This window comes from Gemmatimonadales bacterium, assembly GCA_036500345.1.
GTDB lineage: Bacteria > Gemmatimonadota > Gemmatimonadetes > Gemmatimonadales > GWC2-71-9 > Palsa-1233.
On the sequence record DASYCE010000003.1, the window covers coordinates 1 to 51,764 of the forward strand.

Below are 51,764 nucleotides of genomic sequence, written 5' to 3' on the forward strand. Positions count from 1 at the left end.
TGCGTGGGTGTCACCGGACGATTCCAACACCGTCATCGTCGCGAGCGATCAGGGAACGATCATCTCGCGCAACGCCAAGGAAGATGACCCGTCGAATGTGACGTGGAGTTCGTGGCTCAATCAGCCGACGGCGCAGATGTACCACATCTCCGTCGACTACCGCTTCCCGTACTGGGTCACCGGCGCGCAGCAGGACAGCGGATCGGTGGCGGTCTGCTCGCGCGGGTTCTTCGCCGAGATCTCGATGCGAGACTGGGCACCGATCGGCGCGGGTGGCGAAAGCGGCTACACCGCTGGAGATCCGTTGCATCCGGGGATCATTTACGGTGGCTCGGGTTCGCGGTTCGACCTGATGCTGAATACCGCGGCTCCCGGGAGCAGCGCGCCGCGCGGGCGCCAGGACTGGACGCAGCCGCTGGTCCTCTCGCGTGCCGATCCGCGCGCGCTCTATTACGGCAGCGAAATCCTCTACAAGAGCAGCGATACCGCCGAGACGTGGAACCCGATTTCTGGCGACCTCACCCGCGCCGATCCGGGAGTTCCTCCCAATCTCGACGCGGCCGCAGCGGCGCAAGTTGATCGCAACGGCAAGCGCGGCGTCATCTACACCATTGCGCCGTCACCGCTGGTGATTCCGATGGTCTGGATCGGAACCGACGACGGCTATATCCAGGTCACCACCAACGACGGGAAGACCTGGCAGAACGTCACTCCCCCGGCGGTCACGGCATGGAGTCGTGTGACGATGATCGAGGCATCGCACTTCGACTTCAACACGGCCTACGCGTCGGTCGACCGGCACCAGCTGCAGGACTTCGATCCGTACATCTATCGCACCCGCGACATGGGTCGTACCTGGCAGCGGATCAGCAACGGACTTCCGGCCGGCGTGTATGTGCATACCGTCAAGGAAGACCCGATGCGCGAAGGGCTCCTCTTTGCCGGCACCGAGCGGGGGGCGTACATCTCGTTCGATGCGGGTGACAACTGGCAGCCACTGCAGTTGAACCTTCCGGCGACGTCGGTCCGGGACTTCGAGGTGTACCAGAGCGACCTGATCGTCGGCACGCACGGACGCGGGATCTGGATCATCGATGACATCTCGCCGCTGCGGCAGATCACCGACGCAGTCCTTCGCGCCGACGCCTATCTCTTCAAGCCGGCGGACGCGATCAACTACATCCGCGGCGGCGACAATGGCACACCGCTGCAGAAGGACGAGCCGCAGGCGCAGAATCCGCCGGACGGCGCCGCGATCGACTACTACCTCAAGGCTGCGGGGAGCGTGACGCTTGAGATTCTCAACTCGAGCGGCGACGTGGTGCAGACCTACACCAGCGGCGAAGCGCCGGCAGCTGGCGGCGGTCGCGGTGGTCGGGGGGGCGGAATTCCAAACACCTCGCCGCTGTGGCGGACCACACCCGAAGCGTTCTCGGGAAGCGCCGGGATGCATCGCGTTGTCTGGGCGCCGGGTAGCGGTGGCGGCCGCGGGTTCGGTGGTGGAGGGGGCGGCCGAGGCGCTGCGACTCCTGTTGGTGGCGTCGCCGGAGCGATTGCGGGTGGCGTCGTCGGCTCTGCTACAGGAGCTGCCGCTGGCCGTGGCGGTCGGGGCGGCGGCGGTGGTGGTGGTGGGCGCGGCGGCCGCGGCGCAGCTGTCGAGTCGACCGGGACGTTCACTGCAAGGCTGACTGTGAACGGGAAGGCCTACAATCAGTCATTCACGATCCGGCCCGACCCGCGAAGCGCGGAACGATGAATCGCTGATGCAAGCAGTCCAACGCGTCCGATCGGCAGCCGCGATGACCGCCGTCTGGCTTGCGGCGTCTAGCGGCGCGTTGGCTGCGCAGGATCCCTTGAATGCGGGAACGAGTTCAAGGCCGATCGAGCCCGACATATCCTCTCCGGTCTTCGGAGGGATCGGGATGGGACTGGCCGGGTTTGCGCTCGGCGCGTACATCTGCGGCCACGAGGGCCAGAACTGTTCGTGCGACGGCGAGGGCGGCCTTGAACACGCGTTTTACGGAGCGGCAATCGGCGGGACCGCCGGGATGGCGCTCGGAATTCACCTGGGCAACCGGCGGCGGAACGCTGGCAGTTTCGCTTCCGTTCCCAGCGATTCACTGATCTGACCCGACAACGGCGCGGATCTCCTCGGCGTCGTGATGCCCCCGGCAGGATTTGAACCTGCAACCTCTGGCTTAGGATGCCCTTGCTCTATCCAGTTGAGCTACGGGGGCGAACTTGCGCGGAATTATAGTGATCGACGGCACCAATCCCGGAATTGTTTTGCCAGCCGGGCCGCGTTCACAGTGCTGGCCGGTTGAGAATCAACCCGTCAGTCGCCGCGATCCATATCACGGATGACTTGAAGCTCGTCGTCCAAGATATTGTATCTTTGATAGTTACATCGATCGATAACGACCTCAACCATTTTCTTCTGATCCGCCAGTCGAACGCGCGGATCGATACGATCTGGCCAATTCGATCACAATCGGCAGGACCGAAACCACAATGATCCCGAGGATCACAAGGGAGAAATTCTCGCGAACCTTGGGGAGGTTTCCGAACCAGTAACCGGCGCACGAGAAGAGACCAACCCACGCCAGCCCGCCGGCCAGATCGTACCCCAGAAACCGTGAATATTTCATCTTCCCTACCCCGGTAACGAACGGCGTGAAGGTCCGGACGATCGGGACGAATCGAGCCAGGATCACCGCCCGTGGCCCATACCGTTCGAAAAACTGGTGGGTTCGCTCGAGGTGCCGGCGACTCAGCCAGCGGTAGTCATGGGTGAACGCCCGCGACCCGATCTGCCGGCCAATGAAGTAATTGGTGTTGTCCCCGATCACAGCGGCGGCAAAAAGGACGGCCACGAGGACCGGCAATGAGAGGGAGCCGATCGCGGCAAGCGAGCCAGCGGCAAAGAGGAGCGAGTCGCCCGGAAGAAACGGTGTAATGACGAGCCCGGTCTCGCAGAAGATGATCAGGAAGAGGATGCCGTACGCCCACGGCCCGTAGTCGTGGACCATGGCGCCGAGGTGGCGGTCGAGATGGAGAACGAAGTCGACGAGGGTGTGCAGCGTCATTCAGCCCTGGCCCGCGAAGCCGTACTGTCCCAGCAGCGGGACAAATCGCACGTCATGGATCGAGATCTGGTCATGCCCGCTCCCATCCTTGTGCCGGGTCACCAGCGTCAACTCCTGCGACTCCTTGGTACCGACCGGAATCACCAGCCGGCCGCCGGGGGTCAGCTGATCGACCAGCGGCTGAGGGACCATCGGTGCTGCGGCGGCGACGATCTCTCCCTGATAGGGAGCATTGGAACTCCACCCCAATGATCCGTCGCCGTGAATCACCGTCACATTGTTGAGGGCGAGCGAACGGATCACCTCGTGCGCCTGATGCGCGAGCGACGCAATCCGCTCGATGGAAAAGACCGACTCCGCGAGCATCGACAGGAGCGCGGTTTGATACCCCGATCCGGTACCGATCTCGAGGACCCGCTCGCGTCCCGTGAGCGCGAGAAGTTCGCACGACCGGGCCTGCACGAACGGCTGCGAAATCGTCTGACCATTGCCGATCGGAAGCGCTTCGTCCTCGTACGCGCGGTGCCGCAGTGATTCGGGGACGAAGAGGTGCCGTGGGATCGTACCGATTGCGCGCAGGACCGCCATATCCCGGATCCCCTGCCGCTGCAGCGTTTCGACCAGCTGCGACCGGTACCCTGCAAACCCGTCGGTCACGGCGCGTCGAGCTTCCAATCGCGCACGGTCTCGAGCAATTGATGGTTGGTGAGATCGAGCTGGAGCGGAGTCACGCTGACGTAGCCAGCCGCGATCGCCGCCTGATCGGTGTCGGTATCTTCGGTCCAGATGATCTTGCCGCCGCCGACCCAGAGGACTTCCCGACCCCACGGATCCTTCTGCCGGGCAACCGAATCGGCAAAGATTCGTGAGCCAAGCCGGACGACGTTGATCCCCCGGACCTGATCGGCGGGGATCGGTGGCAGGTTGATGTTGATCAGTGTGTTGCGCGGGTAGGACGCGAGGGCGCAGATCTTCGCAACCAGTCGACCGACCAGGTCGCGGTACCCGTTCATCAGATCGGCCTGCCGCCCGGCGAACGAGAGCGCGATCCCCGGGATGCCAAGGGCCACAGCCTCCATGGCAGCCGACACCGTACCCGAATAGAGCACGTCTTCGCCGAGATTCGGCCCGTGGTTGATCCCGCTGAAGACGAAGTCTGGGTGGCGGGGCATCAGCGCCTCGAGCGCCAGCAGGACGCAATCGGTCGGCGTTCCATCGACCTGCCAGGTGCGTTCCCCGACCGATACCGGCCGGAGGGGCCGGCTCAGGGTCAGCGCATGGGACTGCCCACTCTGCTCACGGTCTGGTGCGACGACGGTGACGTTCCCGACCTGCCGGCAGGCGTCAGCCAGCACCTGGATGCCTAGTGACAGGATTCCGTCATCATTTGCAACTAGGATCTCCATGGCCGGGAAGATAGTCCTGACCGATCCCCGTACCCCATGGTGAGACGAGTGCGTCGCTGCGCGCTGCTGATCGACTTTGGCGGGACCCTTGATGCCGACGGCGAGCCGTGGGTTGAGCGCTTTTTCCGGCTCTATCAGGCGGCCGGAGGGATCGGCGATCGGAACCGTTTCCGGACGGCGTTTGCCCGCTCCGATTCGCTGCTGGCGCGCCTTCCAGGGATCGCCGCTCTCGGATACGCGGCCACCGTCGCCACCCAGGCGAGCCTCCTGGCGGAACTCCTCGCCGATGGTGCCTGCCTCGCCGGCACCGACCTCTCGGATCGCTTCGTGGAGGACGCGGTCGGGGTGGCGCGGCGGAATCGTGACGTGCTTCTCGAACTCTCGGAGACCCATCAGCTCGCCGTCGTGTCAAACTATCAGGGGAACCTGCAGCCGTGCCTCGATGAACTCGAACTCGGCGACCTCTTCGACGTGGTCTCCGATTCCGAAGTGGTTGGCGCGCGCAAGCCCGATCGCCGGATCTTCGACGCGACCCTTGCCGCGCTCGACTGCGAGCCGGCGCGCTGCTGGATGATCGGTGACTCGCCGCCCAACGATATCGCCGCCGCTGCGTCGCTCGGCATGGCAACCTGCTGGCTGGCGGACGCGGCGCGACCAGCGGTCGGCATCGCACCCGATGTGCGCGTGAGCCGGTTCGATCAGGTCCCTCGGGCACTCGCCGCATGATGCACGGCCTGGTGCTCGCCGGCGGTGAGGGGTCCAGGTTGCGCGCCAGCGGCGTCACGGTGCCGAAGGCGCTCCTCGCGATCACCGGTGAGCCGCAGATCGTGCGGATGGCCGCGGCGTGCCGTCGCGCGGGATGCGCCACGGTAACCTGCGCCGTGCGCAGCGCTCTGGTAACGGCAGTCGAATCGGCGCTGGCCGGGCGCGACGTCACGGTCGTCAGCGTCTCGACACCGACGTCCCTGCAGACCCTCGATCTCGGCCTCCGTGCGGTCGGCGCCGGCAACGTGCTGTGTACCCTGGTCGACACGATCATGCCGGACGACGCCTGGGATCGCGCCAACGAGCGCGCGGTCGGTGCATTGGCCGGCGTCGACGCGGTGGTGGCGGTCACCCCGTTCGTCGAAGATGAGTCGCCGCTCTGGGTCGATGTCGAGGACGACATGACCGTGCGTTCGTTTGGTCATGCTGGAGCGCGGCGTCTCGCGACCGGGGGCGTCTACTGGTTCTCACCGCGGGCGCGGGAAATCGCTGCGGCGTCAGTCGCCGCCGGTGTCGAGCGGATCCGCGGATTCCTTGGTGCGCTCATCACCGATGGTGCGCGGGTCCAGGCGGTCGAGGTGCCGCGCATCGTCGACGTGGATACCGATGCGGACATTCGCAGTGCTCTCCAACTGGTTGGAGGATATACCCAATGACCATGCGCCTGGTCGCCATCTATCGGAGCGCGACCTTCTCTCCCGGACGCCATCGCAGCAACGACGCCGCGATCATGGATGCCACCACGGAGCAGATGGCACTGCGTGGCTGGTCGGTGGAGCGGCTCGGCGAGGGTGACGTCGAGGCCGGCATCATTCCCGATGCCGATCTCTACCTCAACATGTGCCAGGGAAGCGCTGCCTCCGGCGAACTGCTCGATCTCGAAGCGAGCGGTGCGCGGATTCTCAACCGGCCGTCGAGCGTGCTCGGATGTCATCGGCATCATCTCGTCCGCACCATCGAAGATTCCGGTCTCCCCTTCCCGGCGACAGCGATGCTGTCAACCGCCGAGTGGAATCTCGACGACGTTCCCGACGGTGAACTCTGGGTGAAGCGCGGCGACGTCCATGCCCAGCAGGCGACCGATGTCGTGAAGGTCGCGCGCCACGACCTGCCGCGTGCGCTGCAGGTCTTCGCTGACCGCGGCGTGGTCGACGTCGCCGTGCAGGCGCACGTGCCGGGTCCGGTGGTCAAGTTCTACGGTGTCGGCGACGGCTCGCTCTTCCACGCCTTTCGCGAGGACGGACGCCCGGTCGACGCAGACACTGTCGATATCAGGGCGCTGCGGTCGACGGCCTTTGCCGCGGCGCGCGCGGTCGGCCTCGGCATCTTCGGCGGCGATGCGGTGATCGCGGCGCGCACCCGTCCGGTCCTGATTGATCTCAATGACTGGCCGAGTTTCGCGCCGGTCCGTGACGAAGCGGCAACGGCGATCGCCGACTACGCCGACGCGTCGATCCCCACTCGGAGTATTCGATGACCGCTACCGCACCAATGACAACCGTTCCCGGCCCACTATCCGTCGAGACCTGCGCGGCGGAGTCGCAGTTCGCAGCACCTGGGACGCAGGGGGTCGCGCTCTTCTCACAACTGGCACTTGATCGCGGCGAAGGAGCAATCCTCTGGGACCGCGACGGGAATCGCTACATCGACCTGATGGCGGGGATCTGTGTTGCGTCGCTTGGCTATGGGCATCCACGCTACGTCGAGGCGCTTCAGCGCCAGGTCGCGAGATTGCACGTCGGCTCGTTCGCGACAGCGCATCGGGCGGAACTGGTGAAGCTGATCGCCAGCATCACCCCGGGCGACTGCAACCGGACCCAGTTCTATTCGAGCGGCGCGGAGGCGGTGGAAGCTGCGCTGCGGCTGGCCAAGTCATACACCAAGAAGACGGAGGTCGTTGCCTTCTGGGGCGGGTATCACGGCAAGACTGGCGGCGTCCTCCCGCTGCTCGGTGGCACCTTCAAGCACGAGCTCGGCCCGCTCATGCCCGGCTGCTATCTCTCGCCTTACGCGAGTATGTCGCGAGACGAGTTCGCGTCGGAATCTGCGGAAGAATGCCTCGCTCGAGCGATGAAGTTCCTGCGCCGAAAGATCTCGCTCGAGACGACCAACAACGTGGCGGCGATCATTGTGGAGCCGATCCAGGGGACCGCTGGGAACATCGTTCCCGTGCCCGGTTTCCTCCGCGAGTTGCGCAAGCTCGCCGACGAAATTGGCGCGGTCCTGATCGCCGACGAGATGATCACCGGCTTCGGCCGAACCGGCAAGATGTTCGGCGTGGGACACGACGGCATCGTGCCCGATATCATGACGGTCGGCAAGGCGTTCGGCGGCGGCTTTCCGATGAGCGGGGTGATCGCCTCCGACAAGGTCGCGTTCTCGACGCCGTGGGCCAATCCGAGCGGCAGCTCATCGAGCTACGGCGGCAACCCCCTCGCTGCGGCGGCAGCGCTCGCGGCGATCAGCATCACCATCGATGAGGATCTCCCGGCGCGGGCGCAACGGATCGGCGACAAGATGCTCGCCGTGATGCGCAGTTGGGAAGCGACGATTCCGATCGTCCGCGACGTGCGCGGGCGGGGACTGATGATCGGGATGGACCTGGTGCATCCGCGAACCGGCAAGTTGCTCGATCGCAGCGTGACCCGGGAGATCTTCGATGCCCTGCTGGCTCGCGGCGTCCTGTCGATGTTGTACAGCGCCGAAGTCCGGATCAACCCGCCGCTCGTCATCGAGGAGTCCGATGCCCTCGAGGCGCTGGCCATCATGGAGAATGTCCTTGTCGATGCCTGCGACCGGATCGTTTGACAAGGGGGCGGCGATCGAGGAGTGGACCGACCTCCACTTCTTTCGCCCGATCGGACTTCGTGTCGCGCGCCTCTGCGCTCCGACGTCGATCACCCCCGACCAGGTCACCCTCGTTGCGCTGATCACCGGCCTGGTTGCCGGGCGCCTGCTCTTCTATCACAGCGTGGCGCTCAACGCCGCTGGCGTGGCGATGTTCATTGTGTCCGACATCTTCGACAGCGCCGACGGTCAACTGGCGCGAATGCGCGGAACGTCGACCAAGCTGGGGAAGATCCTCGACGGACTCTCAGACGGGTTGCGATTCATCAACCTGTACATCCAGCTGATCGCACGGATGATCATTGCCGGCGCCGCGTGGTGGTGGGTGGTCCCCCTCGGCGTCGCGGCCGGGCTGGCTCACGCACGCCAGAGCGCCGCGGCGGATTACATGCGCCAGCTCTATCTCCATCTTGGCGAGCGAGGTGCCGGAGAATTCGCGCTGCCGGAGGATATGGACCTGATGACGCCAAGGACGCGCTTTCAGGCATTTCAGGTCGGTGTCTATCGCGACTATCTCGAGAGCAACGGCCGCATGGTTCCGCGTTCGCTCGAACTCGTGCGCGCCATCCGTTCCGGTACCACGACGGCGGAGATCAGTGACGGGTGGGCCGCGATGCAGCGTCGGGTCGTGGCGCAGTGTGCCTGGATTGGCCAGAACATCCGGTTCCTGCTCCTGGCGCTGACAGTGGTCCCCGGGTCGCCGGTTGCCTTTCTCGTCGTCACACTCGTGCCGATGACGCTCGTCATGGTGGCGATTCTCGCGACCCATGAGGGAAACGTGTCGATCCTGCTCCGCCAGGGATCATCGCAGCTCGCCGAGGCGGCGTAGTGCCGGTGAAGCAGGGCGTTGTGATCGGCGCGGGGGGCGTTGCGCGCCTCGCCCACCTGCCGGGCTATACCCGCGATCCGGGATTGGCCGAGCGACTGCACATCGTCGGCGCAGTCGATCCGGTGGTCACGACGGCGGACCTCCAGGGGCTCCCCGTCTTCCCCAGCCTCGATGCCGCGCAGAGCATGCTGTCGCTCGATTTCGTCGATATCTGCACGCCGACCTCGACCCACGAGCCGTTGATCCTTGACGCCCTCGGTCGCGGTCTTCACGTGCTCTGCGAGAAGCCTGTCGCGATTGCTCCCGCCTCGGCGCACACGCTGACCGCAGCCGCCCGCGCGGCGAATCGGGTCCTCTTCCCGTGTCACCAGTATCGACAGAACCCGGCATGGCGCGCGCTGCGCCGGTGGATCGAGAGCGGAGAGATCGGCCGCTGGCATCTCGCCGAATTTCACGTCTATCGCGGTGAGGCCGATCGGGGTACCGCGGCGGCGGGCGTGCCCTGGCGTGCCCGAAGCAGCGTCTCGCTCGGCGGCGTCCTCCTCGACCACGGGACGCATCTCCTCTACCTCCTCCGTGACGTCGCCGGGATGCCGCGCACGGTGCAGGCGCATCTCTCCCGGCTGGCGCATCCCGAATACGAAGTGGAAGACACCGCGCATCTCCTGCTCGACTACGGCGACCGTGCCGGAACGCTCACGCTGACATGGGCCGGCCAGGGGCGGGAGAACCGGATCCGTTTCATCGGTGAGACGGGAATGGTCGAGTGGGTGGGCGGGATCCTTCGCCTGGTGCGCAGTGACGGCTCGGTCGAGACCGCCGACTTTGCTGCGCAACTCGACAAACGCGAGTATGCTGTATGGATGAGTCGCCTGCTGAACGACTTCGCCGACGCAATCGATCACGGATGCAATGATCGCGGGCTGCACGAGATCGAGGAGGTCGCCATCCTGCTCGATGCGGCGTACCGGTCATCTGCCGAAGGCCGCCGGATCACCACCGGATGAGCCGGTCGGTTCGCATCGGCGCATTCCTGCTCGGTGCGACCTTGCTGACCGTCCTGATCCTCCACAGCGGGCCGGCGATGCTCTGGCGCACGCTGCGTGATTCGATCTGGGTCGTTGGTCCGCTGGTCGTGCTCTGGGCGGTGGTGTATGCCTGCAATACTCGCGCGTGGCAGTTGCTCATCCCGCATCGGCCGCCACAGTTCACCTTCTGGCGGGCGTACCTGCTCTCGATCAGCTCGTTCGCAATGAACTACGCGACGCCGATCTTCTCGCTCGGTGGCGAACCACTCAAGGTGACCGGGGCCACGCCGCTGCTCGGTCGCCACCGTGCCATGGGCTCGGTGGTCGGATTCCGGTTCCTCCACGCGATCTCGCACATCATTGTCTTCCTGCTCGCGGTCATCCCTGCCGCGGTCCTGCTGCCGCACACCTTCCCCGTCATGGCCATTCTGCTGGTGTCGGCGCTGGCGCTGTCCCTGGTCGCCACATACCTCCTTTCGCAGCATCGGGGCGGCATATTCGAGCGAGGGGTGGCGGTCCTGAGCCGCCTCGGTCCGTTGCGCAGGGTCGCGCGGCGCCTTGAAGAGAACCGTCCGCGCCTGCAGGAACTCGACCGCGAACTGACCGCGATTCACGCGGCCCCGGGGCAATTCAAATGGGCGGTCGCGACGGAGGTTGCCGGGCGGATCCTTTCCACCCTCGAGTTCACCATCATCCTGTACGGGCTCGGGCTTGGGCTCGACTTCGCGCGCGGGTTCGTGATCGCGAATATCTCGTCGCTCTTCACCAACCTGTTGTTCTTCCTGCCGTTCGAGATGGGATCAAAGGAGGGTGGTGCGTTCGTCGTGTTTGCGTGGCTCGGGTTCGATCCGAAGCTCGGGACCACGGCCGCGCTCCTCTCGCGCGTTCGCGAATTGGCGTGGACCGGGATCGGCCTCACGGCGCTGCTGCTCAGTGGTGGTGGGGCGCGCGAGGCTCCGCACGTCGGGAAGTAGGCCGGTCAGGCCAGGGTCAGTTGTTCTCCGTGCGAAGTGGTCCCGCGCGCGGCGTGCGAATCCTCGAGTGCTGGCCGCACGGATGCGGCAGTGTCCACGGACCTTACGCTGACAGATTCCGCCGGTTCAGATACTGTTGGCGCCGGCACCGTCTCCACCGGTTGGCCGCCATCGAGAACCCGAAGGACGTCAGCCAAAGCCCGCCGCACATCATTCACCGTTTCGAAGCGCATGGCATCCTTCGCCGCCGCCTTGATCTCGCCCGTCTGCCGGTAGTGGTCGAGGCGCTGGCGCGCTCCGTCAATGGTGAACTTCTCGGTGTAGAGCAGGTGCTTGACCAGCATGATCAGCTCGACCTCGCGCGCCTTGTACACCCGGTTTCCCGATCGGTTCTTCGCCGGGTTGAGAAAGCGGAACTGGCTTTCCCAGTATCGCAGGACATGTGGCTTGAGGTCGGTGAGCGCGCAGACCTCCCCGATCGAAAAGAATTGCTGCACCGGATGCGGCAGTGTCATCCCCATTGTTCCGCCTTGAGAGTTCGTTCCATCAGGAGTTGAATCGAATCGCGCGGCGACACCCCGTCGAACAGCACCGCTGAGACCTGGCCGATGATGGGCAGGTCGACGCAATGCCGCTGCGCCAATCGGGTCGCCGCGAGCGCCGTGTTGACCCCTTCGACCACCGTGCGATGCGTGCCGCGATAGGTATCGAGCGACGTGCCGCCGGCAAGCGCGATCCCGAGCTGACGGTTCCGGGAGAGTGCCCCGGTACACGTCAGGAGAAGATCCCCCATCCCGGCGAGCCCGGCGAACGTCGCCGGTCGCGCGCCGAGCGCTTCGCCAAGCCGCGCGATCTCGGCCAACGCGCGGGTGAGGAGCGCGGCACGCGGATTGTTTCCCATCCCGAGGCCGTCGAGAATGCCGGCGGCGATTGCGATGGCATTCTTGAGCGACCCGCCAAGCGTCACGCCGGTGACATCGTCACTGGAATACACCCGGAACGTTCGCGTCGCGAACAGCTGCTGGATCTCGGCTGCGACGCGAGCGTCCTGCGATGCAGCGACCACGGCGGTCGGTTGCCCCGCCTGTACCTCTTCGGCAAAGCTCGGTCCTGACAGCGCCACGAACGTCGCGTGCGGGATCGTCGTCGCGGACACGTCGCCCATCAGCATCAACGTGTCGGTCTCGATCCCCTTCGTGGCGGAGACCAGCGGCGTGCCGTCGGCAACGTGCGGAGCGATCTCCGCGAGGACGGTCCGGGCAACATGGCTTGGCGTGGCGCAGCAGATGACGTCAGCACCTCGCACAGCCGCGCGGAGGTCATTGGTTGCCGTGAGCGACGGATGCAACGCGATCCCCGGAAGGAACGTCTCGTTCTCATGGCGCGTGCTGATACCGCGGGCGACGTCGGGTTCAAATGCCCAGAGCTGGACGGTGCACCCCTTCCGCGCCAGCAGATCAGCGAGGACCGTCCCCCAGCCTCCGGCGCCGAGGACAGCAACGGTCGTCACTGGGTTCCCCGCGCGAGCGGCTCAGCACGCCCAAAGCGATTCTCCGTCCCGTTGAGCAGGCGACGGATGTTGCCGCGATGCATCCAGATCACCAGCACCGCAAGCGCGGCGAACCACCCAGCCAACCCGCGGCGCATCGGATCGAGAAACCAGATGGCAGCGGGGAGGATCGCGGCGGCGATGATGCTTGCTAGGGAGACATACCCCGAGAGTGCCAGTGTCGCGCCCCAGATGGCGAGCGCGGCGGCGAAAGCGGCGGGCGCAAGGCCGAAGACAACGCCGGCGCTGGTGGCCACGCCTTTTCCGCCGCGAAATCGAACGAAGACCGAGAAGACGTGACCGATCACCGCGATGAAGCCGAGGACGAGTGATCCGACCATTCCCGCATGGATCCACGGGCCGAAGACGGCCACCGGAATGGCGCCTTTGCACGCATCGAAGAGCGCCACCGGAAAGGCGTATTTCCAGCCGAGCATCCGATAGAGATTGGTCGCGCCGAGATTGCCGCTGCCGACCATCCGGAGATCGAGGCCGCGCGCGGCACGCGCTACCAGATATGACGTGGGAATCGCGCCGAGAAAGTACGACGCCGCGGCGGCGATTCCCCACGTCATCGTCATTTTGGCTTGCTGCCCCGCCGTGAAAGCGTCAGTCGCAGCGGCGCGCCAGTGAATCCCCATGCTTCACGGAATCCGCGGACGAGATATCGCTGGTACGATTCGGGAATCGCCTCCGGCCGATTACTGACGATCGCGATCGCCGGCGGCGCCGTGCCGATCTGCGCGGCGTACAGCAGCTTGACCTCCTCACCTTCCTTCTGTGGTGGTGCGGCACGCGCCAGCAATTCCTGCAGCACGCGATTCACCTCGGCGGTCGGCACGCGATGGGTGCGCCCCTCCTCCACGGTGATGATCAGATCGAGCAGCTTGCGGACCCGCTGCCCGGTCACTGCCGAGACGTAGACGAACGGGACATTCTCGAGAAACGGCGCCTTCTCCACCAGCAGTGCCTTGCCGCGTTCGGCGGTGTTGGCGTCCTTCTCCTCGACGAGATCCCACTTGTTGACGACGATGATCAGCCCGCATCCGCGTTCCCACGCTTCGGTGGCAATGCGCAAATCCTGGTTGTGGAGACCGATCGCGGCGTCAACCACCAGCAGGCAGACCTCTGCCCGTCCCAGCGCGCGTTCGGTGCGCATGCCGGAATAGAACTCGAGATTGTCCTCCACCTTTGCCTTGCGACGCAATCCCGCAGTATCGATGAAGGTGAGCGTCTTGCCGTGGTACTGGAGATTCGAGTCGATGGCGTCGCGCGTCGTTCCGGCGATCGGCGTGACGACATGCCGCTCCTCGCCGAGGAGCCGGTTGGCGAGCGACGACTTCCCCACATTCGGTCGTCCGACGATCGCGACACGGATGGTATCCGGCGCGTCCTCGTTTTTCGCTTCGGGAAGCGCCTCGACGATGGCATCGAGCAGGTCGCCGCTCCCCTGCCCGGTCGCCGCGGAAACCGGCCACGGCTCACCCAGCCCGAGTGCGTAGAACGGGAAGCGGGCGTCGTGCAGGCGCAACTCATCGAGCTTGTTGACCGCGAGCATCACCGCTCGCCCCGAGCGGCGGAGGCGCAGGGCGATATCCTCGTCGATCGGATTGATGCCGTCACTGCCATCGACCAGCAGGAGCACGAGATCCGCCTCCGCGACGGCGCGCTCGACCTGCTCGCGGATCGCCCGGTCCATCGTCTCGTCGGAATCGGGAACGAGGCCACCGGTGTCGACGACCCAGAAATCACGGCCATTCCATGTGGCGTCGCCGAAGTGGCGATCCCGCGTGGTGCCGGCGCGATCCGAGACGATCGCCTCGCGCCCGCCGACCAAGCGGTTGAACAAGGTCGACTTGCCGACATTCGGACGGCCGACGATTGCCATCGTTGGTTTGTTCATGCGGCGAGCGGCTCGGTGAGCGCATCGACGAAAGTGCGCGAGAGCCGTACCGGCATCGGGAGGCCGGCGGCAACGGCATCGACAGAGAGCGAGTCGATGAAAAGGCCGTTGTCGTTCACCGATTCTCCGGGCAGGAGCGCGAGGTCATATCCGCTCAATCCGCGCAGCGCTTCGGCCATTGCTGACCCGGGCAGGAGTCCGGCCGTAGTCACGCTCGCGCCAAAGAGGTCGTTCGTCACCGGGATCAGGGTGAAATCAGCACCGGTCGCTTCAGCGAGCGGCGCGATGACCATCGGCATCAACGGCCCCATCGATCTGCCGGTCACAACGGCGATCCGGCGATTGTTCCACCCGCTCAGCGCGCCGTTTCTCGTGCCCTCTGCCACACGCTGCTGCAGCCAGCGCACCGACCCGACGCCGTTCTCAACCTGGTCGAATGACCCGTAGGCGGACGCGGGTGGAAGGGTCAATCCAGCGCGGAGGTAGAGTTCATCGGCCCCGTGAGCCCACGATTCGCCGCGGCTCGCACGGGCACGGTCGGCAGCGGCTTCGACGAGTACCACCGCGGCGCGACACTCAGCTTCCGTCGGCTCGCGCACCAGATGGTGCTTGCTGAACTCGGTCAGGCCGACCGGGACGACCGACACTGACAGGACCGCCGGGCCAAACTGCCACAGCTCATCGAGCGTCTGCTGCAGTGCCACTCCGTCGTTGACGCCCGGCGACATCACGATCTGGGTGTGGAATTCGATGCCGTGGTCGGCGAAATGGCGCAGCTGCGGAATGATCTCCGGCGCCTGCGGGTTGCGGAGCACCCAGCGACGGACCTGCGGATCGGTGGCATGGACCGACACATACAGCGGCGACAGCCGATACCGGATGATCCGGTCGGTGTCGTGGTCCTTCAAGTTGGTAAGCGTCGCGAAGTTTCCGTAACGGAACGACAGTCGGTAGTCGTCGTCGCGGATGTACAGCACGTCGCGCACACCGTCGGGATTCCCTTCCACGAAGCAGAAATCGCACCGGTTGGCGCATCGCCGGATTCGCGCCGCCTCGACGTCGACGCCGAGACGCTCCTCGATCGGGCGTGACACCTCGACCTCGAATTCGTCGGCCGCGCCGGGATTGCGGTAGACGAGCGAGAACTCCTCCTCTGACGTCAGGAATTCCCAGTCGAGAAAGTCCTCGAGCTCCTGGCCGTCGACGGTGAGCAGTTCGGAGTCGGGAAGGAGCCCGATCGCTTCACCGATCGAGCCGTGTTCGATGGATGTGACCTTGATCAACGGGAGGGAACCGGGGTCGTCTGCATGCGCCAATATGGTGCTATCTCCATTGATTGACAAGAGCTTAGATGGCCAGACCTCAAGCGACTTCGCAGCGCATTGGATGCGTGCCGCCTGCGGGCCCGTGCGCTGATTCCCATTACTTTTTCGCAAGTGACTCACCGCAAACCTGCTGCGCTCGTTCTTGGCGCCCTGGCCCTGATTGCCCTGATCGCCATGCTGGCGACCTGGAGCTGGGGCGATGTCCGTCAACGGGTTCGTTCCCTCGGCTCGGCTGCCCGTCGAAACGGCACCGCGGTCGACACCCGCCCGCTCGAGGCTGCCCAGCAGCTGGAGCAGCTGGCCCAGACCAGGACCGAGCGCAGCTATGCGGCCGAAGCGCTCCGGTTGGGCGATTACTCGGTCGACTTTGCCTTTGCCGCCGCGATCAGGCAGGCCGCCAACGCGCCGACGCCCTCCACACCGGAGACTCGCGCGGTGATGGCCCGTCTGACCGGCGCGTCGGCCGCGCTCGATTCGACGCGCGGCCTGATCAAGGTGCTGACGGCTCGGTTGGCTTCCGGCCCTGCCGGCGCCTGCGACGCCACGCAGCAGCAACTGGACGAAGCGCAGGCGCAGCTCGAACTCCAGCAGGATGAGATCGACGACGCGCGCCAGGACCTGATCCGAGCTGGAGGCGATCGCCTCGCGGCGATCCAGCGGGTCCGCGATCAGCATGACTCGGCGCAGCATCATCCCGCTACGGCAACGGAGGCTGCCTCCGCAACGCCGCAAGCGACGTCAGTCGAACTGACCCGTTCGTCGAATCTCCTCGATCAGGCAGCGGCGTGGCTCTCGCTCGAATCGAAGCTCAAGCTCCTGCGGCAGGCGCGGCAATCGGCGCTCGATCGCGTGACCGCGTTCTCCCTGGCCCACGACACGCTGGAAAAGCAGGTTGCCGCGGAGCGAGGCGCGCAGCGAATTCTCCATCCACAGGGTCGCAATGCCGGCACTGTAGCGCTCACCGGCGGAGCGAAGCCAGCCGATAGCGGCGCCCGCCGTGCGTCCCCGTCCGCGGCATCACCGTCCATCGCAACGGATTCTGCCGTCGGCGACACGCGGCTCGTCTTTCTCAAGGACCTCGCCACCGACCAGAAGGATCTCTCCGATCTCGATCGTCGCGTCGAAAACGAGCAGGACCTCGCAGCCGTGTATGCCAGCTGGATCGACTATGTGACGATCCGGCAGCAGAGCTTTGTCCACGGCGGATTCGTCGCCGCGTTCTGGGCGCTGCTGATCGCGCTGATCATCGTCGTCGCCAATCGCGGCGTGCGTCGGGCCGTCGCCGGAATGGCCCAGACCAATCGGACACTGCACACCCTCGGCACGGTGGCGCTTTTCACGGCGCAGGCGATCGGCATTCTGGTGATTGCGCTCGTCATCTTCGGGATTCCGAGCAACTTCGCGACGGTGATCGCATTGACAGGCGCGGGACTGGCGCTCGCGCTCCAGGATTTCATCGTCGGATTCTTCGGCTGGTTCGTCCTGATGGGAAAGGACGGGATGCGTGTCGGCGACTGGGTGGAAATCAACGGAGTGAGCGGCGAAGTGCTCGACGTCGGCGTCTTCCAGACCGTCCTGCTCGAGACCAGCGATGGTTCGGGCGCCGCCGATCCGACCGGCCGAAAGGTCTCGTTCGTCAACAGCTTTGCCATCGAGGGCCACTACTTCAATTTCTCGACGTCTGGCCAATGGCTCTGGGATGAGCTCGAAGTCGACGTGCCGACGGGGATGGATCCGTACACGATTGCCGAGGAGATTCAACGCGTCGCCGCGGAGGAGACCGCCGCCAATGCGGCCGAGGCAGAAACCGACTGGCAGAGCGCGATTCACGCCCCGGGGAAGCGGCCGTTCTCTGCGGCGCCGGCGGTCAGCGTGCGCCCCGCAGGGGGCGGCGTCACGGTCCAGGTGCGCTATCTCACCAAGATCACCGAACGCCAGGCCACACGCGCCACGATGTATCGCGCAATGATCGAACTACTGCGCGGCAAACCGATCGAGTCACGACCGTAGCTCCTGTCGCAGTTCACGCGCGGCCGCGTTCAGGTCCAAGGTGCGATCCGCCTGACTCTCCACCAACGGTGTTCGCACGACACCCAGAAAGAATCGCATCAGCACGACGCCGCACACGATCAGGGATGCGTGAAAGCCGTACTCGATGTAGAGGAGGCCGGTGAGGTTCATGCCGACGTGCTGGTGGAGGCTATCGTGAGCCCACCAGTTCATCAACAGCCACGAGATTGCCAGATGAGCGGATCGCGTGAGCGGGAACGGTCGACCCGCCGACGCTGCGACCATCGGCTTTCCCAAGAGAAGAAAGGCGAGCCCCAGCCCAAGTGCGACCGCCTCCAGGAGGCCGAGCAATGCGAAGAGCGCCATCTGTACGCCCGCGGGGATTGGCATTTCGGCTGCCGGCGGCCAGAAACCGCCGAGTGGCGAGTGCGATTCGGTGAGGAAGCCAAGAATCGCGGTGATGATGACAAGCGCGACGACCTTCGCTCTGGATTGCATGGTGTGCTCCTGACTGGTCCCGCAACATCGCAGGGGTATGGCGGCGGAGTACAGTCCGGGATTCTGCGAGGGGACTTCGGGGATTAAGCGGGCGACGGGGTGGAGCTGAACACGCTCACCCCGTCAATTGGCCGGAAATATCTCTTGAAGCGGGCGACGGGGTGGAGCTGAACACGCTCACCCCGTCAATTGGCCGGAAATATCTCTTGAAGCGGGCGACGGGGTTCGAACCCGCGACCCTCAGCTTGGGAAGCTGATGCTCTACCAACTGAGCTACACCCGCGTCACAGCAAGCTAGCGCGCGGCGACAGGACGATCAACGCCCCCATCGCCGCGCCATCGATCACCGCTACTTCTTGTGGTACCGCCAGGCGACGATCCCCGCCCCGGTGGCGGTGACATTGATATCCTGCTTGGCGTTGGGCTGCAGCGCCGGCAATGCGACCTCTTGCGACGTCACCACCGCACCCTTGTTGTCGAGGAATTCGAAGACCAGCGTCATCGCCGCCGGCGGAATGGTCTTGTCGCTCGAATTGACCGCGGCATTGCCGGTGGCAGAACCAGTCAACGTGGCGCCGTCCTTGTTCGGGATGAATTTCTCGATCGACACGCCGACCGTCATCCCCTGCAACTGCGTCGCGGCGGCGACCCACTTGTTCGTGTCCGCCGTCAACCGATATCCGTTGGCGAGCAGCTTGACGTTGGAAATTCCCATCGGATCGATCGCGATCAACTTCTCCGATACACCGATGAGATTCTTTCCATCGTTCATCGCAAGGTACGAATTCGCCAGGTTGTACAGGGCATCATGATTGAATGGCTCGATTACCAGGATCTTCTGGAATGCATCGGCGGCCCCGGCGTAATCCTTCCCCTGGAACGCTCGGACTCCCATCCCTGCCAGCTCGGGGACGGTCAGCGACCCCGACGACATCAGCTGCGATTCGTACTGGGCTGCCTCGGCAGTATTCCCGCTCGCACGCAATGTCGCCGCGAGCGAACGCTTGGCGTCGGCGTTGTTGGGATCGAGAGCGAGGTACTTCTTCAGCCACTCGATGGCATGCGGGTAGTCGTTTGTCTGCTGATACAACGTGGCGATGTTGTACGTCGCATCCTGGCCGGTCTTCGCGAACTGCGAATCGGCCTTCGATTTCTCCACCGCGATCTGGAAGTAGTAGAGCGCGCTGTCGTACTGCTTGGTGCGGACAAATGTCGCGCCGAGGTTGTAATACCCCTGCGGGTAGTAGCGTGCAATGGTCAACGCGTCACGCAGGACGGCGAGCGAGGAATCGGTCTGACCGGTCCGGATGAACTCCGAACTCGGATTGACCAGTGGGACCCATGCCTGCTGGCGCATTGCCTTGATCGCGGCGGAGCAATCGGGCGAGAGCGCCTCGAGTTTGGTCAACGCCGAATCGGCGCCGCGTACATCACCGAGCTGCAGGTCTGCGCGGCCGAGATAGTACCAGCCGGCGGCGTTGTTCTGATTGGCCTGCACGGCATCAGAGGCGGACTTCACCGCCCTGCCGACGATATCGACGTACTTCTTGGAATCGACCTCGCTGCGGGCACCGCCGGAGTTGTCGTCCTGCATCCCCTCGGCCGAGGTCTTGAGATAGAGTCCCGCGCTGCTGCTGCGGAAATCTCCGCCCTTGAGCGGACAGATCGGCGGCTCGTACCGCCCATGCGGATGCATCGCCTGACGGACCCGAAGGTTGTATACCGTTTGCGCGCTGAGCGGCGCTGCTGCCACTACCAGGCTCGCCAGGGTGGCGACCGTCATCTTCTGCATGCTGGCTACTCCTCAAAGTCAGGTAGGGCCGGAGGTTCCGGCGCCCGTTGCAGTTACGTCCGGGGCTGGGTCGGGGTTGCACCCGGCCGCCGGGGTGTCGCGCGGGTCAAAATATCCCCGGTCAAGCGGTCTCCGGCAATCTTACGGGTTGCGGTACAACCAGCCGGCTCCGGTGTTGAACACGATGAGCCGGTCTTCCGGGGCGATCGCCCCGGTGCGCTGGAGCTCCACCGCAGCGGCGATCGCGGCGCCGCCTTCGGGCGAGAAGTCGACCCCCTCCTGCTCAGTTCCGAGCCGGGCAAGGCGGGTCATCTCCTCATCGGGAACGGCGACTGCCCCGCCGCCGGTTTCCCGGAGGATCCGGAGCATCAGCTTGTCTCCCAGGGGCCCGGGGACGCGGAGACCGCTCGCGACGGTCCATGGGTCGGGCCACGGGTCGGCTTTTTCCGCCCCGTCGGCGAACGCCTTGACCACGGGGGCACAGCCAGTGCTCTGGACGGTGTACATCCTCGGCAGCGCGCCGTTGATCCAGCCGGCGGCTTCCAGTTCCACGAACGCCTTCCACATCCCGATCAACCCGGTCCCGCCCCCGGTTGGATAGACGATCGCATCCGGCAGCGTCCAGTTGAACTGCATGGCGATTTCGAGGCCGAGAGTCTTCTTCCCTTCGATCCGATACGGTTCCCGCAACGTGCTCAAGTCGAGCGCGCCGGTCTCGGCGGCAAAGGCGCGAGACGCCTTCCCGCAGTCTCCGATGTGACCGTCGAGGAGCACCAGATCGGCGCCGTACTCCTGGATCTGCGCCAGAATGGTCCGCGGGGTGGTCTTCGGTGCAAAGACCCGCACCGCAACCCCGGCGCGAGCGGCATAGGCGGCGCTCGCCACACCGGCGTTACCCGCCGTCGGGATCACGAAGCGCGTGGCACCGGAGTGGACGGCGCGGGTGATGGCGGCGCTCAGTCCTCGGGACTTGAAGGATCCTGTCGGGTTGCACCCTTCGTCCTTGACCCAGATGTCACCGAGTCCGAGGGCCGATGCCAGGCGTGGCGCCGCGATCAGCGGTGTATCGCCTTCCCCGAGGGAGATCGGCTCCTCATCGGGCTCGAGTGGGAGAAAGGAGCGATATCGCCACATCCCGCGGCGGCGGCGCGCTTCGGCGCGTTCGCCGACCGACTGATCGCGGGCGGGATAGCGAACCAGCCAGGGCCGGCCGCACGCCGGACAGACGGTGGGCAATCCCTCCGGAGAACCGGTGGTGCCGCAATCAGAACACTCGAGATGCCAATCCATTCAATGTGCCTTGAGATAGTCCAGAATCTTGTGAGCAAGACCTTCCGAAAAACCCGCAACTCCCGCGATGTCGGCTGCGGTCGCCGCGCGCACGCCGGCGAGCGAGCCGAACGCCTGCAACAGCTGCTGACGCCGGCGCGGACCGATCCCCGGAATGTCCAGCAGCGCCGACGTGATGGTCCGCTCGGATCGCCGCTTCCGGTTGTACGCCACTCCGAACCGGTGCGCTTCGTCGCGGGCGCGCTGCATCAGCCGCAGCGCATGCGAACGTCGTGGCAAGCGCAACGGCTCCGCGCGGTCAGGAAAGTAGATCTCCTCTTCCCGCTTCGCGAGCGACACGACGGGGACGCCTTCGACGCCCAGCGACCTGAGTGCCTCGAGGGCAGCGCCCAGCTGACCCTTGCCGCCGTCAATCACGACGAGATCGGGAAATGGCTTCGCTTCGTCGAGCCGACGCCTGAAATATCTTGTGATCACCTCGTGGATCGCCGCAAAGTCGTCCTGCTGCGCGATTCCCTTGATGCGAAACTTGCGATACTCCGCTTTACGAGGTCTCCCGCCTTCGAACGTGACCAGCGATCCCACCGTGTCGCGGCCCTGATTGGTCGAGATGTCGACGCAGATGAAGGTTCGCGGCACGTGCGTGAGTCCGAGTTCCCGACCCAGCGCGTACACCGGATCCTCGGCGCGCTCTTCGGTTTCGAATGCCTCGAGGCGGAGGCTTTCAAGCAGATGCCGCGCATTCTGCTCGGCGAGATCGAGCCACCGCGCCGCCATCCCGCGTTGCGGAATCAATACCTGCCGCTGCTCGAGCAGCTCGGCGATTGACTCGAAGCCGGTCGGCGCAAATGGAAGGACCAAGCGTTGCGCCTTGTCGTCGCTCGGCAGATACCACCGGACCAGGAACGCGCTCAGCACTTCGGGATCGGCTTCATCGAGGACATTCTCGAGAAACCGGTGCTCGCGGCCGACGACCCGCCCCTCACGGATCCTGAACACCACGGCAACCGCGTCCTCGCCGTCGCGCGCATAGCCGATCGCATCGGCGTCGCCACTTCCCACGGTCTCCACGACGGTTGGCTGCTCCGCCTGGTCGAGCCACTTGACCGCATCGCGGAAATCCTTGGCGCGCTCGAAGTCCTGGCGCTCGCTCGCCGCGAGCATCAGCGCCCGGATCCGCGCCTTGAGGTCGACGGTCCGCCCCTCGAGAAAATCGACGACCTCCCGGATCATCGCGCGATAGGAAGCGACATCCTGCCATCCAACGCACGGCGCCCGGCAGCGGCCGATGTGAAAATCGAGACAGGGGCGGTCGCGCTGCGTCGCCGGAAGGTCGTCGCTGCACGAGCGGACCGTGAACATCCGCCGGATGAGGTTGAGTGTGCGGCGCATCTCGCCGACATCGGTGTAAGGTCCGAAGTAGCGGGCGCCCGGAATGTCGCGACGGCGCGTGACAAGGATCCGGGGAAATGGTTCGCCGAGTGTGACGGCGATCGAGGGATAACTCTTGTCGTCCTTGAGCCGCACGTTGAAGCGCGGCTGGTATTCCTTGATGAGGTTGTTTTCGAGGAGCAGCGACTGCGTCTCGTTCGCGACGACGATCGTCTCGACGTCGGCAATCCGGGAGACGAGCAAATTCTGGGTCGGAGTCTGCAGCCGGTCGGCAGCAAAGTAGGAGCGAACCCTGGTCCGCAGGTTGGCCGCCTTGCCGACGTACAGAATCTCGCCCGCTGCATCCTTCCAGAGATAGACACCGGGACCATCGGGAAGCGTGTCGAGCTTGCGTTGCAGGACCTCGTTCACTTCAGAGGCTCCCACCCCGGGCGACATGGCGAATGCGATTGGTCAGGACCGCAGCCTCGGGAATATTCCACCAGAAGGTGATGGCGAGATAGGTGATCGCATTGGCCGGCACGGCGAGCAGCGCCAGCGGGATCGGAGGCAATCCGGTCGCCAGTCGCGCGACCACGACACCGACGGCGGCAGCCGCAATTCCGGCGATCCAGAGTTTGACCAGCTCGATTGCAGGCACGTTGAATCGCCCGATCCTGCGGTACAGGCCGCGACGAAGCAACGCGAATTCGGCCCATCCCGCGATCCCTGCCGACGCCGTCAAGCCGGCGACCCCCCATCGCTTGTTGATGTGCAGTGCGTCCGGGAGGACGAGCGCAGCGGCGATGCCGAGGATTGCCGTCAGTGCCACCCGTACCACGCTGCACCAGAGCGGCGTCCGAGTGTCGTGGAGGGCGTAGAAGGTTGCGGCGTAGAGCCGCCCCAGCGTCGATGCCAGGAGCCCGGTCGCCGATCCTGCGAGGACCATCCAGACGAACTGCGCGTCATTCTTGTGGAACAATCCACCCTGGAAAACGGCTCCCGCGATCACGCCGCCGAGGGTGAGGAAACCGAGCGCCGAGGGGACGATGTAGAAGGCGAGTTGCTGCGTCGCACCCGAAAGACGGATACGCAGTGCATTCGCCACCGTCGCCGGGTCACCCTGCTCGCGCGACATCTCGGGAAGCTCGGCCGCGGAGACCGCCATCCCGAACAGCGACACCGGCAACGTGTACAGCACCTGCGCGTTGGTCATCGCCGCCACAGCACCGGTGATCGTGATCTTGCTGGCGATGAAGAGATCGACGAAGGCAGAGATCTGGTTGGCACCGCGAGACGCCAGGTTGGGAACGAACGCGCGGACCACGTCGCGGATCTCCGGCACGTTGCGCCACCACTGCAGCCGGATGGCACCGCCGACCGCGCGAACCGCCGGCCACTGCACCAGGATCTGCAGCAATGAGCCGGTCACGGCCGCCATCGAGACCGTCACGGCGAACCGTTGTTGCGGCTGGTGGCGGGCAAGCAGCAGCGCCGTGGCAATGATGGTCGAGTTCCACACCACCGGCGACGCGTACGACAGGAGAAAGCGGTGATGGGAATTGAGGACACCCAGGCACCAGGCCGAGATGACCAGCAAGCCGACGCCCGGGAAAAGAATCCGCACCAGGTGCCCGGTCAGCGCCCGCTTCTCTGGAGACCAGTCGTGCGAGACGAGAATGTCGAGGAGCCACGGAGTGGCGAGTTCGCCGGCCAATACCAGAACGGCGATGGCGAGAATCAGCAGCGCGAGAAGCGCACCGGCGAGCCGGCGTGCTTCCTCCTCCTTCCCCTTCCCGAGCAGCCTGGAATAGCTCGGGATGAATGACGCCGACAGCGCGCCTTCGCCGAGAAGGTTCTGCAGGAAATTCGGGATCCTGAACGCTGCAGCCAGCGCATCAGCGGCATCGGTCTGCAGGCCGAGATAGTGCGCCAGCACGCGCTGCCGCACCAGGCCGAAGAGCCGGCTGAGAAGAATTCCCGTGGCGACGAGGAGCGAGCCCCGACGACTCACTCTGCTCCCTGCGGCAGCGCATCCGCCCACTGGTGCGCAGCATCGAAGATGGCGTTGAGCCATGCCGGGCCGAATCGGCCCAGGTAGACCGGTGAGATCAGGACCCGTTCCTGCGGCGCGCCACGAGGGCGGAGCCCCTGTAGTAACCGTTGATATTGCGCGTGGGCGATGGTGGTGCGCCGCCGCAGGTGCCGCTGCAGGGAGGCGTCGATCTCGCCGGTGATCTCGCCGAGGCGCCGCATCCGGCCGGCGACGGAACGGGAAAGGACCGGATCAATCCGCTTGCCGGCGGCGCCGACGACCGGTGCGCTTCGGGCGATCTGTTTCCTGAGCGCTTCGAGCGCCTGCCGTGCATCAGCCGGAAAATCACGTTCGAGAATCGAGCGTCCGAGTGTGCCGTCGTCGTGGAGCACCTCGTCCGCCGTGATGCCCAATCGTTCCAGGAGCCGCTCGGCCCACGGCGCGACCACGGTGCCCGCCCAGCGCGGTACCGGCACCTGATGCGTCACGCCGAAGCGCGGATAGAGTGCGCTGCTCTGATGCTCGAGATAGCGCATCTCCGCAGGGCCAGCGGCGTAAGCCACGGTAGGAAGGAGTGCCGCCTCGATCACCGGACGCAGGAGCACGTTGGCCGAGAAACGCTCGGGCTCGCGCTGGAGCAGGTCGTCGAGCTGGGCCGTGGTGAAGCGATCGCCGGACCGGCGCGTGCGGAAGCCGCTGCCGTCGATCATCAACCGTTCTCTTCCCGCGGCAGTGGTGAGGAAGACGAGCGATGCGCCCTCTCCACTCGCGATCCCGGTGCCGGCGTCGGGAAGCGCGGCCAACGCCTGATCGAGTTCGGCCGCGCGCGTCAAGGCATCCGAGAGGATCGGCGCCTGCGCCACCTTCGCGGCGCGGTGGGTCGGGTCGAAACAGAGGATGCCTGCGGGAGCAAGAATTTCAGCGATCGCGCCGGCGAACGACTGGTGAATCGTGCTCCCGGCGACGTAGTGCCGTCCAAGCCACGTCATCGTCTCATCGGCGCGGGGCCCAGGCGGCAGCGACCTGCGCAATTGCTCGAGCCCGACGGCGATCACCGGCGGCAGCGGTTCCTGCGACATCGGCCGCTGCGGTTCCGATGCTGGTCGGGCGGGGAGCCGCCAATCGACCAGCGTGCCCACCTGATCGACCCACGTCGCTGCGCTCGCCTCGGCGTAGTCGTGGTCGTCGCCCGCGACCCAGAAGATCGGAATGACCGGCCGCTGCCACCGGCGTTCGAGGACGGCGGCCAGCGCGGCAGCTGAGAGCGCCTTGTGCACGGTGAAGATCGGCCCGGTGAAGAGCCCCGGTTGCTGCCCCGTGGTCACAACGAGGGCCCGCGGGTCGCGGAGCCGCTCGCGTTGGACCGCCGTGCCCGGCGCATCGATCAGGGCGGCGTCGAGTTCGTGACGCCACGTCGCGGAACGCGGAGGCACGGACGGGAGGGGGCCGATCGGATGCGAGATTAGGCGCAGCAACTCAGGGGGCTCCCTTGTGATACGGCTCACCGCGCAGAATGGTACTCGCGCGGTACAGCTGTTCCATCATCACCACCCGTGCCAGCTCATGCGGCAGGGTCAGCGGCCCGAGGCTCCATCGTACCGTGGCGCGCCGGCGGACATCATCCGAAACGCCTTCCGCACCGCCCAGGACCACCGCATGATCCCTGGCGCTCGCCCGCCATCGATCGAGTCGCGTGGCGAGCATCTCGCTCGACCAGGGCTCGCCCTCGCGGTCGAGCAAGACCACCGGTGTACCGGCGGGAAGCGCGGCGATCAGGCGCTCCCCTTCGATCTCGCGCTGGCGGGCGACCGACGGCGCCCGCCCTGCTTCACGCACCTCCTGCTCGGACACCGCAACGTAACGGCGCAACCGGCGCAGGTAATCGTCGCACACCTCGCGCAGCGCAGGGCGCAGCTTGCCAACCGCCACGACCCGGAGCTGCATCAGGCATACAGCCCGCGCATCCGGTGCATCGCGGCGACCCGATCGATCGCCTGCATGTACGCACCGATGCGCATGCTCACCTTGTGCTTCTCCGACATGTTGTGCACTTCGTTGAACGACCGCGTCATGATGTCGTGGAGACGCTCATTCACCGTTGCTTCGTCCCAGAAATAGCCGCTGCGATCCTGCGCCCACTCGAAGTACGACACGGTGACGCCGCCGGCGTTGGCCAGAATGTCCGGAATGACATAGACGCCCTTGCGATCGAGGACCTCGTCTGCCTGTGCGGTGGTTGGCCCGTTGGCGCCTTCGCAGATGATCTTCGCCTGGATATCGTTGGCGTTTCGGCTGGTGATCACATTTTCCAGGGCAGCCGGCACCAGGACGTCGCACTTGAGCGCCAGAAGCTCTTCGTTGGTCACTCGCGTGCCCTTGCGATATCCCTCGAGAAATTTCTTCTCACGGACCCACTTGAGGCAGTCGGCCATGTCGAGGCCCTTGCTGTTGTAAATCCCGCCGCTCTTGTCGCTGACGGCGACGATCTTCATCCCCGCGTCCGCCATCAGGCGCGCAGCGGTCGATCCGACATTGCCGAATCCCTGCACCGCCACCGTCGTTCCGGATGCCTTCATCTTGCGCTGGGCGAGGGCGGCCAGCGTCACGACGAGACAGCCGCGGCCCGTCGCATCGCGACGGCCGAGCGAGCCCCCCATCGCCACCGGCTTCCCGGTGACGACGCCAGTGACGGTATGGCGCTTGTGCATCGAGTAGGTGTCCATGATCCACGCCATTACCCGTTCGTTGGTATTGACGTCGGGAGCGGGCACGTCGGATTCGGGGCCGAGCACTTCGATGATCGCCGACGTGTAGCGGCGAGTCACCTTCTCGACTTCCCGATCTGACATCGTCGCCGGATCGCAGATCACGCCGCCCTTGGCGCCGCCGAAGGGGAGGTTGACTACGGCGCATTTCCACGTCATCCAGGCCGCGAGCGCCTTCACCTCATCGAGCGACACATTGAGGTCGAAGCGGATTCCGCCCTTGGCAGGACCGCGCGACGTGTTGTGGAGCACGCGGAACCCGGTGTAGACCTCGATCTCACCGTTGTCGCGGGAGATCGGCACCGAGACGATGATCTGCTTCTCCGGTGCGCGAAGGACGCGGTAGAGTCCCGGCTCGAGCTTCAGATGCGTCGCCGCATCGTCGAACCGCGACATCATCGCTTCGAATGGGTTCCCTTCCGCGGCAAATCTGCGGTCGCGATCCGGTTTCATCAGGGGTGCCTTCGCGGACGACTTCGATGCAGCCATGATCCTCTCCGTACTCGTCAATTCGAGGGTTGAGAAAAGTATTCAGCGCCCGACCACACGACCGAGCGCTTCCCGCAATGCATCTTCGCCGGCTTCGAACGTCACGTCCAGGAGCGCCACCGACGGTTCCGGAACGCTTGCGGGCCATCGGTGGCGCAGCTTCACCGCATCCTTCGCCGTGACGACGACACGATCGGCGCGGCGGGCGGCATGCGCCAGCCATGCGACATCCTCGTCGCGAAAGATGTGATGATCCTTCCAGGTGGCGACCTGCACCTGCGCGCCGGTCCGCTTGACCTGCGCCACGAACGACGCCGGATCGGCAATCGCGCTCGCCACGACCACGCGCTGTCCGCTGAGCGATGCCACCGACGACTCCCGCGCCGTCACGAGGCCGCGCAGACGAGAGAGGTCGAGACGTGCGAGCGCCACAGCCTTCCCGGTGCGAGCGCGTACCTCGGCGACGAGACCGTCGGCGATCTCCCGGCTGGCCCGCTTGCGCGTCACGATCACCAGGTCGGCGCGATCGAGCGCACCAAATCCTTCGCGCCAGGGGCCGGCCGGCAGGGGCCACCGGACAGCCTGCGTTGATTCCGCACTGATGAGGCAGATGTTGAGGTCGGGCCGAATATCGAGCCTTTGATATGCGTCGTCGAGCACCGCGATCACGGCGCCATCGGCCACCGCCCGCGTCGCCGCACCTCTGCGATCGGGGTCGGCGATGACGATCGCCTCGGGAACGGTCTCGCGATGGACCTCGACTTCGTCGTCGCCGACACCGCGGAGCAGGATCGCAGGCCGAATCCCCTGCGCCGCGTACTGGGCGGCGATCCACCCGGTGATCGGCGTCTTCCCCGACCCGCCCACCGACAGATTCCCCACCGCCACGCTCGGCAGTGCGAGTGGCGCCGCCGAACTGATCCCGCGGCGATACGCCCATCGGCGCGTCGCCATTGCAGCGCTCCAGAGGGCGCTCGCAGGGAGGAGTGCGCCGCGAGTGATTTTCGCGCCTGCATCGCCGCTGGTCCAGAGCCAGCGGATAAAGCGGTGCGAATCGCCGCGGCGCGCGGTCAACAGGCCAGCTCGCGTTCGACGTGTGCCAGTGCAGCCTTGCAGCGCGCCAATCCCTCTGCCAATCCGTCCGGGCCCGAACTCACCGAAAACGGTTCACCATAGGCAACGTCGATCTGGGCGAACGGCTTCGGGACGAGCATTCGATCCCACGAACCCATCGACCATGCTGACGCGCTCACGGCGTGGAGCGGGAGAATCTGCGCGCCGGCACGCTGTGCGGCGCGAACGATGCCGGGCTTGATGTCGCGGCGCGGTCCGCGCGGACCATCCGGGGTGATCGCCACGGTGCACCCGTCATCGAGCGCCCGGATCGCGCCGAGGAGCGCGCGGGCTCCTCCGCGTGTGGACGAACCCTGCACCAGGTGATACCCCAGACGCTGGGCGTAGTCGGCGAGATATCGCCCTTCGCGCGCTTCACTCACGACGATGGCGATCTGCTGCTTGCGGTGCTGCCAGAGCAGCGGGAGGAGTGCCTCGTGCCAGAGCAGGAAAATGAATGGACGCCGGCTGGCGACGAGATCTTCCCAGCGATCGGGTCGATGCACGCGAATCCGCCAGGAGCGGACCAGCGGATTGATCACGGCCGGGGCAACCAGCCGCACGACGCCAGGAGACAACCTGAATTTCACGCGGCAAGGAGCTCCCCGGCGAGTTGCGCCACGCGGTCGCTCGCCCCCGGGCCGCCGAGTCGGCGCCGGACCTCTGCCAGCCCGATGCGTTGCGCCCGCGCTTCGTCGGAATCGCGGTGCAGTAACGGCCGGGTTCCGGCGACCAACGTCTCCACCGAGAGGCGTCCCTGCAGGAGTTCCGGGACGATTTCACGTTCGGCGATCAGATTGGGAAGTGCCACCCATCGGGCCGTCAGCAGGCGGCGCATCAATTTCGCCGAGACGGCATTCATCGAGTACGCGACTACCATCGGAACATCGGCGAGCGCCGCCTGCAACGTGGTGGTGCCGGATTTCGCAATGACTGCATCGGCGGCGGCGAGAATGCGACTCGAATCGTCCCGAAGAATCCGGAGCCGTTCGGCGCCGTCGTATTGTCCCCATGACGTCGCGGCCACGAGCACCTCGGTGGCATCACCGGCGTCGAGCAACTGTATCGCCGCGTCGCGCATGACGGGCCAGAGGCGGGCTACCTCGTGGTGGCGCGATCCCGGAAAGATCGCGAGCACCCGTGCGCCCGGTGCGATGCCAAGCGCGGCCCGCGCGGCTTCCCGGCACGGTGGTGCGTCGCCGTCGAGGAGTGGGTGTCCAACGAAGGTCGCCTCGACGCCTACCCGCTCGAAGAAGCGCGGCTCGAAGGGGAGGATCACAGCCAGGCGGTCAACGGCCCGGGCAAACCGTACCGCGCGCCCCGGCCACCACCCCCAGAGCTGCGGTGCGATGTACCAGAGCACCGGAATCCCGCTGCGCTTGGCGGCGCGAGCCAGCCGCGCATGGAAGCCGGGATAGTCGATCGGGATCACCAGATCGTACCGGTGCGCGCGAAACGCTCGGACCAGTTCGCGCTCGAGACGCCAGTGCTGCGGAATCTTGCCGACGATCTCCACCAGTCCGATGGCGGAGAGGCCCTCGATCGACCGCCGCATCGTGGCGCCGGCCGCCTTCATTTGCGGACCGCCGACGGCTTCGATCTCCGCCTGCGGAAAATGAGCGCGCAGTGCTGCGATGACGCGGCCGCCGTGCAGATCGCCGGAAGGCTCCCCTGCCGTGACGAGAATCCGCACCGTCAGCGACCCAGCGCGGGGACCGGGACGCGCTGCACGGCGTTGGTCACGTCGAGGGCCAGCGCGAGCGCCGCCCGCCCCTCAGCGGCGCTCACGATTTCGGATTCATCGCCGCGGACGGCTGCAACGAACGCTGCGAGCTCCAGCCCGAGAGCGTCGGCTTCGGGAGCGGAGAGCGCCACCGTCTCGACGATCTCCTCGAGGGAGCTGCCGGTGCCTGGGCGCCACCCTTCCCGAAGGCGCATGAAGGTCGCCTCGCCGGTCGCGAGATCGAGTGAGATGTATCCCGACGGCTGGAAGAGACGCAGGCGGCGGACTCGATCGCGCGCCACGCGCGACGACACCATGCTCGCCACTGCGCCCCCCGCGAATTCGACCCGTGCGTTCACGATGTCGAGATGCGGCGAGACGATCGACACTCCGCTGGCGCGAACTTCGACCGCCGGTGCCCCGCCGACGAGATGGATCGCCAGGTCGAGGTCATGGATCATCAGGTCGAGCACGACTGCGACGTCGGTCCCGCGTGGCTGAAACGGGGCCAGCCGGATCCCCTCGACAAACGCCGGGCGGTCGAGGACGCTGCGCGCCGCGCGCACCGCGCGATTGAACCGTTCGACATGTCCGACGGCGAGCACCACTCCCGCTGCCTCGGCCGCTGCGACCAGTTCGTCCGCTTCGCCAAGCGTGACCGCCAGCGGCTTCTCCATCAGGACCGCAATCCCCCGCTGCAGACAGGCCAGCCCGACGTCGTGGTGCGAGGGTGTCGGGACCGCGACCGTGACGGCGTCCACATTCCGGAGCAGTTCTTCGCTGGTGGCGAACGCTCGGCAACCGTGGGTCGCTGCGGCCTCCGCTGCGTGCGCCATGTCGGTGTCGAAGACGCCGACCAGCTCGACGCCAGGCATCGCGGCCAGATGACGTACATGATGGCGACCAAGTGCGCCGACACCAATCACCCCGACGCGAATCACGCCGGAACGCCGCGCTGGGACGAAGAGACGAATTCGAGGAAGCGGTCGACTTCAGTGGTCGGCGGAAGATCGGTTCGCGCCCGCTCCAGCGCCTGACCGAGGTTGAGATCGGAATTGAAGCAGAGCCGGTAGGCTCGCTTGAGCGCGGCCACCGTCGCCGGCGGAAACTTGTGGCGCTGCAGGCCGATGGTGTTGAGGCCGTACAATTCGACCGGGTTGCCGACCGCCTTGACGAACGGCGGAATGTCCTGGCTCACGCGCGTCATTCCGCCGATGAAGGCGTATTCGCCGATCCGCGCGAACTGGTGCACCGCGACGAGCCCGGAAATCACGACGTAGTCCTCTACCGTCACATGACCGGCGAGCTGCGTCCCGTTCGCCATGATGACGCCGTCGCCGATATGACAGTCGTGCGCGAGGTGCACGTACGTCATGATGAAGCAGTTGCGTCCGACCGAGGTCACGCCCGACGCGACTGTGCCGCGGTTGATCGTGGTGAATTCGCGGATGCGCGTATTCTCGCCGATCTCGACCCAGGTCTCCTCGTCGGCGTACTTGAGGTCCTGGGGCGGACCGCCGAGAATCGACCCGCTGCCCACGCTGACTCCGGCGGCAAGGCGGACGTTGCGCTCGAGTGTGGCCCGCGCCCCGATGCGGCATCCCCGGGCGATACTCACCGAGGGGCCGATGATGGCGAACGGCCCGATTTCGACATCGCGATCGATCACGGCCGAGGGATCGATCAGCGCCGAGGGATGAATGCGTGCGATCATCGGTCCATCACCGTGGCCATCATGCTCTCCGCCTCGCAGACGACTTGACCATCGACGAACGCGCGACCTCTGGTCTGACAATGCTTGCCGCGCACGTGTACCACTTCCACTTCGAATCGCAACTGATCGCCGGGAAGAACCGGGCGGCGGAAACGTACCCCGTCGAGGCGGGTGAAGTAGACGACCTTCGAGTCGGGATCCTCGAAATTACCCATCAGCAGCATCCCGCCGACCTGAGCCATCGCCTCGACGATGAGCACACCCGGCATGATCGGGTGGCCCGGGAAATGGCCCGGGAAAAACGGCTCGTTGATCGTGACATTCTTGATGCCGACGATCCGGACCCCTGGTTCGATTTCCACGATCCGGTCGACCAGCAGGAACGGGAACCGATGTGGCAGGACCTTCATGATACTGGTGATGTCGAGCCGGGTCGGGTCGGTGCGCTGCGCCTGCCGCGCGATCGCAGTGGCCAGTGCAACATTCCCCTGATGGCTCGGTCGTTCCGCGATGATGCGCGCATCGACCCGGGCTCCGAGGAGCGTGAGGTCGCCGAGAATGTCGCCCAGCTTGTGGCGCACGAATTCGTCGGGCCAGCGGAGATCGCCGGTCGCGACCGCCGTATCGGAGAGGACCACGGCGACTTCCTTCGATGCGCCCTGCAGCAACCCTCGCTGCTGCAGCGTCTCCACTTCGTGGATGAATCCGAAGGTCCGGGCGGGAGCGATTTCACGCGCAAACGTCTCACGCGAAACCGCATAGCTCGCCGACTGCCTCCCGATCACCGGGTGGTCCCATTCGATCGTCGCGGTGAGCGAGAGTCCACGGCCGGGCGCCACGATGTAGGTGGCATCCCCCTCCTTGACCGTGAATGGCGTCGTGACGCGGACCATTGCAGGATCACCTTCGCGCTCCGCGACCCCTGCCTGCTCGATCGCCTCGTACCATGGGAGAAACGACCCGTCCAGGATCGGCGGCTCCGGGCCGTCGATCGCAATCAGCAGGTCGTCGAGCTCCCACGCGTGCGCGGCGGCAAGGAGATGCTCGACGGTGTCGACGGTGGCACCGCCGGCCGAGAGGCCGGTCCGGCGTTCGGTCGCTTCGACGTTGGCGATTCTCGCCGGAATGAGCGGCCGGGCGGGAAGATCGTCGCGCCGGAAGACGATGCCGGCGCCCGGCTCTCCCGCGCTCAGCCGCACGCGCGAGTGCGCTCCGGTATGGAGGCCGGTGCCGCTCAGTTCAACCGAACCGGCAAGGGTACGTCTAGGCATCGTCGCGCTCCCGGGCAAGCTGTTCGAGGAGATCGCCATACGGACCGAGTCGGTACATCGTCGACACGCCGCGGAGGAATTCACGATGCGGACGGGCCGGGTATCCAGACACCGTGGTCCCGGCGGGAACGCTGGACATCACGGCTGATTTCGCACCGACCTTCACGTCGTCACCAAGGGTGATATGGTCGATGCAGCCGGACTGGCCCGCGAGAATCACGCGGTCGCCGAGCGTCGTGCTTCCGGCGATGCCGACACACGCCATGATCAGGCAATCGCGCCCGACGTGCACGTTGTGCGCGATGTGGACCTGGTTGTCGATCTTGGTGCCGCGGCCGATGTGCGTGTCGTCGAGTGATCCGCGGTCGATGCAGCTGTGGGAACCGACCTCGACGTCGTCCTCGAGAATGCAGCCGCCGACGTGCGGGATGCGAGTGTGTCCCGAGGCATCCGAGGTATATCCGAAGCCGGTACCGCCGATGACGACAGACGCCTTGCACCAGACCCGGGCGCCGAGCGTCACGCCGTGATAGAGCACGACATGCGCATCGAGGCGGGTATCGTCGCCGATCGTCGCGCCGTCCTCGATCACCACGTGACTGCCGATCTGCACGCGTGCGCCGATGGTGACGCCGGCGCCGACGACAGCGTACGCCGCGACCGAACTCCCTTCGCCTATCCGCGTGCGCTCGCCGATCCGTGCTGTTGGCGCAATCCCCGCCGCTGCCGCAGTCGCGGGATCGAGCGCGCGCGCGACCGTCGCGATGGCCCGTGCGGGATCGGCAACGACGATGCGAGTCGCCGGCCCGGGTCCGTCGGCCAGTTCATCGGGAATCAGGACAGCGCCGGCTCGCGATCGTTCCATCGCGGCCACATACTTGCGCCCGGCACAGACGCTGAGGGCATCCGGGTCCGCTCGTTCCAGCGAGCGAACCCGCCGGATCGATATATCTCCCGGACCAAACAAGCGGCCGCCGACGAGGTCAGCGACCGCTTGGGCTGTCAGCGCTCTGGTGGGCACAGCGCTCAGGACTGGTCCGACGGTTGGTTGGTCCCCTCGGGTGGCTTCTTGGGAGGGGTCCCGGCCGGTGCTGCGCTCTTGAGCCGGTCGATCACTCGCGAAGTGAGGTCGAGCGACTTGTCCGCCGAAGCGATCCCGGCGGCCTGGTTGCTGACGTCGAAAATGATCGAACACTGGAGCTCGGCGCGCAGCCCATCGATCACGTCGGTGACGCGGGCTTCGATCGGCTGCAGCACCTGCTGGCGTCGCTGGCCGGCGCGCTGCTGCAGATCATTGACATGCGCCTGCAACGAATCCTGGCGCTCGCGGAAGCGCTTCGATTCCGATGCCTTCTGCGTCGCCGACATCAACGCCGCCTTGTCCTGCAGCGCCAGCCCGATCGAGTCCAGTGCCGCCGATTGCTTGGCGATGTCGGCCTGATAGCCACGCTCTTCGATCCGGAGCTGGGAATCGGCGGCGACATATTCGGGCATGTTGGCAAGGATCTGCGCACCGTTCAGGTACGCCACCTTGCTGGTTGCGCACGGTGACTGCGCCACGGCGGGGGCCGCCGCAATCATCAGCGCCCCGATGGCGCATGCCGCACTCTGTACTCCTGCTCGACGCATCATCCGTGTCCTTGTCCTCGCGGACGAAATGGTGGTGGCCTCTCGGCCGGATCAGAAGAAGTTGCCCAGGCGGAAATGCACTTTCCATCCTGGTGCCGGGTGACCCAGCAGGTCAGTCTTGTCGATCCCGTATGCCAGGTCCACGCCGATCGGACCAAGCGGGGAAACTAATGCCGCGCCGATACCGACGCCGCGGAAAAGTCTGGTCGGATCGTACTGTCGCACCGTGCGATAGACATTGCCCGCATCGAAGAACGCGTCAACGTAAATCGCCTGGTTGATCCGGGCGCCAGCTTCAGTGGTAAACTCCGCGTACGAATTGCCGAACGAGGCCGGCGTGGCGCTCGTCGACGACGCGTTCGGATCGTAGCCGTTCGGCGTGATCGAGAATTCGTCATATCCGCGAAGCGGGATCCCGTACTGGACGCCACCCATGCTGTAGAGTTCGGTGAAGAACGAGCCGGTGTTGCCGAAGATGAAGCCCGACTTCGCCGTGATACCGAGCGTGAACTGGACGCCGCCGCCGAGCGAGCCCCGCTTGCCACCCAGCGTGCCGAGCGGCGTGAACCAGCGGCTGTCGATGTTGAGCTTCTGGTAGTCGGCATTCCCGCCCAGCGGACCACCGTTCTGCTCCACGCTGACGTTGACCATGTTCCCGGCTGTCGGGAACGGCAATCCGATCCGGGTGTCGCGCAGGAACGAGAGACCGAGGGTCGACCGCGTGCACGGGGCGCACTGGAACGCCTGCTGCAGGTCAACCGATCCACCAGAATAGCGGACGTGCTGCAAGCCGTAACTCGCGAAGACGCGCGAATAGCGTGACCCGAGGAACGGAAATCCGACCTGCACCGACCCACCGGTCGAATTCTGCTGGCCCAGATCGCCGACGACGTACCGCAGCTGCGAATCGTAGAGCGTCGCCGTCCCGGACATCCGCGAATCGAAGAGCGTCGGATCGGTGTAGCTGAGCTGGAAGTCGGTGATGTTCTGCCCGAACTGCCACTGCAGCTTTCCGTGCTTTCCGCGGCCGAAGAGGTTCGGTTCCTCAAGTCCGAGGAAGCCGCCGAGGCCGGTCCCCTGTCCAACCGACGCACCGAAGTTGATGTTGCCGGTGTGCTTCTCCTGGACGCGGAATGTGATGTCGACGGTCGACCCGTCCTGTGACGGATTGATATCCGGATTCGGCATCGGCTGCTGGAAGAATCCGAGGTTCCCGATGTTCTGGTACGAACGGATCAGCTTTTCACGGTTGAAGAGTTCACCCGGCAGGAGCACCACCGCCTGGCGGAGGATCCCGGTGTGGGTCACCTCGTTCCCGGCGAACTCGATCTTGCGCACGATCGCCGGGTTCCCTTCGGTGATCCGCCACCGCAGATCGATGACCGGTGAACCATCGGCCAGCGTGCGGGGTGATTGCTCTGCGCTGATCTGCGGGAACATGTAACCGTTGTTCTGATAGAGCTCGGTCGCCTTGCTTGTCGCGTCTTCCCACGCCGACCGATTGTAGACCGATCCGATCATCTTCCCGCTGCCGACCTGGTCCGGGGTGACGAAGGGAATCAGCGTCGCGAGCTCTTCGCTCGAGAATCGCCGGTTGCCGATGATGTTCACCGTGCCCACGTGATAGACCGGGCCTTCTTCCAGCGTCATCCGCAGAATCGCCTTGGGCGAATCGGGCTGGGCGATCAGTGTGTCGTGCACCACCTGCATGTCGATCATCCCGTGCTGGCCATACCAGGTGGGGAGATGATCGCGCACGTCGCGATCGACCTTCCGTTCGTCGTACGAGCCCGACCGGAACCACAGGAATCCTTCCGGCTTGGAATCCATCTCCTTGATGAGCTGATCGGCTTTGAAATGTTCGTTGCCGGCGATTTCGACCCGCGCAATCGTCACGCGGCTCCCCTCGACGACCGAGAAGAGCAGTGTGACGCCGTCCTTGACCGGCGTTTCGGTGACCGTGGTATGCGCGGCGTAGAAGTTCGCCTTGTGATACGTCGAGTCGATCAGGTAGCGCGCGTTCGCTACCGCGGAACGATCGAGTGGTCGCGCCTTCACCAGATGGATGAGATCCTCGATCTGGTGGGCGGGGATCTGCTCGGGGCCCACGACCTTCCAGTCGATCAGGAGCGGCCGCTCCTTCACGCTGATCACCAGCACGAATTTGGTGCCGAGGATCTGCTGCACGACTTTCACATCGTCGAACTGCCCGGTGCTGTACAGATTGTCGATTGCCTTGGCGACGTCATGATAGGTCGGCGTCGAGTGCGGCTGCAGCCCCGACACGAGCACGATCTGCGATGCGGCGTTGCGCACGTTTCCCTGCACCGCGATGCTGTCGACCGGCGGCGTCGGGGGCGGCGCGGCTGCCTGCGTCTGCGCGACGGCGCGCCGCGGGAGCAGCAGCGCCGCGGCGATGACCGCGACCACGCCCACGGCACGGATGACGCAGGTTCGAATCCTTCTCACCAGCGGCTTCAGGCGCCAGTCCCCGTCAAAACCCGGAAGACAAGCTTTTCACCGTCGGGTGCCACGTCGACCTCGATCTCGTCGCCGTGCGTGAAATCACCGCTGAGGATTCGTTCGCTGAGCGGATCTTCGACGTACCGCTGAATTGCGCGACGCAACGGCCGGGCACCGTAGCTCTGGTCGTAGCCGTGTTCGACCAGGAACTCAAGCGCCGCCGCCGTGAGTCTGACTTCGTCGCCGACCCGCCGGGTGACATCCTTGAGCAGCACGCGAACGATTTCGGAGATGTGCTCGCGCGTCAGCGGATGGAAAACGATGACGTCGTCGAGGCGATTGAGGAACTCGGGATTGAAGACCTTCCCGATTTCGTCCTTGACCGTCTCCGTCATCTTGTCGAACGTCTGCTTCGAATCGCTGGCGTGGAAGCCGAGACCGGTTCCCTTCATCAGGTCGCGAGCGCCGACGTTCGACGTCATGATCACGACGGTGTTCTTGAAATCGATGACCCGTCCGTAGTTGTCGGTGAGGTGGCCCTCGTCGAGCACCTGCAGCAGGATGTTGAAGACGTCAGGATGAGCCTTTTCGATTTCGTCGAGGAGCACGACGGAATACGGCTTGCGCCGAACCGCCTTGGTCAGCGTCCCCGAATCCTCATAACCGACATAGCCCGGCGGCGCACCGATGAGGCGCGACACCGAAAACTTCTCCATGTACTCCGACATGTCGACGCGGATCAGCGCACTCGGGTCGCTGAAGAGGAATCGCGCCAGCGCGCGCGCGAGCTCCGTCTTCCCGACGCCGGTGGGCCCGGAGAAGATGAACGACCCGATCGGCCGGTTGGGATCCTTGAGTCCCGCACGCGAACGACGGATCGCGCGCGACACGGCATGGATCGCTTCGTCCTGGCCGATAACCGACACGTGGAGTTCGTCCTCCATGCGCAGCAACCTCGCCGCTTCGGCTTCCTGGATCCGGGTGACAGGGATCCCCGTCCACCGGCCCACGATGAACGCGATCGCCTCTTCGTCGATCACCGGGCGCTTGGTCTGCCGTTCGGCCTCCCATTCGACCTGCACCTGGCGGATCTGCCCCTGCAGCTCGCGTTCGCGGTCGCGGAGCGCCGCGGCCTTCTCGAAGTTCTGCTCGCGCACCGCTTCTTCCTTGTCGGCGGTGACGTGTTCGAGCTGCAGCTTGAGTTCGCCGATCTCTGCCGGCGGATGCTGCGATGCGAGCCGCGCGCGGGCGCCCGCCTCGTCGATCACGTCGATCGCCTTATCCGGCAGGAAGCGGTCGGTGATGTACCGTTCGGCGAGTTCGGCCGCAACTTGCAGCGTCGCATCGGGGATGACGACGCGGTGATGTTCCTCGTACTTCTTGCGCAGCCCCTTCAGGATCTCGACCGTCTCGGGCACGCTCGGCGGATCGACCATGACGGTCTGGAAGCGGCGCTCGAGTGCACCGTCCTTCTCGATGTATTTGCGATATTCATTCAGCGTCGACGCGCCGACACATTGCAGTTCACCGCGCGCGAGCGCCGGCTTGAGCATGTTGGAGGCGTCAATCGCGCCCTCGGCGGCACCGGCGCCGACGAGCGTGTGGAGTTCGTCGATGAAGAGGATCACGTTCTTGCTCTGCGCGATCTCGTTCATCACCGCCTTGAGCCGCTCCTCGAACTGGCCGCGGTACTTCGTCCCGGCGATCACGGCAGCCATGTCGAGCGACAGCACGCGGTGATCGCGCAGCACATCCGGGCACTGGGCGTTGGCGATCAGCAGCGCCAGCCCTTCGACGATCGCGGTCTTCCCCACACCGGGCTCGCCGATCAGGACCGGGTTGTTCTTCTTGCGGCGCGCCAGGATTTCCATGACGCGCTCGATCTCCTTCGCCCGTCCGATCGTCGGGTCGAGCGCCCCTTCGGCTGCGAGGATCGTAAGATCACGGCAGAAATGATCGAGCGCAGGGGTCTTCGATTTTTTCTCGGTCTTGGGTGGAACTGCCTGCGGACCACTGGCGGCCTGACCGCTGGTCGGCTGTCCCTGCGGCAGGTCGCTCCCCAGGAGCCGCAGCGTCTCCGCGCGCGACTGTTCGAGCGTGACACCGGCGTCGGTGAGGACCTGGGCCGCGATTCCCTTCTCCTCGCGCAGCAGACCAAGGAGCAGGTGCTCGGTGCCGACATACGAGTGGTTGAGTTCGCGTGCTTCCATCATCGCGAGCTCGAGCACCTTCTTGGCGCGAGAGGTGTACGGCAGTTCGGGGCCGGCCGCCGTGGCAGCTTTCCCCTTCTTGACCGTCTCCTCGATCTTCTGCTGGATGTCTTCGAGTTCGACACCGAGATTGGTGAGCACCGCCGCCGCAACGCCTTCACCTTCGCGGATCAGGCCGAGAAGAATGTGCTCCGTGCCGACGTATTCGTGATGCAGCCGCGCCGCCTCTTCGCGGGCCATCTGCAGGACTTTGCGCACCCGGTCGGTAAAGTTGTATCCGTTCATGGTCGTTCACCCTCCTCGAACAGCCGGCGCACGAACGACGCGCGATGCACCGGCAAGGCATCGTCGTCCAGCGACACACCGGCATCGCGCGCGATGTGCGCATTCTGCGTCAGCACCAGCAGCCGGTTCAGTAGCTGCAACGGGATCGCGGGAAGGATCCCCGTCGTGACACCCAGGCGGACGCTGCTCAGCAATCCCACCACTTCGTCAAACGTCAACGCGCGAGCGTGCCGCAGCACTGCCCACGCGCGCCAGACGCTGTCCTCGAGTGCGGTCGATGCGTCGCGGCGCACCTGATCGCGCGCCCGCAACTCGTAATCCATCACCTGCCGCACCATTCGCGACAGATGGTCGAGCAACTCGGCTTCGGACTTTCCCAGCGTCGTCTGATTGGAGAGCTGGAAGAGGCTCCCGATCGCCTCGCTTCCCTCGCCGAACAACCCGCGCGATGTCAACCCGACCTGCATCAGACCCTCGAGAACCTTGCCGATTTCCCGCGTCATCACGAGGGCGGGAAGATGAATCAGCACCGACGCCCGCAACCCCGTTCCGACGTTCGTCGGACACGCCGTAAGATAGCCGAACTCAGGGTGGAAGGCGAAGGAAAGCCGTACGCCAAGTTCGCGATCTGCCAGCTCGGAAATGCGGTAGGCAGCCGCGATTGCCAGCCCGGATTGCAACACCTGCAACCGCAGGTGGTCCTCCTCGTTGACCATCACGCTCGCCGTCCGGCCGAGGAGGAGCGCAGCCCCGCTCCGGACCCTCCCCTGCGTGTCAGTCCCTGCCAGGTTCCGCGACACCAGCTGGCGCTCGTTGAGCCAGTGCCGGTCAGCGGCCGGCATCGTATCGAGCCGATGCAGCACCGCATCGGCCAGCGACGGCGCGCTGTGCGCCGCGGCCAGCACGGCACCGACGATCACCTCGCGCTGCTCCGGAACGTTCCGCCCGCGAAACGGCTGCCCGGTCAGATTGCGCGCAAGCCGGATCCTGGTGGAGAGCACCATCGCGCTCTCCGGTCCGCTGGCATCGAGCCACGGCATCCCGCCGTCGGGAATCACCCCGGCGCCGCTCACACGTCCTCGGGGGCGCGCAATTGATCGCGAAGCTCGGCCGCGCGCTCGAACTGCTCCGTATCAATCGCGATCCGGAGCTGCTCTCGCAGTTCCTCCCGGGAACGCGCCCGCATCTCCGTCGGTGACACGTCCGCCGTCACGGGGCTGGAATACGTCGCACCAGTGTGCCGCGTGGCACCATGCAATCGCCGCAACAGATCTCGCAGTGGACGTTCGAACGTGATCCAGCACTGGGCACAACCCACTCGTCCCGATGCCCGGAAATCCTGCAGCGTCGCACCGCATTCCGGACACGTCTCGCCGGCGGCGACCGCGGTCGCGATGGTGGCCCCGCTCTTCCCCATCGCAGCGAGGAACGCGCCGAGCGGCGTCTGGGTCACGGTCGCTTCGGTCTCGATTCCGCGCTCCGCCGCGCATTTGCTGCAGAGATGCAGCGTGGTGACGTTGTCGCCCTCCACCTGGGTCAGCCGGACCACCGCTTCCCCTTCGTGGCAGATCTGGCACTGGTTCATGCCAACGTGTCCGCCGTCGCCGGTCGAAGGACGCCATCCTCCAGCGTCAACACGCGGTCCGCTCGCTGCGCCAGGGTTCGGCTGTGCGTCACCGCAACGACTGCGGTGCCGCTCGATTGCGCCAGCGTCGTGAGCAGGTGCAGCATGTCACCCGCCGTATGCGGATCGAGATTGCCGGTCGGTTCATCGACCAGGAGGACCGCCGGCGCCGTGACGAGCGCGCGCGCCAGGGCGACCCGCTGCTGTTCGCCGCCCGACAACAGCGTGACTCGCGAACTGGCGCGCGGCATGAGACCGACCTCGCTGAGCGCGCGGTCGGCACGCTCGCGAGCGGCCATCATCGACTCTCCGCCGATCAGCCAGGGCATCATGACATTCTCTCGAGCGGTGAAATCACGCAGCAAGTGATGAAACTGGAAGACGAATCCGATCCGGCGATTGCGGACATGCGCCAGTTCGGCATTGTCCATCGACTGGTACGAACGTCCCTCGAGTGTCACGTCGCCGGTATCAGGCCGGTCGAGTCCACCGAGCAGGTGGAGCAGCGTGCTCTTCCCGGATCCGCTGGCACCGATGATCGCCACGAATTCGCCCTTCGTGACGATGAGATCAAGATCGTGCAACACCGTGAACGCGACACCGTCGCCGCCGATGAAGCGACGGCCGAGCTGCCGGGCCTCCAGGATGCCGCTCATTCCGCCCGGATCGCTTCCACCGGCAGGAGCGACGCCGCGCGACGAGACGACGGAATGGTCGCCAGCACAGCCACCGCGATGCTCGCCACCACGACCACAAGCACATCGGTGATTTCCACGCGGACCGGGAGCCGGTCGATGAAATAGATCGTCGGATCGATATGGATCCGCTTGTCGACCAGAAACGCGACCGCCAACCCGAGGACCAGTCCCAGACCGGTGCCGACGAGTCCGACCACCGCGCCTTGCGCGAGAAAGACGCGAGCAACGCCGCGAGCCGGCAGCCCCATCGCCTCCAGAATTCCGATCTCCCGTGTCTTGAACGCGACGACCATCGTGAGCGTTCCCACGATGTTGAACGCCGCCACGATCATGATGAAGAAGATCACCAGGCCCATCGCGAGCTTTTCCAGCTGCAACGCAGAAAAGAGCGTGCTGTTCTGCGATTGCCATGTCTCGACGCGGAAGGGATAGCCGAGCGCTGCGGTGAGTCGATCACCGACCGTTGCAACCCGCCACGGATCGCGTACTCGCACGCCGATTGCCGACACGGCAGTGTCGAGCCCGACGAATCGCTGGGCCGTGGCGCGGTCCATCACCACGTAGGAGTTGTCGTAGATGTACATCCCGGTCTCGAAGACACCGGTGACTTCCATCGACCAGCTGCGGGGGACGTCGAACTCACCGGTGATCCGGTTGCGATGCGTCACCGGCGGAATCATCGAGATGATGTCGCCGGGGTATGCCGACAGATGATCGGCCAGTCGCTTGCCAATCACCACGGCGCCGTCGACGCTGTCCTTCGGCAGTGTCGCCTTGAAATTGAGATCGCCTTCGGTCATCGCGCTGTCGAGATGAATGACCTGGCGCGTGCCGACGCCCGGCTCGAGCCCCGCGACGAAGACGCCCTCGGGAAAACCCGCCGAATTCATCACCAAGGATTGTGCGTCGACTTCGGGCGCCGCGGCCACGACGTCAGGGTCGCGCCGGATCCGCGCGAGTTGCGCCTGCCAGTCGGCGATCTGGAGTGTGGTACCGAAGGTGAGCACGCGAAGCTCCGGCGACCCGACCAGGATCCGGTCGCGCAGGTCGTTGCGCAAGCCGTTCATCACGCCGAGGACGACGATCAGCGCGCTGACGCCGAGGGTGATGCTGCCGATCGAGATCACGGTCTGCAGCGAGGCGTTCCGGGTACCACGCTGCCCGCGGAGGTACCGCAACGCAATGCGTCGCTCAAGCGCCGTCGGCCACCAGGAGAACACGTCCGCCCCTCACGCCCCCGCGGGCGGACGAGGCTGATCGCTCTCGGGGCGCATCGCAGGAAAGAGGATCACGTCGCGGATCGAACCCTGATCGGTGAGGAGCATCACCAGGCGATCGATTCCCAGGCCGAGCCCGCCGGCCGGCGGCATCCCGTATTCGAGCGCGCGCACATAGTCGGCATCGATCGGGTGGGCTTCCTCATCACCCGCGGCGCGCTGGCGCACCTGGTCCTCGAATCGCGCCAGCTGATCGTCGGGATCATTCAATTCACTGAACGCATTCGCCAGTTCGGTACCGTTGACGAACAGCTCGAAGCGCTCGGTGAGGCGCGGATCACTCCGATGCGCTTTCGCGAGCGGCGAGAGCGGCCGCGGATAGTCCACCACGAACGTGGGCTGAATCAGCGTCGGCTCGAGCGTGTGCTTGAACAGTTCGTCGAGCAGGCGGGCGCCGGCAAGGTCACGGACCGCATCCGCCGATTCGCCGGCGTCGCGGAGAAACTGGCGCAGTTGTTCCTCACCCGCTTCGAGGGGATCGAACCCGGCGATGGCGCGGATCCCGTCGACGAATCCGACGCGGGCAAACGGCGCGGCAAAATCGATCGTCGTTCCGGCGGACGTCACCTGTTGACCGCCACGACATTCCTGCACGACCGCCACCAGCAGCTGCTCGACCATCGTCTGCATCTCGTGATAATCGGCGTACGCCTGATACCACTCCAGCATGGTGAATTCGGGGTTGTGGGTCCGGTCCATCCCCTCATTGCGGAAGTCGTGGCCGATCTCGTACACCCGCTCGAATCCACCGACGAGGAGTCGCTTGAGATAGAGCTCGTCGGCGACCCGCAGGAAGAGCGGCATGTCGAGCGCTCGATGATGCGTCATGAACGGATGCGCCGCGGCACCCCCGTACATCGGCTGAAGGACTGGTGTCTCCACCTCGAGAAAGCCCCGCGCATCCAGGAAGCGGCGGATCGTCGCGATCGCTTTGGCACGCAGGATGAACGTCTGCCGCAATTCCGGATGCACCGCGAAATCCGCGTACCGCTGGCGATAGCGGACTTCGGGATCGGTCAATCCGCCGTGCACCACCGTCGTCCCGTCGGCGAGGCGCTCGGTCTTTCCGCGCGGCAGCGGCCGCAGCGACTTTGACAGTAACTCCACCGCAGCGACCGCAATGGTGATTTCGCCGGTGCGGGTGCGGAACAGCGCCCCGCTCACACCGATATGGTCATCGAGATCGAGCAGTTCGACCAGGTCCCACGCCGCGCCCAGCGTGTCCTGCTTGAAGTAGAGCTGGATCCGCCCCGACTGATCCTCGAGATGACCGAAGATCGTCTTCCCCTGGCCGCGCAACGCCACGATCCGTCCCGCGACGTCCACCTGCGGCCCCGCATCGGGCGTGGCATCATTCCATGCCGCGAGCGCCGCCGCGGCGGAATGGCTCCGTTCGAACCGGTATGCGAACGGCCGCACCCCGAGCGCTTCGATGCGCGAGCGCTTCTCCCGTCGAGCCTCTTCGACATAGGTGCGTTCGAGGGGATCGATCACGCCGCCTTCGCTCCGAATCGCTTGAGGTACGCTTCGATGAACCCATCGAGATCGCCGTCCATCACGCGCTGGACGTCGGTCACCTTGAGTTCGGTGCGGTGATCATTCACCATCGTGTACGGCTGGAACACGTACGAGCGGATCTGGTTTCCCCACGAGTTGTCGGTCTTGGTCGCTTCCACCAGCGCGCGCGCAGCCTCCTGCTCCTCGAGCTTCAGCTGATAGAGCGCCGCTCGCAGCATCTTCATCGCCACGTCACGATTCTTGAACTGGCTCCGCTCCTGCTGGCAGGAGACCACGGTGCCGGTGGGCATGTGCGTGAGGCGCACGGCCGATGATGTCTTGTTGACGTGCTGCCCGCCGGCGCCGGACGCACGGAAGACGTCCATCTTGATGTCTTCCTCGCGCAGGTCGATCTCGATCGTGTCGTCGACGTCGGGATAGACGAACACCGACGCGAACGACGTGTGGCGCCGAGCCTGGCTGTCGTACGGCGATATCCGCACCAGACGATGCACCCCCTTCTCGGCCTTGAGATACCCGTATGCGTACTGACCCTTGATCTCGATCGAGACCGATTTGATTCCCGCCTCCTCGCCGGCCATCAAATCGAGAATCGTCACTTCAAATCCCTTTCGCTCGGCCCACCGGACGTACATGCGCATCAGCATCTCCGCCCAATCCTGCGATTCGGTGCCGCCGGCGCCGGGGTGGATCGTAAGGATCGCTCCACGGCCGTCATCCGGTCCCTGCAGCATCGTCTGCAGTTCGAACCGCTCCAGCTGATCGACAACGCGAGCAAGCTCCCCCTGCAGCTCGGCCGCCATTGATTCGTCCGGCTCGGAGGCAAGCAGCTCCGACAGCCCCGACACGTCGTCGAGTCTCGACTGGAGCTGATCGTGCGGGGTGATCCACCCCTTGAGGGTACGGATTTCTTCGACCTGCTCTCGCGCCCGGGCGGAGTCCGCCCAGAACGCAGGATCGGCCTGGCGAGCCTCGAGGTCCCGGAGCCGCGCTACCTTGCGATCGAGGTCAAAGAAAGTCTCGGAGTTCGGTGAGCCGCTGCTTCAACTCGACGACACGGTCGGCCAGATCGGGCATGGATCGAATCCCTGAAAAGAATGCCCAAAGATAGCCGCACACCGCGCGGCATCGGCATCCTTACCCGAAGAGCGAACGCCCCTCTGCAAGAATCTCGTTGAGCGCTTCGGTGAAGTACGGCGTGTTGGCGGCGACGTCGTGTCCCACCTGCTCGCTGTACTCCTCCCAGCTCTTCCGGATCTCTTCGCCGAACAGCTCCTTCAGGTTTCCCTCCGCGAGCCCGCGCTGACGCTTCTCTGGATAGTAGACCACCAGGTCCGACACGAGCGCCCGCGCCAACCGCCGGGCCCGCGTCGACGGGTCCTGCTGCAGGAATGGGTTGTTGAACCGGCCAGCCTGCGACGCCGCGGACGACGGAGGCGGCGCGGCGGCGGGCGGCGGAGCTGGTGAAGTGGCCGGGGCGGCCGCCGCTTCAGCGGGCGCGGGTGGCTGCGGTGCCGGTGGCGCTGCCGCGTTCCCCATCCCGATCCCGTACGCCGGGACCGGGTCGGCAGCGGGAGCCACTTGCTGGTGGACCGGGATCGCCGGGGGCTGTGGCGGAGCCGCAGCCGGCTGGTTCGTTGGGGGTGCCGGAGGAGCCTGCGACGGCTGGGGCGCTGTCGCCGGCGCGGCCAGTTCGACCGGAGCCAGTGACGGCGATGGTGGCGCGGCAATCGGCGGTCGCCGGACCGCGATCAATCCCGAACAGACTGAGCAGCGGGCGCGGACCCCCTGCTCCGGGACCTTGGCCGGGTCCACGCGGAACACCGTGGCACATTGCGGGCAGGTAACGTTCATCGGTTCCTCAAGCGCTGCGGGCGTCGCGTCCGCCGGGGCCGCTCCGGATCTCCATGTCTCCCCGGCGGCGGTCAACGACGAACAGCGACCCGGGAAGTGTTTTCGCGTAACTCTTCATTTCGGTCGCCAGTTCACTCACCTGCGCTGGATGAGTGAACCGGTGATGCTGATTGGTGACGACGCCGATCGAGAGCGTCATCAATGGGACCCGGTGCAACTGTCCGCGCCGGTCCTTGCCAAAAAAATACCCTGCTCGCCTGTCCTGCTCACTGTACTGCAGCGGGATCAGTTCGTCGAACACCGTGAGAATCTCGGCGCAGACCGGCGCGAAGTCGTTGAACGACGTGACAAAGATGAAATCGTCGCCACCGATATGCCCCACGAACCCGTCCGAGCCCAGCAGGCCGCGAACAACATCGTGAAGGACGCGGGAGAGGATGTAGATCACCCGGTCGCCATCGTAATAACTGTATCGGTCGTTGAATTCCTTGAAGTGATCGAGGTCGGCATAGCACACGGCAAAGGCGCCGCCGCCGTCGAGTCGCCGCCGGATTTCGCGTTCGATTTCGTTGGTTCCCGGCAGGCGCGTCGACGGATGCACCGCAACATCGCGTTCGGTGCGCACCGTCAGCGCGTCGAGTCGCGCGCGCTGCTCCGCAGCATCAACCAGCGGAGAGAGGACCTCGTCCGCTCCAGCCTCGTACCATTTGACGATCGACCCGGCGTCGTGCTGGTCGGTGAGGACGGTCATCGGAACGATCGCCGTCGACGGATCGCCCTTGAGCCGATGGACCAGCGCAAGACCGTCCTCATGACACGAGCGTTCGTCGATGAAGAGCAGCGCACCTCGCCCCCGCAATACCAGCGTGGCGATGTCGACCGGGTCCGCGTGCTGCTCGATCCCGAGCCCGCGCGCGTCGGCCCAGCGCGCGACCAACTCGGGCGGCGGGCGATCAGCTGCGCCGCAGTACAGGATGACGCGACGCTGATGTGGCACGCCAGAACTCCGGAGGAGGGGCTGACGGCAACGTAGACTCGGCGTTGGAAGCCGTCAAATGAACCACGCCGCCGCGGCAATCATCAGGTACAATGCGAGCAGTTGGACCCCTTCGAGCCAGTGGGACTCGCCATCGAGAACGATCAGGGCGGAGACGATGACGGCCGCAGCCAGCGCCCCGACCTGGAACCCCGGGAAGACCAGGTTCATCCCCGATCCGATCACGCCGCCGACCAGCACCAGAATCGGCGCCACCAGCAGCGCGACCTGGGTGCTCGACCCCAGCGCGATCTGGATCGCCAGTTCAATCCGCCCGCGCCGCGCAGCAACGATTGCGCTGGCGTGCTCCGCCGCGTTGCCGACGATCGGTACGACGATCAGGCCGAGGAACCCTTGCGATACGCCGAGTGATCGCGTCACCGGTCCAATAGTCTCGACCAGAAACTCCGATTCGACAGCGACCAGCACCGTGGCAACCGCCAGCACCACGACGGTGATCCCCAGTGGCCAGCGAGTGTGCGGATCCTCCCCTGACGCTGCGCCGGTAAAGATCCGGCGGTGCGTTCGGAGGGAAAAGAGCAGTGAGGCGAGGTAGATGATGGCGAGGAGGACGGCCACGAGTTTCGACAGGGCCTGGAGGTGCGAATCAGCCGGTGTCCCGCGCAGCATCGACGGGAGCATCAACGCCGCGACAGCAATCGCGAGCATGGCGCTGCTCATTCCGGCAGCGGTGCGATTGAACTTCAGAATCGGCTGGCGGAGGCCGCCCGCGAGGAGCGCTGCACCGAGAATCAGCAGCAGGTTGCCGAGGATCGACCCGGTGAGCGACGCCTTCACGAAATCGACGTAGCCGGCATGCAACGCAGCAATCGCCACGATTACTTCCGTGGCATTTCCGAACGCTGCGTTCAGCACCGCACTGACCGTCGGTCCGGCATGATCGGCAAGATGCTCCGTGGCCTGCGCGATCGCCCCCGCAAGAGGAATGATCCCGAGACAGGTCACCGCGAACACCCACCCCGAGCTCACGCCGAGGTATTTCAGTCCCACCGTCAGCGGCACGGCGAGGAGGCCAATCCAGAGCACCCAGGAATGCTCTTTCGGCGCAGCAGTTGGAGCCGGTGCTGGACGCGGAGGCGGTGCGAGGCGCGGGCGCTCCGGAGCCCGGGCTTCGGGAATGTCGTCGATTTCAGGATCGCGTTTCCGCGCTACCGGTGCCGGTTGCACCGGTTGACCACTGCGTTCGCGCGGCGGAGATCCATCCCGCCGTTTTCCGGACCGCGCCGCCGGAGGAGGCGCAACGAGTCTGCGTAGCTCTGTCGGTCGAGCCTTTGCCATCGTCAACGCGCGCGCGATCGCGCCGCGCGGTTCCTTGATCAGGGCGAGAAAGAGATCGTCGCCGTTCGGATCGCGCCCTGCGACGGTCGCCGACTCAGCTGCGGCGGCCAGCGCGCGTTCGGCATGGGAGGACAAGGCATTCGATGTCTCGCCTTCGCCGGCTGGACGCGGTGCTCGCCGGCTCGCGATGATCGTCCGGAATTCGTCGGCGGAAATCCCCGCCTGCACCAGCGCCTGCTGGGCTAGACCATCGTCCAGGAGCCACGCAAGAAAAAGATGCTCCGCTCCCACGAATCCGCTTCCCTGGGCGGTCGACTCCTCCACCGCCCGGGTGCGCAGCGTTTCAAGGCTTGTCATTGATGGCGTCAGGGGAGCGGCAGTGCTTCGTCGATGAGCATGATGGGGATGTCGTCTTCCACCGGGTACACCAGCCGGCATGCGTGGCAGACCAACGCTTCATCGGGGCCCGTCTGGTACTCGAGGTCGCCCTTGCACTTGGGGCAGACCAGGATCTCGAGAAGTTGCGGCGAAAGTGACATCACCTTCCCTCGGTGGCAGGGAGCGGAAAGCCGAATCGCGTGAGCGCGCCGGCGTTTCGCCGCCAGTGCGGGAGGACCTTGAGCCAGGTTTCCAGATAGACCGGCTCGCCGAGAAGCGCCTCGATCCGGCCTCGTGCGTGACTGCCGATCAGTCGAAGGGTCTCGCCGCGCTTGCCGATCACGATCCCCTTCTGCGATTCGCGTTCCACGAACAATGTCGCCCGAATGTAAATCGGAGAACGCCCCTCACGGAACTCGTCGACCTCCGCGGCAAATGAGTACGGCACCTCGTCTTCGAGGTACTCGAACGCCGCTTCACGGAGGTACTCGGTCACGAAGAATCGGGTCGACTGCGTGGCGAGGTCATCGGCCGGAAAACGGAACGCACCGGCCGGCAGGCGCTGGCGCAATTCGGCGAGGAGACCGGCGATCGAGTCGGGGTCCTTGGTTGATGTCACAATGGCGCTCTGCCGAAGGCCGGCGGCGGTTGCCCGCGGGACGAGATCGCCCTTGGTGTAGACCGGCACGACCGGAGCCGGGAAGGCCGGCGCGTCGGGGACGAGTGTGGCAAAGGAGGGCGCCGGAGCTTCGGTTGCCGGGTGAAGGTGGAGGACGAGATCGGCGGTCGGGAGTGCGTCGAGCGCCAGCGCCCGCATCCGCTGCTGCATCAGGTACCCGGGGTCGAGCAAGCCGGGGAGGTCGACGAGTTCGATCTGGGTCGCTGCATCGGTGACAATTCCGGTTACCGGCAGGCGGGTCGCCTGCGCCTTGGGTGATACCAGCGAGAGGTGGGTGCCGAGGATTGCATTGAGGAGCGACGACTTCCCGGCGTTGGGCTTGCCGGCGATGGCTACTCGGCCGAATTGGAGCATGGGGTAAGGTAACGGGCGTGCGGTATTGGTTCCTAATTGGTGATCAGACTGCGCGTTGCGGTCTCACACATTACGTGAACTTGCAGGGTGCGTTGAGGGAAAAGCGAAGCCCGTCCGACTCGGTTGAGCGGGACGGGCTTCATTGGGGTGGCTGACGACGGTCTACTCTCCCACCACCTCGCGATGGTAGTACCATCGACGCTACGGGGCTTAACTGCCGTGTTCGGAATGGGAACGGGTGTGGCCCCCGCGCGCTGGTCGCCAGCCATAACTTGGCTGAAAACAACGGAAGGGAGGGATGTTGTGCATGGGAAGGTACCGAAAACCTAAAAAAATGGGGAGAGATCAAACTGCACGGGCGATTAGTACGGCTCGACTGAAGCGCTTGAGCGCCTTGCATCTGCCGCCTATCAACCTGGTAGTCTCCCAGGGCCCTTCAGGGATCTTAAGATCCAGGAGTGTTCATCTTGGGAAAAGTTTCCCACTTAGATGCTTTCAGCGGTTATCTTCGCGCGACATCGCTACCGGGCGCTGCCCCTGGCGGAACAGCCCGTACACGAGCGGTCGCTTCGTCCCGGTCCTCTCGTACTAAGGACGACGTCCCTCAACACTCCCACGCCCACGACGGATACAGACCGAACTGTCTCACGACGTTCTGAACCCAGCTCATGTGCCAC

47 protein-coding genes, 2 tRNA genes and 2 rRNA genes are annotated in these 51,764 nt (G+C 65.4%); 10 read left to right on the forward strand and 41 right to left on the reverse strand.

Features of this window, described 5'->3' with window-relative positions:
- Together VGM20_01435 and VGM20_01440 are read left to right on the forward strand one after the other, a co-directional pair.
- Positions 1–1,756, forward strand: a 1,756-nt coding sequence (locus VGM20_01435) for a hypothetical protein (GenBank protein ID HEY4099521.1), incomplete at its 5' end; no start/stop codon positions are given.
- 166 nt (positions 1,757–1,922) lie between these two features.
- Complete coding sequence (locus tag VGM20_01440; protein ID HEY4099522.1) at positions 1,923–2,129, forward strand: hypothetical protein; 207 nt, start codon at positions 1,923–1,925, stop codon at positions 2,127–2,129.
- Between the two features lie 34 nt (positions 2,130–2,163).
- Here the strand turns inward: VGM20_01440 and VGM20_01445 are convergent.
- The 4 genes from VGM20_01445 to surE all read right to left on the reverse strand — a co-directional run bounded on the left by VGM20_01445 (position 2,164) and on the right by surE (position 4,492).
- Positions 2,164–2,237, reverse strand: a tRNA-Arg gene (locus VGM20_01445).
- A gap of 186 nt (positions 2,238–2,423) precedes the next feature.
- Positions 2,424–3,086 carry a DedA family protein gene (locus VGM20_01450; protein HEY4099523.1) on the reverse strand — a complete coding sequence of 221 codons (663 nt, stop codon included), beginning with the start codon at positions 3,084–3,086 and terminating at the stop codon, positions 2,424–2,426.
- Positions 3,087–3,743 (reverse strand): protein-L-isoaspartate(D-aspartate) O-methyltransferase, encoded by a 657-nt coding sequence (locus VGM20_01455; GenBank protein HEY4099524.1) that lies wholly within the window; start codon positions 3,741–3,743, stop codon positions 3,087–3,089.
- Entirely contained in the window at positions 3,740–4,492 is a 753-nt protein-coding gene (surE, locus tag VGM20_01460; protein ID HEY4099525.1) for a 5'/3'-nucleotidase SurE, read from the reverse strand. The genes VGM20_01455 and surE overlap by 4 nt, the downstream gene beginning before the upstream one ends.
- 48 nt (positions 4,493–4,540) lie before the next feature.
- On the opposite strand from surE, the gene VGM20_01465 reads away from it, so the two are divergent.
- The 7 genes from VGM20_01465 to VGM20_01495 are packed head-to-tail and all read left to right on the forward strand — an operon-like array spanning position 4,541 to position 10,935.
- Complete coding sequence (locus VGM20_01465) at positions 4,541–5,218, forward strand: HAD family hydrolase (protein ID HEY4099526.1); 678 nt, start codon at positions 4,541–4,543, stop codon at positions 5,216–5,218.
- The gene (locus tag VGM20_01470; protein HEY4099527.1) at positions 5,215–5,913 is read left to right on the forward strand and encodes an NTP transferase domain-containing protein; all 699 of its coding nucleotides are present in this window, start codon (positions 5,215–5,217) and stop codon (positions 5,911–5,913) included. Before VGM20_01465 ends, VGM20_01470 begins: the two co-directional genes overlap by 4 nt.
- Complete coding sequence (locus VGM20_01475) at positions 5,910–6,734, forward strand: hypothetical protein (protein HEY4099528.1); 825 nt, start codon at positions 5,910–5,912, stop codon at positions 6,732–6,734. The genes VGM20_01470 and VGM20_01475 overlap by 4 nt, the downstream gene beginning before the upstream one ends.
- Positions 6,731–8,065 carry an aspartate aminotransferase family protein gene (locus VGM20_01480; protein HEY4099529.1) on the forward strand — a complete coding sequence of 445 codons (1,335 nt, stop codon included), beginning with the start codon at positions 6,731–6,733 and terminating at the stop codon, positions 8,063–8,065. The genes VGM20_01475 and VGM20_01480 overlap by 4 nt, the downstream gene beginning before the upstream one ends.
- On the forward strand, positions 8,043–8,933 hold the full coding sequence (locus VGM20_01485) for a CDP-alcohol phosphatidyltransferase family protein (protein ID HEY4099530.1): 891 nt from the start codon (positions 8,043–8,045) through the stop codon (positions 8,931–8,933). Before VGM20_01480 ends, VGM20_01485 begins: the two co-directional genes overlap by 23 nt.
- A 5-nt stretch (positions 8,934–8,938) precedes the next feature.
- Positions 8,939–9,940, forward strand: a complete 1,002-nt coding sequence (locus tag VGM20_01490; GenBank protein HEY4099531.1) for a Gfo/Idh/MocA family oxidoreductase — start codon at positions 8,939–8,941, stop codon at positions 9,938–9,940.
- Positions 9,937–10,935 (forward strand): lysylphosphatidylglycerol synthase transmembrane domain-containing protein, encoded by a 999-nt coding sequence (locus VGM20_01495; protein HEY4099532.1) that lies wholly within the window; start codon positions 9,937–9,939, stop codon positions 10,933–10,935. Before VGM20_01490 ends, VGM20_01495 begins: the two co-directional genes overlap by 4 nt.
- Positions 10,936–10,940: 5 nt before the next feature.
- Here the strand turns inward: VGM20_01495 and VGM20_01500 are convergent, their stop codons facing one another.
- The 5 genes from VGM20_01500 to VGM20_01520 are packed head-to-tail and all read right to left on the reverse strand — an operon-like array spanning position 10,941 to position 15,703.
- Positions 10,941–11,450, reverse strand: a complete 510-nt coding sequence (locus tag VGM20_01500) for a MerR family transcriptional regulator (GenBank protein ID HEY4099533.1) — start codon at positions 11,448–11,450, stop codon at positions 10,941–10,943.
- Positions 11,447–12,445, reverse strand: coding sequence for an NAD(P)H-dependent glycerol-3-phosphate dehydrogenase (locus VGM20_01505; GenBank protein ID HEY4099534.1), 999 nt, complete (start codon positions 12,443–12,445; stop codon positions 11,447–11,449). Before VGM20_01505 ends, VGM20_01500 begins: the two co-directional genes overlap by 4 nt.
- A complete protein-coding gene (plsY, locus tag VGM20_01510) occupies positions 12,442–13,065 on the reverse strand; it encodes a glycerol-3-phosphate 1-O-acyltransferase PlsY (GenBank protein HEY4099535.1) in 624 nt (207 codons plus the stop codon). The genes VGM20_01505 and plsY overlap by 4 nt, the downstream gene beginning before the upstream one ends.
- Positions 13,062–14,387 (reverse strand): ribosome biogenesis GTPase Der, encoded by a 1,326-nt coding sequence (gene der / locus VGM20_01515; GenBank protein ID HEY4099536.1) that lies wholly within the window; start codon positions 14,385–14,387, stop codon positions 13,062–13,064. The genes plsY and der overlap by 4 nt, the downstream gene beginning before the upstream one ends.
- Positions 14,384–15,703 carry a DUF512 domain-containing protein gene (locus VGM20_01520; protein HEY4099537.1) on the reverse strand — a complete coding sequence of 440 codons (1,320 nt, stop codon included), beginning with the start codon at positions 15,701–15,703 and terminating at the stop codon, positions 14,384–14,386. Before VGM20_01520 ends, der begins: the two co-directional genes overlap by 4 nt.
- A 120-nt stretch (positions 15,704–15,823) precedes the next feature.
- On the opposite strand from VGM20_01520, the gene VGM20_01525 reads away from it, so the two are divergent.
- The gene (locus tag VGM20_01525) at positions 15,824–17,722 is read left to right on the forward strand and encodes a mechanosensitive ion channel domain-containing protein (GenBank protein ID HEY4099538.1); all 1,899 of its coding nucleotides are present in this window, start codon (positions 15,824–15,826) and stop codon (positions 17,720–17,722) included.
- Here the strand turns inward: VGM20_01525 and VGM20_01530 are convergent.
- The 32 genes from VGM20_01530 to VGM20_01685 form a co-directional block, all read right to left on the reverse strand.
- Entirely contained in the window at positions 17,711–18,220 is a 510-nt protein-coding gene (locus tag VGM20_01530; GenBank protein ID HEY4099539.1) for a hypothetical protein, read from the reverse strand. The genes VGM20_01525 and VGM20_01530 overlap by 12 nt on opposite strands.
- Before the next feature lie 210 nt (positions 18,221–18,430).
- Positions 18,431–18,503 (reverse strand) — tRNA-Gly (locus VGM20_01535).
- 66 nt (positions 18,504–18,569) lie between these two features.
- Positions 18,570–20,012, reverse strand: a complete 1,443-nt coding sequence (locus tag VGM20_01540; protein HEY4099540.1) for a tetratricopeptide repeat protein — start codon at positions 20,010–20,012, stop codon at positions 18,570–18,572.
- A gap of 141 nt (positions 20,013–20,153) precedes the next feature.
- Positions 20,154–21,302 carry a threonine synthase gene (locus VGM20_01545; protein HEY4099541.1) on the reverse strand — a complete coding sequence of 383 codons (1,149 nt, stop codon included), beginning with the start codon at positions 21,300–21,302 and terminating at the stop codon, positions 20,154–20,156.
- Positions 21,303–23,105: an excinuclease ABC subunit UvrC gene (gene uvrC / locus VGM20_01550; GenBank protein ID HEY4099542.1), complete on the reverse strand. Its 1,803-nt coding sequence runs from the start codon at positions 23,103–23,105 to the stop codon at positions 21,303–21,305.
- 1 nt (position 23,106) lies between these two features.
- Positions 23,107–24,687 carry a murein biosynthesis integral membrane protein MurJ gene (gene murJ, locus VGM20_01555; GenBank protein ID HEY4099543.1) on the reverse strand — a complete coding sequence of 527 codons (1,581 nt, stop codon included), beginning with the start codon at positions 24,685–24,687 and terminating at the stop codon, positions 23,107–23,109.
- The gene (gene bshC / locus VGM20_01560; protein ID HEY4099544.1) at positions 24,684–26,141 is read right to left on the reverse strand and encodes a bacillithiol biosynthesis cysteine-adding enzyme BshC; all 1,458 of its coding nucleotides are present in this window, start codon (positions 26,139–26,141) and stop codon (positions 24,684–24,686) included. The genes murJ and bshC overlap by 4 nt, the downstream gene beginning before the upstream one ends.
- Positions 26,142–26,184: 43 nt before the next feature.
- Complete coding sequence (rlmH, locus tag VGM20_01565) at positions 26,185–26,652, reverse strand: 23S rRNA (pseudouridine(1915)-N(3))-methyltransferase RlmH (GenBank protein ID HEY4099545.1); 468 nt, start codon at positions 26,650–26,652, stop codon at positions 26,185–26,187.
- Positions 26,652–27,962: a Glu/Leu/Phe/Val dehydrogenase gene (locus VGM20_01570; GenBank protein ID HEY4099546.1), complete on the reverse strand. Its 1,311-nt coding sequence runs from the start codon at positions 27,960–27,962 to the stop codon at positions 26,652–26,654. Before VGM20_01570 ends, rlmH begins: the two co-directional genes overlap by 1 nt.
- Before the next feature lie 42 nt (positions 27,963–28,004).
- On the reverse strand, positions 28,005–29,036 hold the full coding sequence (locus VGM20_01575) for a tetraacyldisaccharide 4'-kinase (GenBank protein ID HEY4099547.1): 1,032 nt from the start codon (positions 29,034–29,036) through the stop codon (positions 28,005–28,007).
- The gene (locus tag VGM20_01580) at positions 29,033–29,665 is read right to left on the reverse strand and encodes a lysophospholipid acyltransferase family protein (GenBank protein HEY4099548.1); all 633 of its coding nucleotides are present in this window, start codon (positions 29,663–29,665) and stop codon (positions 29,033–29,035) included. The genes VGM20_01575 and VGM20_01580 overlap by 4 nt, the downstream gene beginning before the upstream one ends.
- Entirely contained in the window at positions 29,662–30,768 is a 1,107-nt protein-coding gene (lpxB, locus tag VGM20_01585; protein HEY4099549.1) for a lipid-A-disaccharide synthase, read from the reverse strand. Before lpxB ends, VGM20_01580 begins: the two co-directional genes overlap by 4 nt.
- A 2-nt stretch (positions 30,769–30,770) precedes the next feature.
- Positions 30,771–31,739: a Gfo/Idh/MocA family oxidoreductase gene (locus VGM20_01590; protein HEY4099550.1), complete on the reverse strand. Its 969-nt coding sequence runs from the start codon at positions 31,737–31,739 to the stop codon at positions 30,771–30,773.
- Positions 31,736–32,512: an acyl-ACP--UDP-N-acetylglucosamine O-acyltransferase gene (lpxA, locus tag VGM20_01595; GenBank protein ID HEY4099551.1), complete on the reverse strand. Its 777-nt coding sequence runs from the start codon at positions 32,510–32,512 to the stop codon at positions 31,736–31,738. The genes VGM20_01590 and lpxA overlap by 4 nt, the downstream gene beginning before the upstream one ends.
- Positions 32,509–33,783 (reverse strand): UDP-3-O-acyl-N-acetylglucosamine deacetylase, encoded by a 1,275-nt coding sequence (gene lpxC, locus VGM20_01600; GenBank protein HEY4099552.1) that lies wholly within the window; start codon positions 33,781–33,783, stop codon positions 32,509–32,511. The genes lpxA and lpxC overlap by 4 nt, the downstream gene beginning before the upstream one ends.
- Positions 33,776–34,804: a UDP-3-O-(3-hydroxymyristoyl)glucosamine N-acyltransferase gene (lpxD, locus tag VGM20_01605; protein ID HEY4099553.1), complete on the reverse strand. Its 1,029-nt coding sequence runs from the start codon at positions 34,802–34,804 to the stop codon at positions 33,776–33,778. The genes lpxC and lpxD overlap by 8 nt, the downstream gene beginning before the upstream one ends.
- A gap of 5 nt (positions 34,805–34,809) precedes the next feature.
- On the reverse strand, positions 34,810–35,415 hold the full coding sequence (locus VGM20_01610; protein ID HEY4099554.1) for an OmpH family outer membrane protein: 606 nt from the start codon (positions 35,413–35,415) through the stop codon (positions 34,810–34,812).
- Between the two features lie 48 nt (positions 35,416–35,463).
- Positions 35,464–37,881 (reverse strand): outer membrane protein assembly factor BamA, encoded by a 2,418-nt coding sequence (bamA, locus tag VGM20_01615; protein HEY4099555.1) that lies wholly within the window; start codon positions 37,879–37,881, stop codon positions 35,464–35,466.
- A gap of 8 nt (positions 37,882–37,889) precedes the next feature.
- Complete coding sequence (locus VGM20_01620) at positions 37,890–40,370, reverse strand: ATP-dependent Clp protease ATP-binding subunit (GenBank protein HEY4099556.1); 2,481 nt, start codon at positions 40,368–40,370, stop codon at positions 37,890–37,892.
- Positions 40,367–41,443: a hypothetical protein gene (locus VGM20_01625; GenBank protein HEY4099557.1), complete on the reverse strand. Its 1,077-nt coding sequence runs from the start codon at positions 41,441–41,443 to the stop codon at positions 40,367–40,369. The genes VGM20_01620 and VGM20_01625 overlap by 4 nt, the downstream gene beginning before the upstream one ends.
- Positions 41,440–41,955: a UvrB/UvrC motif-containing protein gene (locus tag VGM20_01630; protein ID HEY4099558.1), complete on the reverse strand. Its 516-nt coding sequence runs from the start codon at positions 41,953–41,955 to the stop codon at positions 41,440–41,442. Before VGM20_01630 ends, VGM20_01625 begins: the two co-directional genes overlap by 4 nt.
- The gene (locus tag VGM20_01635; protein HEY4099559.1) at positions 41,952–42,650 is read right to left on the reverse strand and encodes an ABC transporter ATP-binding protein; all 699 of its coding nucleotides are present in this window, start codon (positions 42,648–42,650) and stop codon (positions 41,952–41,954) included. The genes VGM20_01630 and VGM20_01635 overlap by 4 nt, the downstream gene beginning before the upstream one ends.
- The gene (locus tag VGM20_01640) at positions 42,647–43,912 is read right to left on the reverse strand and encodes an ABC transporter permease (protein HEY4099560.1); all 1,266 of its coding nucleotides are present in this window, start codon (positions 43,910–43,912) and stop codon (positions 42,647–42,649) included. Before VGM20_01640 ends, VGM20_01635 begins: the two co-directional genes overlap by 4 nt.
- 9 nt (positions 43,913–43,921) lie before the next feature.
- Entirely contained in the window at positions 43,922–45,463 is a 1,542-nt protein-coding gene (gene lysS, locus VGM20_01645) for a lysine--tRNA ligase (GenBank protein ID HEY4099561.1), read from the reverse strand.
- Positions 45,460–46,564 (reverse strand): peptide chain release factor 2 gene (gene prfB / locus VGM20_01650; protein HEY4099562.1). Its coding sequence is split into 2 segments (ribosomal slippage): positions 45,460–46,503 and positions 46,505–46,564, totalling 1,104 coding nucleotides; the frame shifts between segments, so codons are not numbered across the junction. The genes lysS and prfB overlap by 4 nt, the downstream gene beginning before the upstream one ends.
- Positions 46,565–46,624: 60 nt before the next feature.
- Positions 46,625–47,341 carry a zinc-ribbon domain-containing protein gene (locus VGM20_01655; GenBank protein ID HEY4099563.1) on the reverse strand — a complete coding sequence of 239 codons (717 nt, stop codon included), beginning with the start codon at positions 47,339–47,341 and terminating at the stop codon, positions 46,625–46,627.
- Between the two features lie 7 nt (positions 47,342–47,348).
- Positions 47,349–48,338, reverse strand: a complete 990-nt coding sequence (locus VGM20_01660; protein ID HEY4099564.1) for a diguanylate cyclase — start codon at positions 48,336–48,338, stop codon at positions 47,349–47,351.
- A gap of 54 nt (positions 48,339–48,392) precedes the next feature.
- Entirely contained in the window at positions 48,393–50,033 is a 1,641-nt protein-coding gene (cax, locus tag VGM20_01665; GenBank protein ID HEY4099565.1) for a calcium/proton exchanger, read from the reverse strand.
- A gap of 8 nt (positions 50,034–50,041) precedes the next feature.
- Positions 50,042–50,215: a Trm112 family protein gene (locus VGM20_01670; GenBank protein HEY4099566.1), complete on the reverse strand. Its 174-nt coding sequence runs from the start codon at positions 50,213–50,215 to the stop codon at positions 50,042–50,044.
- Positions 50,215–51,087: a GTPase Era gene (gene era, locus VGM20_01675; GenBank protein HEY4099567.1), complete on the reverse strand. Its 873-nt coding sequence runs from the start codon at positions 51,085–51,087 to the stop codon at positions 50,215–50,217. The genes VGM20_01670 and era overlap by 1 nt, the downstream gene beginning before the upstream one ends.
- Before the next feature lie 149 nt (positions 51,088–51,236).
- Positions 51,237–51,353, reverse strand: a 5S ribosomal RNA gene (rrf, locus tag VGM20_01680).
- 75 nt (positions 51,354–51,428) lie between these two features.
- Positions 51,429–51,764, reverse strand: a 23S ribosomal RNA gene (locus tag VGM20_01685); the annotation flags it as partial.

Bases quoted from the DNA above. Each gene is read 5' to 3' on its own strand.
- VGM20_01635 (HEY4099559.1), bottom strand. From the start codon at position 42,650: ATGAGCGGCATCCTGGAGGCCCGGCAGCTCGGCCGTCGCTTCATCGGC.
- VGM20_01570 (HEY4099546.1), bottom strand. From the start codon at position 27,962: ATGGCTGCATCGAAGTCGTCCGCGAAGGCACCCCTGATGAAACCGGAT.
- der (HEY4099536.1), bottom strand. From the start codon at position 14,387: ATGAACAAACCAACGATGGCAATCGTCGGCCGTCCGAATGTCGGCAAG.
- VGM20_01495 (HEY4099532.1), top strand. From the start codon at position 9,937: ATGAGCCGGTCGGTTCGCATCGGCGCATTCCTGCTCGGTGCGACCTTG.
- era (HEY4099567.1), bottom strand. From the start codon at position 51,087: ATGCTCCAATTCGGCCGAGTAGCCATCGCCGGCAAGCCCAACGCCGGG.
- VGM20_01655 (HEY4099563.1), bottom strand. From the start codon at position 47,341: ATGAACGTTACCTGCCCGCAATGTGCCACGGTGTTCCGCGTGGACCCG.
- VGM20_01670 (HEY4099566.1), bottom strand. From the start codon at position 50,215: ATGTCACTTTCGCCGCAACTTCTCGAGATCCTGGTCTGCCCCAAGTGC.
- VGM20_01530 (HEY4099539.1), bottom strand. From the start codon at position 18,220: ATGCAATCCAGAGCGAAGGTCGTCGCGCTTGTCATCATCACCGCGATT.
- VGM20_01480 (HEY4099529.1), top strand. From the start codon at position 6,731: ATGACCGCTACCGCACCAATGACAACCGTTCCCGGCCCACTATCCGTC.
- VGM20_01630 (HEY4099558.1), bottom strand. From the start codon at position 41,955: ATGAACCAGTGCCAGATCTGCCACGAAGGGGAAGCGGTGGTCCGGCTG.
- VGM20_01500 (HEY4099533.1), bottom strand. From the start codon at position 11,450: ATGACACTGCCGCATCCGGTGCAGCAATTCTTTTCGATCGGGGAGGTC.
- VGM20_01485 (HEY4099530.1), top strand. From the start codon at position 8,043: ATGCCTGCGACCGGATCGTTTGACAAGGGGGCGGCGATCGAGGAGTGG.
- surE (HEY4099525.1), bottom strand. From the start codon at position 4,492: ATGGAGATCCTAGTTGCAAATGATGACGGAATCCTGTCACTAGGCATC.
- plsY (HEY4099535.1), bottom strand. From the start codon at position 13,065: ATGACGATGACGTGGGGAATCGCCGCCGCGGCGTCGTACTTTCTCGGC.
- VGM20_01450 (HEY4099523.1), bottom strand. From the start codon at position 3,086: ATGACGCTGCACACCCTCGTCGACTTCGTTCTCCATCTCGACCGCCAC.
- VGM20_01545 (HEY4099541.1), bottom strand. From the start codon at position 21,302: ATGGATTGGCATCTCGAGTGTTCTGATTGCGGCACCACCGGTTCTCCG.
- VGM20_01610 (HEY4099554.1), bottom strand. From the start codon at position 35,415: ATGATGCGTCGAGCAGGAGTACAGAGTGCGGCATGCGCCATCGGGGCG.
- VGM20_01470 (HEY4099527.1), top strand. From the start codon at position 5,215: ATGATGCACGGCCTGGTGCTCGCCGGCGGTGAGGGGTCCAGGTTGCGC.
- VGM20_01440 (HEY4099522.1), top strand. From the start codon at position 1,923: ATGGGACTGGCCGGGTTTGCGCTCGGCGCGTACATCTGCGGCCACGAG.
- lpxC (HEY4099552.1), bottom strand. From the start codon at position 33,783: ATGCCTAGACGTACCCTTGCCGGTTCGGTTGAACTGAGCGGCACCGGC.
- VGM20_01475 (HEY4099528.1), top strand. From the start codon at position 5,910: ATGACCATGCGCCTGGTCGCCATCTATCGGAGCGCGACCTTCTCTCCC.
- VGM20_01620 (HEY4099556.1), bottom strand. From the start codon at position 40,370: ATGAACGGATACAACTTTACCGACCGGGTGCGCAAAGTCCTGCAGATG.
- cax (HEY4099565.1), bottom strand. From the start codon at position 50,033: ATGACAAGCCTTGAAACGCTGCGCACCCGGGCGGTGGAGGAGTCGACC.
- VGM20_01540 (HEY4099540.1), bottom strand. From the start codon at position 20,012: ATGCAGAAGATGACGGTCGCCACCCTGGCGAGCCTGGTAGTGGCAGCA.
- lpxA (HEY4099551.1), bottom strand. From the start codon at position 32,512: ATGATCGCACGCATTCATCCCTCGGCGCTGATCGATCCCTCGGCCGTG.
- rlmH (HEY4099545.1), bottom strand. From the start codon at position 26,652: ATGCAGCTCCGGGTCGTGGCGGTTGGCAAGCTGCGCCCTGCGCTGCGC.